Source organism: Flavobacterium ustbae, from assembly GCF_003946915.1.
GTDB lineage: Bacteria > Bacteroidota > Bacteroidia > Flavobacteriales > Flavobacteriaceae > Flavobacterium > Flavobacterium ustbae.
The window spans coordinates 346028-403698 of sequence record NZ_RPOC01000002.1 but is presented as its reverse complement, the minus strand read 5'-3'; the positions used below and the strand labels follow the sequence as shown (position 1 = coordinate 403698).

The window sequence follows — 57671 nt, the reverse complement described above, 5'->3', positions numbered from 1 at the left end:
GAAAATTTTTAGTTGATAGAACTGGGGATTCTTTTTATATAGGTTGATTCTTTTTTTAAAGAAAGTTGATTAGTCTTCCTCAATTAATCACGCTGGCAAAGCTGATTACGAATCTATTTATATTCAATAAAATTATTACTCCTTATAATCGACTCGCCAAATGGGGTAACTATAAGACAGCAAACTAAAATACTGACCTTTTGAAAAATAATTAGATATCTTAAAACGATTAAAATTATCGTTCAGATAAAAGAAGTCTAATAGGTTAAAAAATAGAGCTAAAATAAAATGTACAATTAAAGTAATTTTGATAAAGAAAGTAATTGTCAATTCCATACGCAGACTTATTAAGTTATTGTATAATTTTTCAATTTTCAATCTTACAACATGGCGAGTATTTCTTAACCAATATGTTTTTGAAAACCAAAAGAAAAACTTTGTTTAACTTTTGTTATCTAAAATTAAGAAATACAAAAACATAAAACAAGCATAAAATTCTTATAATTTATTCTTAAATCTATATTTACTGAATAACGTAAGACTCAAAACATCAGAATTTACAGTACTTTTAACAAAATTAAGTTGCCAATCTTTCATTAAACAAAATATTAAACAAAATATGTTAAATCGATATAAATAAAGTATAACCTTACAATTAAAATAAAATCATCGACAAAACTATCCGTAATACAGCCCAGAAACATCATTCTTTTTTCTATAAAATTCTAAATCTTAAAATTTTGATGAATTTTCAAAAATCAAGTAGAAATACGGGGTCGAAACTTCATTAAAGATTAAACAAAAGTTAAAATAAAAAAAAGGCAGACAATTAGTTGATAATTGCCTGCCTTATTAAAAGGAATATATAAATTAACCTAAGATTCTAAAATTTGATTAATTTGACTAAATAATTGCCCATCACTTAAAAAAGCACCTTGTTTAATCAATTCAAAAATCGAATAATTTCGTTCATCTGTAAATACTTTTTTCCCAACTTTCATTTCGATATTTTCAGTAAACATATTATCACTAAGCCATTGAAGTCCATCTTTAGTTAAAAAGTCAACTTCTGGAGAAAACGACTTCAAGACAATCGATTGTATATAAGTATCGAAACAACGAAACAGAAATATATGATTTTTAGAGAAATGCTCCAAATATTCTGCTCTTGATAATACCCCTTCCCAAATTAAATCTGAAAAAACATCAAGTTCCTGTTCTGCAACTTCTGGCTTATTAACTTTTAGTTCTTCCCATTCTTTTCTATCGATTGCTTGTGTAGCCAAAAAGCTTGCAAATTCAGCATGTAATTCGTCAAACTGCTCTTTTGTTAATCTTGCGTATTTCATCTTTTTTATGCTTTACGCTTTAAGCTATAAGCCTCATATTTAAATAGGACAGCATAACCCAAAGACTAATTATTTCTTTATAAAAAAAAATCCCGATTTGCATCGGGATTTCTATATCGTATTTAAAACTATTACTTTTCAGCAACAATTTCGTAAGGTAACTCAACGATTACATCTCTGTGTAAACGAATTGTAGCATTGTATTTACCAGTACGTTTTACAACACCGCTAGTGATGAATTTTCTATCGATAGCATTACCAGATTTCTCTAAAGCTTCAGCGATATCGATGTTAGTGATAGAACCAAAAAGTTTCTCTCCACCAGCTTTTGCAGTAAGTTTAATTTCAAGAGCTTTTAATGTTTCAGCTAATGCTTTTGCATCAGCAACAACTTTAGCTTCTTTGTGTGCTCTTTGTTTTAGGTTTTCAGCTAAAACTTTTTTAGCAGAAGGAGTTGCTAAAGTAGCAAAACCTTGAGGAATTAAAAAGTTACGACCGTAACCAGGTTTTACAGATACTACATCATCTTTAAATCCTAAGTTCTGTACGTCTTGTTTTAAAATAATTTCCATGTTGTTGTCCTTTATATTTCAGAAGTTAGGTTCCATTTAACCGGAAACCAACAACTATTTTTTTTTAATATACTATTTTAATAAATCGGCCACGTATGGCATTAAAGCTAAGTGACGAGCTCTTTTTACAGCTACAGAAACTTTTCTTTGGTATTTTAATGAAGTTCCAGTTAAACGACGAGGAAGAATTTTTCCTTGCTCATTTACGAATTTCAATAAGAAATCAGCATCTTTATAATCGATGTATTTGATTCCTGATTTTTTGAAACGGCAATACTTTTTAGTTTTGTTAGTTTCAATGTTTAAAGGCGTTAAATATCTGATATCTCCGTCTTTTTTTCCTTTTGCAGATTGCTCAATTGTAGACATAATAATTACGCTTTAGTAGATTTTAATTTTGCTCTTCTTCTCTCAGCCCATGAAATAGCATGTTTGTCTAAACTTACAGTTAAGAAACGCATAACTCTTTCGTCACGTCTGAATTCAGTTTCAAAAGCTAAAAGAACTTCTCCAGCTACTTTGAATTCGAATAAATGGTAAAAACCACTTTTTTTGTTTTGGATTTCGTAAGCCATCTTTTTAAGACCCCAATCCTCTTTCGATACCATTTCAGCTCCTCTACTAGTAAGAAATTCTTCAAATTTCGTTACTGTTTCCTTCACCTGAACCTCAGATAAAACGGGATTTAAAATGAAAACAGTTTCATAATGATTCATAAATAAAAATTTTTATTTGTTAAAATTGGGTGCAAAAGTAAGCATTTAATTTACATCCACAACATTTTTTTCCTTTTATTCGTCATAATGCAAAAAATATACCTCAACCTTAGTTTTTTTTACAAAAAAATAATACATTTACTACTGCTATCCTGAATTTATTCTAAATTTAAATGTTATGAAACTAAACTGTGTTGTTGTAGATGATAGTTCTATACAAAGGACAATTATTGCCAAATTGGTAAATAATCACCCAGGCTTGCATTTAATAGGGGACTTTTCTAATGCAATTGAAGCAAAAAGTTGTATCTCATTAAATAATATTGACTTAATATTTCTTGACATAGAAATGCCAGTTATTAATGGCTTTGATTTTCTTGACGGATTAAAATCAAAACCACAGATTATATTTATTACCTCCAAAGCCGAATATGCCCTAAAAGCTTTCGACTACGACGCTACCGACTATCTTCAAAAACCAATTGCAGTTGATCGTTTTAATGCTTCTGTAAAAAGAGCTATTGACATGCATTTGCTTAAAAAAGATATCAAAGAAGAAGAAGGAGAGCATATATTCATCAAAAGTAATCTTAAAAAACTTAAAATCTTCACTTCAAAAATAAAATGGATTGAAGCTTTTGGAGATTATGTCAGAGTAGTTACAGAAGACGACAGTAATCTGGTTCTTTCTACTATGAAATCTTTTGAAAATGATTTATCAAAAGACAAGTTTATTCGCGTTCACAAATCATACATTATTAATATAGATAAGGTTGAACGCTTTAATAGCAAATTTGCTGAAATTGGCATCACCAAAATACCTTTAAGCCGCAATAAAAAAGAAGATTTGGTAAAAGCACTTTCTACATCTTCTTAATTGGCGTTTTAATAAAAATCTACATTAATCACAACTTTTATAGCTCTATATTGAGCCACAGCTTCAAAACTATTCAGCATTTTCTGAATAGTTTTTTTTGTATTACCCAAATGAACATTATGCGGAATTTTAATCAAAATTGTTCTGATGTATTCGTTTCGAATTCTGCTTATCGCTGGTTCTTCAGGACCTAAAACGGGCATTCCTAAGTTTTGGCTCAAAACCTGATACAGCCACATAGAACCTTCTTTTAGTTTTTCAAAATCTTTGTGTTTTAGCGTAAGCTTTATAATCCTGAAATAAGGCGGATATTTATAGATTTGTCTGTCGTAAAGCTGTTCCTTATACATACCTATATAATTATTGTCTGTAACCTGCTGGATCGTATTATGATTTGGATTATAAGTCTGAATAACTACTTTCCCTTGTTTTTCTGATCTTCCTGCCCTTCCCGCAACTTGTGTCATCATTTGAAAACTGCGCTCAAAAGCTCTAAAATCTGGATGATGAAGCATATTATCTGCATTCATAATTCCGACCAACCCTACGTTATCAAAATCAAGTCCTTTGGCTAGCATTTGGGTACCCACCAAAACATCAATTTCACGATTTTTAAATGTATCTATTATCTTTTCAAAACCAAATTTTCCGCGCGTAGTATCCTGGTCCATTCTAGCTGTTTTTGCTTTCGGAAAAAGAGATATCAACTCCTGCTCTATCTGCTCGGTTCCAAATCCTTTTGTGGTCAAATCAATACTCGAACAGTTATGGCAATTAGTCGGCTTAGCAATCGAATAACCGCAATAATGGCATCGAAGCTGATTTTTATGCTTGTGATAAGTTAAACTCACATCGCACTGCTGGCAATGCGGAACATGCCCGCAAGTCATACATTCTATTATAGGAGAATATCCTCTTCTGTTTTGAAATAAAATAACCTGCTCACCCAATGACAAAGATTCCGCAATTTCATCTATTAAAAGATCGCTAAAATGCCCTGTCATTCTTTTTCTGAAATGCTTGTCTTTTATATCAACCAAAAGCACTTCAGGCAAACGCACATTTTTATAGCGTTCAGAGAGAGTTACCAATCCATATTTATCATTTTGAGCATTAAAATACGTTTCAATACTTGGTGTTGCCGAACCCAATAATACTTTAGCATTATGAAAATTAGCCAGCACAATTGCCGCATCTCTTGCATGGTATCTTGGTGCTGGATCAGTCTGTTTAAAAGTCTGTTCGTGTTCTTCGTCAACAATTAATAGTCCTAGATCGTTAAAAGGCAAAAACAAAGCCGACCTTGCTCCTATTACGATTTGCGCTTTTGGCGAATTTTCGAGTGTTTGCCTCCAAACCTCAACCCTTTCATTATTGCTATATTTAGAATGAAAAACAGCTACTTTATCACCAAAATGAAGACGCAATCTCGAAACCAGCTGCGTCGTAAGTGCAATTTCTGGAAGCAAATACAAAACCTGTTTTCCAGTCTGGAGATATTCCTCAATCAGTTTGATATAAATTTCTGTTTTCCCGCTCGATGTCACACCATGAAGCAGACAAACTTCTTTTTCTAAAAAGCTATTTTTAATTGCTGAAAAAGCATTCTGCTGCGCATCACTTAAATGAAGTTCTTTTTCTGATTTTTCTCCATTAAAGGTCACGCGGTCGTGCTGCAGATAATACTCTTCAAATATTTCTTTTTCTATTAAGGATTTTACAGCTGCCGATCCTGCATTTGAGACTTCAGTAAGCTTTTTTACCGTAATTGGCTTTTTTTCTGAGGCACTGATTTGAAAATAAGACAAAACTATTTCTTTTTGTTTAGTAGCATTTTTCAATACCGTCAGCAGTTCTTGCAAACCACTATCCGATTCGTATTTGGAATGTAATTTTACGTATCGAACCAGTTTTGGTTTGTACGTTTGTTTTATTTCTTCATCCAAAAAAATAATATCTTTCGCAATCAGTTTTTGCAGAATAGGAAGTATATTTTTTCTATTTAAAATAGAAGCAATTTCCTGAACTTTTAATGAACTCTGATGATGCAAAGCTTCATAAATTAAAAATTCATCATCAGAAAGTTCACTATCATTTACTACAACATCTGGTTTATGCGAAATAATGGTTTCACTTTCCAGCAATAATCCGCTTGGAAATGCGCCGCGATAAACATCTCCGATACCACACATATAATAATTGGCCACCCAAAGCCAGTGTTTAATCTGAATTTCGGTTGCAATTGGTTTTTCATCCAAAATCTGATGAATTTCTTTAGCCTCATATAATGTTGGAGCATTTTCATGAACATCCAGAACAAGAGCCGTGTAGATTTTACTTTTACCAAATGGCACAGCAACACGCATTCCTTTTTTTATGAAATGATATTCAGCCTCAGAAACTCGGTATGTAAAAGTTTTTGCTAAGGAAAGCGGTAAAATGACTTCGATGAAATGCATGGAGAAAATTATAAGAGAAATATTCCTCTAAGAAAGAAAACACAGGTACATGTATCTAATAAATAAGCCATTAAAAATCAATCTTCTTATTTTTAAAACTTCTGTTAGCTTTAATTTCAGACACAATATCATCAGCACTTTTTTCTGAGGCAAATGCGCCAAAAGATTTGTAAAAATTATTCTCTTTCGCTTTATTTGTTTTTATTGATTTTGTAAGTCGTTCTATAAGCTCAATTTTATTAGAAAAGCTCAATCCTTCAAATAAATTTGAATACGACTCAAGTATATGTTTATCCGTTACAGTCATTTTATCACTCTTTTATATTGTTTCAAATATACGCAAAATAAACTATTAATCTTTTTGTGCTTTGCTGAGATAATCCTGAACTAGCTTCAATGTATGGCTTATAGATTGATTTGTAGTTCCGCCGTCATGCCCTGGAATTACAAATTTTGGGTTTTTAAATTTCGACTGAACTTTTTTAATAGATTTCTCCCATTCTTTAACATCAGCATCACCTAAATAACCTAAATCTCTTGCTTCAGCACTTTTTATAAAACATCCACTATAAAGAATTTTCTCTTTTTCGAACCAAGCCACAATATTGTCTGGCGCATGACCTTTACCGGGATAATATACCTCAAATTTATATTGTCCAACCTTAAAAATAGTATCATTTGGAATTACAAATTCGGCTCTTGGCTCTTTCTTATTCTTAAGAATTTCGTCTGTTAACTTGCCTGAATAGGTTTTAATTCCTTTTTTTCTATAAAAATCCAATCCGCCAGCGCGATCATCATGCGAGTGCGTCGCAAAAACCATTACAATATTTTTGTTATGCTTTTTCTTGATACTATCCAATAAAGGTTGAAACTGCGTTTTATCCCAAGGCGCATCAAACAGCACTGCACCTTTATCTGTAACTACATACATGGCATTGGCAGAAATCTTAACACCTTTATAATCATTAAAAGTCTTATAAACATAAAAGTCACCCGTAAGATGACTTATTTGTAATGGCGAATTCTTAGATTGTCCGAAGCTATTTGAAACTATAACTAAGAATAAAATTATCGAAGCTAATTTTCGCATTTATATTTTTAAATTAATTTTTTACTCTCGTCCAATATTGTGTTCTTCCCATTATAGAGACTCCCACATAACCGCGAAGTTTTAATTTGTCAGGAGACTCTAAAGTAATGTAACATTTGTATTTTTTACCGCTTGTAGGATCTAAGATTGTTCCGCCATTATATTCTGAACCGTCTTTTTTAAGTCCATTCATAATGACCATTCCTAAAATTGGCTTATTTTTTTCGGCTCCGTCACATTTTGTACAAACATCTTTTTTATGACTGTCACGAAGAATATCGATCACCTTACCATAAACTTTTCCTGATTTCTCGTAGATTTCTACGATTGATTTTGCTTCACCTGTTTCATCGTCAATTGTTTTCCATTTTCCAATTACACTTTGGCTTTGCATGGTTAAGGCAAATAAGAACACACCGATAGTTAGCATCAAATTTTTCATATTATTTTTCTTTTTTTTGTTTTAATTTTCTGATAGAAGCATTCAGTTCGAACCCTAAAAGCAGAATCATACAGTTTATCCAAATATAAAACATTAGAATTAATAATGTCCCAATAGAACCATAAAGTTCGTTATATTTTGAAAATTTTATAACCCAAATTCCAAAAAAGAACGAAGATATAACAATTAAGATCGTTGTAAAAACAGAACCAATACTTATAAAAGGCACTTTATTATACTGCTTTGTACCATAACGCAATAGTATTGAAGATGTTATCAAAATCATTAAAATAACAAACAAATATCGGCCCAAAATAATCAGCGGAATTCTATCGCTCAGCACATCCTGAATAATTGTCTTCTGAATAAAAACCTCAAAAACTACAATTGTTGCCACCGTTACAAACAAAATAACAGTCATTACGAGAGAAATAGCCAACGCTACGAGATATTGGCTAAAAAACCCGCGTTTATCAAATACGTGTTTAGAAGATTCAAAACCGCTCAGAATTCCGTTAATTCCATTAGCCATTAAAAAAATCGAAAGCAAAAATCCCGATGATAATAGCCCTGAATGACTATTATTTAAAATATCGCTGATAATTTTACTGATGGCATCATACGTATTTGGAGGAACACTTTGCTGCACAAACAATAAAAAATCTGCCTGAAAATTGTCTATTGGAATAAACGGAATTAAGTTTAAAATAAATAAAGCAAAAGGAAATAATGCCATAAAAAAGCTAAACGAAACCGCGCTGGCATGGTAGGAAAAAGCGCCTTCAAGAATTCCTAAAGTGTACATTTCCATTAAATCATACAGCGAAAAACCTTCAAGCCAAGGCAGTTTTACTTTTTTTAAAAGTCGGGCCAAAGAGCGCACAACAGGCAGTTTCTCAATCCGAGCTTCTATCTCTTTTGACATATTTTTTGATTTTAGATTTTAGAGTTATGATTTTAGATTAAACCCTACTTTAAGTTCAATTTCTCATAACTTATAATTCAAAATTCATACCTCATTAAAAAGCCTTTAAACTCAAATCCATATTATAAACAGAATGAGTCAAAGCCCCAGACGAAATGTAGTTTACACCGCACAAAGCATATTCTCGGATTGTTTTTTCGTTGATATTTCCAGATGATTCGGTTTGGCATTTTGTTCCAATCAACGCAACAGCCGTTTTGGTGTCTTCGTAATTAAAGTTATCAATTAAAATTCTGTGAACGCCATCGCTTTGTAAAATCTCTCTGATTTCGTCTAAACTGCGAGCTTCAACAATAATTTTAAGATCAAGATTATTCTCTTTTAAATATTCTTTCGTTTTAGAAATCGCACGCGTAATTCCACCAGCAAAATCAATATGATTGTCTTTCAACATCACCATATCATAAAGTGCAAAACGATGATTTTCACCTCCACCAATTTTTACAGCCCATTTTTCTGCAGCTCTAAAATTTGGAGTTGTTTTTCTAGTATCCAATATTTTAGCACCGGTTCCTTCTAACAATTCAACATATTGACTGGTTTTGGTAGCAATAGCCGACATTCTCTGCATGGTATTCAAAACCACTCTTTCTGCTTTTAAAATAGACTGCGAGCTTCCGGAAACTTCAAAAACAACTTCACCATATTCTACGTGTGTTCCATCTTCGATAAAAGTCTTTACTTTTAATTTTGGATCTACATGTTCAAATATCATTTTAGCAAGCGCAACACCAGCAATTATTCCTTGGTCTTTCACCAATAATTTTGCCTGACCGTGTGCAGTATCAGGAATGCAGGCCAGCGAACTATAGTCGCCCGTGCCAACATCTTCTCTAATGGCATTGCTTATTAAAAGTTGTAATTCTGCTTGAAATTGGGCTTCGCTTATCATTTTTCTATTTTTAATAATATGCTAAATTAGGACATATTTTATCGATTTAAAAGTTTCCTTTCTGCGAAAAGTTTCTTATTAACTTAATTTTATATTTAGCCACAGATTATCAGGATTAAAATGATTTAAAAAAATCTGTGGTAATCTGTGTAATCTGTGGCTTGTTATTTTTTCAAGCAAATCTGCCAAAACAATTCAAAACATTAAATATCTTTGAAGTTCAATCAAGCAAAATTTATGGGATTAATTAAAGATATTTACTCGGTTTCTTTTTACGAAAAATTTGGTCAGGCTGTCGCCGAAGTTTATCCTTCTTTCGATAAACAAAAATTCATCGAAACGATTTATGAAGGCGATTTTTCGGGAAAAGAATGGAAAGAAAGAATGAAACACACAACTGTTGTTTTCCATCAGTTTATGCCACAAAATTTTCCTGAAGCTACCGCTTTAATTGATAAAATCATTGATAATCTGAGAAAAAACAATTTTGCAGACAGCAATCTAGCGTTCATTTTCTTTGCCGATTATATCGAAGTGTACGGTTTAGACGATTTTGAAACTTCGGCGAAAGCCTTTTTATCAATCACACAATTTATAAGCTGTGAGTTTGCCGTTCGTCCTTTTATTTTAAAATATAAAGAAAGGATGATTGACGAAATGACAAAATGGTCTTTGCACGAAAATCACCATGTACGCCGATTAGCAAGCGAAGGTTCACGACCTAGATTACCTTGGGCAATGGCGATTCCGTTCTTAAAAAAAGATCCGAGTTCTATTTTTCCAATTCTAGAAAATCTAAAAAACGATCCTTCAGAATATGTTCGCCGAAGTGTTGCCAATAACCTAAATGATATTGTAAAAGATAATCCAGCGATTGTTCTCGAAATCGCAAAAAGATGGAAAGGACAAACCAAAGAAACCGACGGAATTATCAAACACGGATGCCGTACTTTACTAAAACAAGGTCATCCGGAAATCTTAAGTCATTATGGTTTAGAAAGTACCAATATTGAACTTTCTTCTTTCGAAATTAAAACGCCTAAAGTAAAAATTGGAGATTATCTGCAGTTTCATTTTCACTTAAATAATAAAAATGAAGATCCAAAAACGATTCGTTTAGAATATGCTGTGCATTACAAAAAAGCGAAAGGACATTTAGCTAAAAAAGTCTTTAAAATCAGTGAGAAAATCTATCATCCGAACCAATTAACCAAAATTGAAAGAAACCAGTCTTTTAAAATCATTACGACACGTGTTTTTCATACCGGAATTCATCAATTGTCTATTATTATTAATGGAACTGAAAGTGAGGTTTTGGAGTTTGAATTGATTGATTAAGTCTACTCCGGAGGAGTAAAATATTTATAGAAAAAGCAATCGAAAGAATAGAAAAAAGCTCCAGAGGAGCGACACGTTTCACCCCGATGGGGTTTGATTTTTAGATAATGGTATTTGTTCTATAAATATTTAGCCCTTCCAGGGCTTATTATCCATGCCACTAAATTTATTAAAATGATTTTCCTTATTTTTATAAAACAAAAAATCAAAAACAAATTTCTTAATCTAAATTAAGTCAGAGCCAAACACAACTCTATTAATTTTGTTTCAACTAAACAATACCACATGTCAAATATCAGTTTAATTATCGAAGAACGTGCTGCCAACATTGGCAATTTTATGGTAGGTAGATTATTGCCTTTCCGCGAAAAAAGAGCCGTTGGACCATTTGTTTTTATCGATCATATGGGACCGGCACATTTAAGTGACCACGAAAACATGGATGTTCCGCCGCATCCGCATATCGGACTTTCAACTCTTACTTTCCTGTTTGAAGGAAGCATTATGCACCGCGATAGTTTAGGAACAGAATTGGAAATAAAACCTGGCGCGGTAAACTGGATGACAGCCGGAAAAGGAATCGTTCATTCTGAAAGAACGCCTGAATATTTAAGACATTCAGACAAAATGCTTCACGGGTTGCAGATTTGGGTGGCGCTTCCGAAGGAATTAGAGCAAATGGATCCCAACTTTACACATGTTGAAGCAGAGGATATTCCGGCTTGGGAAGAAAACGGAGTTTCTTATAAATTAATTGCCGGTGAAGCATTCGGAAAAAAATCTCCTGTTCCTGTTTATAGTCCATTATATTTTATTGAAATTAAAAGTAAAGCAGCTGCAAAAATTAATATCGGAAAAGATTTATTTGGCGAAAGCGGATTATATATTTTGGAAGGAAGCATTAAAAACGGCGAACATGTTTACGATCCGAGACAAATTTTAATTACAAACGACAGTACACTTTGCGAGTTTGAAATGGCCGAAAATTCTACTGTTTATATTTTTGGAGGACAGCCTTTTCCTGAAGAACATTTTATCTTTTGGAACTTTGTTTCTTCAGATAAAAACCTCATCGAAAAAGCAAAAATGGACTGGACAAACCAAACTTTTCCAAAGGTTCCAGGCGAAACAGAATTTGTGCCATTACCCGAACCAAGAATTAAATAATGATGGATACAATTAAAGCTACAATCGACACCCGAAAATATCGTACAGAAATAACATCTAAAACTGGTAATATCCTTATCTCGGACGAGCCTCAGGAAATAGGCGGAAAAAATTTAGGATTTAGTCCTTTTGAGCTTCTGGCTTCGTCACTCGCTTCCTGTACTTTAATAACCTTACGAATGTATATTGACCGCAAAGCTTGGGACGTTCCTGAACTTACTATTTGGGTCGATTTTGAAAAAAATGAAGAGCATACCGTTTCTTTATTTTCAACAAAAATTCTAATTACAGGAAATGTAGACGATACGCAAAGACAACGCATTATTAAAATTGCTAACAGTTGTCCTGTTCATAAAACACTTAAAAACACGATTAATATCGAAACTTCATTAGTATAAAAATTATGGAAATTCAACAGATAAACGATACAAAAAAGGGCTATTTTGAAGCTCTGGAAGATGGCAAACAAGCCGGACAAATGACTTATACTTGGGCCGGAAATGACAAATTTATTATCGACCATACAGAAGTAAGTCCGGAATTTAACGGAAAAGGTGTTGGTAAAAAATTAGTTATGGCAGCGGTAGATTATGCCCGAGCAAATAATGTAAAAATTATTCCGCTTTGTCCTTTCGCGAAAAGCGTATTTGATAAGGTTGAAGATATCAGAGATGTGCTTTCTTAATCTAAGGTACAAAGGTTCTGAGATGCTAAGGTGCTAAGTTTTTTTTTAGCGCAGAGGCAAGCTTGGCTAAGATTTACACAAAACAAGCAAAGTTTTTTTTGCCACAAATTTCGCAAATTTTCACAAATTATCTATGAATAAATTAATTTGAGAAAATTTGCGAAATTTGTGGTTTTAATTTTATTTTAATCCCTGGTACTTTCTTAATTAAGGAACAAAGGTTCTGAGTAACATAGGCACAAAGGTTTCTTGTAGAGGCGCACTGCAGTGCGTCTTTAACATTTTATAAGCCTCTGGTTCATTTCGAAACTTTGTCGCTTTGTAACTTTGCATCTTTGCATCTTTGTAGCTTTGAACCTCAGAGAAAAATCGTATATTTGCGCGTAATTTAATCTTAGAGTATGACAAGAATAATTACAATTTTCTGTTTTTTGATAACACAAATCGGCTTTTCTCAATCGGCTGAAAGTTATTTAGAAAAAATCAGAAATAATGAAGCGCTCTTAACAGCTTTTTTTCAGCAAATGCCAAAAGGAGGCGATTTACACCACCATTTTTCAGGATCAGTTTATGCAGAACCGCTTTTAGAAAGAGCAATTGCAGAAGATTTTTATTTGAATTTGGAAACTTTGGGAGTTTCTAAAACAAAACCTTCAAATGAACCTTGGGAAAAATTTTCTTCTCTAAAAAATCAAAGTAAATTAGACTATTACCAACAGCTAATCATGCAAACTTGGTCTATTAAAGATTATAATGGTTCTGTACCTTCAGATGATTTATTTTTTGATTCTTTCATGAAATTCGAACCAACAATTGCAGGTCATTTTGCAGAGGGAATGTTAGAACTTAAAAAGCGTGCTATTGCCGAAAATGTAAGTTACATCGAAACACAATTATCTACAATTCCGTGCGATATGAATGTTTCTGATTTAGCCGATTTCAACACAAAATTACGAGAAGCAGCAAACCAGAAAGACGAAAAAACGGTCTTAAAACTTTTAGACGAATTGTATAAAGCGCTTCAGAAAAAAGAAGCTCGAAAATACGCTGACGATTTCAACAACAATTTCTTAGCAAAACTGCATAAAGATTTGAAAATAGATGACGAAAAATTCACCATGCGTTATCAAAACTTTGTATTACGTTTTATGGAACCAGTCGATTTGTTTAAAAACTTAACGATTGCTTTTATTTCGTCAAGCGAAAGTAAACTAACTGCTGGAATTAACATTGTTTCTCCAGAACATGGCGAAAATTCTATGAAAGATTATTGGTTGCACATGGTCATGTTTAAATATTGTCATACTAAATTTCCAGCTGTAAAATATACGCTTCACGCAGGCGAATTGACTTTAGGTTTGGTTCAGCCAGAAGAGTTAACTTGGCACATTAACGATGCTATTCATGTAGCAGGCGCTAATAGAATTGGTCATGGAGTTGATATCGCTTACGAAGCCAATTCGTATGATTTACTGCGTTATATGTCTAAAAATAATATTCCGATCGAAATTAATTTAGCGAGTAACGAATTCATTTTAAAGGTCAAAGAAAACAGACATCCGTTTACACTTTATAAAGAATTCAATGTTCCAATCGTAATCAGCACAGACGATGCGGGAATCTTAAGAACTAATATGACTGAACAATATGTTTTATTGGCAAAAAGATATCCTGACGTGAATTACGAAACGATAAAAAATTACGTTTATAACAGCATTAATTATAGTTTTATTCAGGATGAATCGGTGAAAAAACAATTGATTAAAGATCTTGATAACAGATTTAAAATTTTTGAAGCTAAATTTAAAAACTAAAAACTGTCCAATCTGTGCGATGAATATTTCACGCAGATTTTAAATGGATTTAAGCGGATTAACGCAGATCTTATTAAATATTTATATCAAAATTAAATCTGCGTAAATCTGCAAAATCTGCGTAAAAAAAATATACACATGATTCTAGAAGCCGCATTTCTTTATGTTAAACCCGAATTAGCAAATCAATTTGAAGTTGATTTTGCTAAAGCAAGTCAGTACATTTCGTCAATTGATGGATATTTAGGACATCGATTGGAAAAATGTATGGAAGTAGAAAACAAATATCTTTTATTAGTTGACTGGAATACTTTAGAAGATCACACAGTAGGTTTTAGAACTTCAGAAGCGTATTTAGAGTGGAAAAAGATTTTACATCATTATTACGAACCGTTTCCGATTGTAGAACATTTTGAAACTGTTTTTGAGAATAAAGAATAGTTTTTTATGCTACAGATAATACAGATTAAAGGATTTTTAAAAGTTGCCACGAATTTCACAAATTTGCACAAATTTTTATTCCACTTTTTGAGTAAAATTAATTTGCGGAATTCGTGACAAAAAAAATCCTTTTAAATCCTTTTAATCTGTGGCTAAAAAAGTCTCCCGCTCCCGATAGTTATCGGGATTGCAGATCAGGCAGATTTAATTTGTGTTAATTTGTGAAATTTGTGGCTAAAAAAAAAATTGAATCCGTGGCTAAAAAACAAACACAATGAATATAAAACTTATAGCTATAGGCAAAACAGATAACAAATCGTTGCAGACTTTGATTGACGATTATACCAAGCGTTTGTCATTTTACATCAAATTTGATTTGGAGATTATTCCCGACATCAAAAACGTAAAAAACTTGTCTGAAAGCCAGCAAAAAGAAAAAGAAGGTGAATTGATTTTGTCCAAACTTTCAGCAACCGATCAGCTGATTTTATTGGACGAAAATGGAAAGACATTCTCAAGCGTTGGATTTTCAGAAGAATTACAAAAGAAAATGAATTCGGGTGTTAAAACACTGGTTTTTGTAATTGGCGGTCCTTATGGATTTTCTGAAACGGTTTATAAAAAAGCGCTGGGAAAAGTTTCGCTTTCGCTAATGACGTTTTCACATCAAATGGTGCGATTATTTTTTATCGAACAACTCTACCGCGGGTTCACGATTTTACGAAATGAGCCTTATCATCACCAATAATTTTAGTATTCAGTGTTCAGCTTTTTTTAGTGTTCAGTATTACAAAATAAACTCTACTGGAAGTCTATCGAGATTAGAAGTTACATATTTGTGCAACAAAATTTTGTATCGAATATATTCTTCGTAGCTCATATTCTTGTCAAATACAAATACTAAATTGGGTACTTTTTCAAATTTTATACTATAAAAATGTTGTAATATTTGAGTAGTATTTATTTCTCTATTCCCCATAAAAACCTGTTTTCTGCCTTTTTTGAAATAGACAACGAAATTATCTTTATTAGGCCTTTCCATTTTATAATACACTTTCGTGAAAGGAACAAAAGCTAGATTTTTCCCCACAGAATCAGCATACGAATAATAATTTTCGGCATTTTCATTTTTGTGCGCGCTATCGGCTCTTTTCTTTTCCTGCATTTTAATTACTTGTGGAATAACCAATTTCAAAGGCAAGCGTTTATCGATATTAAAAATCCAATTTGTCGAAATTATGGCGCTTTTTCTGTTTAAATCGGCAATTGTATCATTTCCTTCTTTTTTAAAGAAAATATAAATTGGAGAATGATCTTGTATGTCTTTTACAATGGTCAGGTTTGATTTTGGCAATAAAACGTCTTGTTTTTTTCCACAGGAAAAAAGAAGACAAATTATAAGTAAAGAAAGGTATTTCATATTTTTTCAGATAACAATTTTACGTAAAGTTTGTCATTCCGAGGAACGAGAAATCACACGCGGGATTCCGCAAAGCAATCTTCAATCTTTGTCGAATTTCTAGTGAGATTCCTCGTTCCTCGGAATGACAAATCTATCGTTTAAATTTTTTTTTTCAACTCATTTTACCAAACAAAGTAACACATTCCATCGCTTCTTTCACATCATGAACACGAAGAATCTTCGCTCCTTTTGTTAACGCAATTGTATTTAGAAATGTTGTTCCGTTTAAAGCTTCTTGCGGTGTAATATCAAGCGTTTTATAAATCATTGATTTTCTTGAAATTCCGGCTAAAACGGGTAATTCTAAAACATTAAAGAGCTCCATTTTCTGCATAACTTCATAATTCTGATCTATTGTTTTGGCGAAACCGAAACCTGGATCTAGAATTAAATCGTTGATTCCGAGACTTCTTGCTTTTGCTACTTTTTCAGAAAAATAAAAAAGCATTTCTTTTATAATATCATCATATTGCGTCAAGCTCTGCATCGTCTGCGGATTGCCTCGCATGTGCATCATAATGTACGGAACGTTGTATTTGGCAATAACCTCAAACATTTTAACGTCTAATTCGCCCGCTGCAATATCATTTATAATTGCTGCGCCGCTTTCTATACTTGCTTTTGCAACTTCAGCTCTAAAAGTATCTATAGACAATAGTGTTTCTGGAAAATGCTTTAAAATCAATTCAATTGCAGGAACAATTCTGTCGATTTCTTCTTGTTCGGTTACAAATTCGGCACTTGGTTTACTAGAATAGGCTCCGATATCTATAAAATCTGCGCCTTCAGAAAGCATTTTTTCTACTTGCGAAAGAATCTCAGATTCGTTTTTATATTTTCCGCCGTCAAAGAAAGAATTTGGCGTCACGTTCAGAATTCCCATTATTTTTGGGATTTCCAAATCGATCAAACGGCCTTTACAGTTAATAAACATTTTGTTTCAAGTTTTAATTTGTTTCAAGTTTCAAGTTTTATATATTTAAAGTTACCACAGATTGCGCAAGTTCAAGAACTTGAAACCTGAAACTTGAAACTATTTTAAATTGTTTCCAGTTACAGCGTTAACAATTTGTTTGGAAAAAACTTGAAACAAAGAAAACCCGAAACTTGAAACTATTTAATATTATCCCTATTTTTGAAGAAATTTTAGCAAATATACAGCATATAAATGAAGAATACTTCTCAAGAATTTGATAATGTAATTTCGGTTTGCCGAACCTTGTTTATCAATAAAATGATAGATTACGGAAGCGCATGGAGAATTTTAAGACTGCCATCGCTTACCGATCAGATTTTTATAAAAGCGCAAAGAATCAGAAGTTTACAGGAAAACGAAATCCGTAAAGTTGACGAAGATGAAAAAGGCGAATTTATCGGAATTATCAATTATTCGATCATGGCTTTAATTCAGTTAGAACTTGGAGTTGCAGATCAGCCAGATCTTGACGTTGAAAAAGCAACTGAATTATATGATGCTAAAGTAAAGGTGACCAAAGATTTAATGGAAGCAAAAAATCACGATTACGGTGAAGCGTGGCGTGATATGCGTGTAAGCTCGTTAACCGATTTGATCTTACAAAAAATCCTTCGCGTTAAGCAAATTGAAGATAACAAAGGTAAAACAATCGTTTCTGAAGGTATCGATGCGAATTATCAGGATATGATTAATTATGCTGTTTTTGCTTTAATTCTTAATCCTATTACTAAATAAAATTCCAAAAAATCAAATTCCAAATTCCAAGTTCTGAAACTTGGAATTTGGGTTTTAAAAAATTGGAATTTTAAAAATTTATATTTTTTATGAAAAACATCATTACTCAATTCTCCCGCTTATTTGTCGGTGTATTATTTATCATTTCCGGATTAATAAAACTAAACGATCCAGTTGGTTTCTCTTACAAACTTGCAGAATATTTTAGCGAACCCGTTTTCAATATGCCATTTTTAGAGCCATTGGCTTTAGGTTTGGCAATCTTTTTAGTGATTTTAGAAGTCGTTTTAGGCGTAATGCTTTTGGTTGGCTATAAATCAAAACTGACGATTTGGGCTTTATTATTACTGATTGTTTTCTTTACATTCCTTACTTTCTACTCCGCTTATTTTGACGTAGTAAAAGATTGTGGCTGTTTTGGAGACGCTTTACATTTAACGCCTTGGCAGTCATTTACAAAAGACATCGTTTTACTATTCTTTATCTTAATTTTATTCATCAATAAAAAATTAGTAAAACCTTTATTTTCAAAAATTGTAACTAACATTATTGTTTTAATAAGCATAGTTTTATGCGTATTTATGGCCGTTTGGGTTATCAATCATAATCCAATTAAAGATTTCCGCCCGTACAAAGTGGGAACCAACATCGAGAAAGGAATGGAAATTCCAGAAGGTGCTCCAAAATCGGTTGTAGAAATGATTTTCATCTACAAAGTAAACGGAGTTGATAAAGAATTTACAGAAAAAGACTTAATGAATATTCCAGAAGGAGCTGTTTTCGTTGATCGTAAAGACAAAGTAATTACTGAAGGCTACATTCCTCCTATTCACGATTTCACGATGACAAAAGACGATTCTGACTATAAAGAAGAATTATTAAAAGAACCGAAATTATTGATCTACGTTACTTACGATTTGAATTTATCGAATCCTGAGGGAATGAAAAAACTAGCAAAAGTTACGGCAGATGCAAAAGCAAAAGGTTACAAAGTAATCGGAATGACGGCTTCTGGAGCTGAGGAAATTGCCAAAGCTAAAAAAGATTATGCCTTAGATATTGATTTCTATTTCTGCGATGGAACAGCTTTAAAAACAGTTGAAAGAGCTAATCCAAGCATTGTTGTGGTTCACGACGGAACTATAGCTCAAAAAGTACATTATAATGATACTGATGATTTGAAATTGTAAAATTTCTCACAAAATATAAAACTTTAAAACTCCAATTCAATTACATTTGAATTGGAGTTTTTTTTTACTAACCTATAAGTAAAGAAAGTAATGTTTAAAAATAATATTGATATAAAAAAAGCTTAAGATAAAAAATGACTGCAAAATCAATTAGAAAAAAGACTATAATCAATTCTAAGGTAAAAACCGATAAGAAATTAGATAGTTTACAAATAATAGAATCAGAAAAACAAAAAGAACTTAGTAAGCTTACCTTTAAATTGAACATATAGCCATAGCTTTCAAATTAAAAGAATAGATTATTCCGAGCAAAAAATGAGCAAATGGAAATTATAATTTGAATTAAACATTCAAAAACACAAAAAGACTTCAATAAAAATTATTGAAGTCTTTTTTATTGAAATCTGACGTTTTTTTGATTAAAGTTTTCTCCTATGAAATAAAAATTTCTTCATTTTTTTTGTTCTAAATATATCCTTTACAAAAAAACATCTTTTTACTCCTCTACTATTACGATTTCATTCTGCTTTTTCTAACCCAAAATTGCAGTTTTGTTACAAAATAAGCGATTCTTCAAATTTTGTTAATCTGTATTTGGCTTTCAATTTGTTTCTTTAACTTTGTGAATTCAGTACCTAACAAAAAATTATTATAATTTATATATGAAACAAATTGCTTTAGCCTTAATTGCATTTATTACATTTTCTTGCTCACAAGCTCAGAAAACAAGTTTTTCTAAAGAAGCTTTGTCTGAAAAATTATTAGCTTCTGATGGAAGTCAAGTTGCATTCAAAAACATTTTAAAAAAATATAAAGGAAAAACTTTGGTTATCGAAGTTTGGGCTTCTTGGTGTGGCGACTGTGTAAAAGCAATGCCAAAATTAAAAGAATTACAAGCCAACAATCCTGATGTTTCTTACTTATTTATTTCTGCTGATAAAACAGCTGAAAAATGGAAAGCTGGAATTGAAAAACACGAATTAAACACTGGCGATCATTATATGATGAATGACGGAATGAAAGGTCTTTTTGGAAAAGCGATTGATCTGGACTGGATTCCGAGATATATTGTTGTAGATAAAACTGGAAAAATTGTTTTATACCGTGCGATTGAAACTGATTTTGATAAAATCGACGCAACTTTAAAAGTATTGAAATAATTTTCAATATCAAATTTCAAATGTCAATGTCAAAAATCAATTTCAAATATCAATTTCAATGACAATGGCAATGACAATTTCAATGGCAATGACAAAATTCAATTTTGATTTTGAATAGATTTCGTTGAAATTAAAAATTTAAACAAAAAACAAAAAAATAATATAAAACTACCAAAATGAGAAAATCGATTGTTGCAGGAAACTGGAAAATGCATAAAAATGCAGCGCAAACTGAAGAATTATTAAATGAACTAATTGCTAAAATTCCAGCAAAAACAAATGCACAAGTAATTGTAGCACCAACTTTTGTAAACTTACAAGCTGCTGCTGCAAAATTAAAAAATACAACTATCGGAGTTTCTGCTCAAAACGTTCACCAAGCTGAAGGTGGAGCTTTTACAGGAGAAATTTCTGCAGATATGTTAACAAACATTGGCGTAAACACAGTAATTTTAGGTCACTCAGAGCGTAGAGCTATTTTCCACGAAAGTGACGCTTTAATCGCAAACAAAGTTGATACTGCTTTAAAACATGATATGACCGTTATTTTCTGTTTTGGAGAAGAGTTAAAAGACCGTCAGTCTAATAATCACTTCAACATTGTTGAAAATCAATTGCGTGACGGAGTTTTCCACATTGCAAAAGAATCTTGGTCTAAAATTGTTTTGGCATACGAACCAGTTTGGGCTATCGGAACTGGAGAAACTGCTTCACCAGAACAAGCACAAGAAATGCACGAGTTTATTAGAGAAACGATTCGTAAAGCTTTTGGAGCAGATATCGCTGATGAAGTTTCTATTTTATACGGTGGTTCTGTTAAACCAGAAAACGCTAAAGAAATTTTCGGTAAACCAGACGTTGATGGTGGTTTAATTGGAGGAGCTGCTTTAAAAGCAGATGATTTCTTAGCTATCGTTACGGCTATTTAATCTTTTAGCCACAGATTAAAAGATTATCACTGATTTTTCTTAATATAAAATCTTTTTTAATCCTTTAATCTGTTTAATCTGTGGCATTAAATATATACAAAGCGTTCGCTAAAGCGAGCGCTTTTTTTATGATCGTTTTTATATGTACTATTAATTATCACGACTATAAACTGTAGAGAGAATTTATATTCACTTATATCACTTATATGGTTTAAAAAATTAAGAACTTTTGCTTTCTATTCTTATCTTTGCAAAAATTTTTTTTATGTCAAATATTTATTTAGGATATCATTTTACGATTGAGCCAAAAGAACTTGGATCAGAGATTTTAGTTGCGGAATTAGGCGAAAAAGCGTTTGAAAGTTTTACAGAAACAGAAAACGGAATTTCGGCTTTTGTGAAGAAAGATTTATGGGATGAGAATATTCTAGATGACATTTATATTTTACAATCTGAAGAGTTTAAAATTGAATATACAATTGAAGAAATCGATCAGATCAACTGGAACGAAGAATGGGAGAAAAACTTTGAACCAATCGATGTAGACGGAAAATGCCATGTTCGCGCTCCTTTTCATGCAAAAACAGACGCAGAGTTTGATATTGTAATTGAACCAAAAATGAGTTTTGGAACAGGTCATCATGAAACCACTCACATGATGATTCAGCATTTATTGGAAATGGACGTAAAAGGTTTAAAAACCCTAGACATGGGATGCGGAACGGCAATTTTAGCAATTCTGGCAGAGATGAAAGGTGCAGAACCAATTGATGCTATTGATATTGACAACTGGTGTTATTTGAACTCAATTGAAAATGCTGAACGCAATAATTGCAAACATATCAGCGTTTATGAGGGCGATGCAGCTTTATTGGCAGGTAAAAAATACGATTTGATTATTGCCAACATCAACAGAAATATTTTATTGAATGATATGCAGGCTTACGCAGATGCTTTAAATCCGAAAGGTATAATTCTTTTTAGCGGTTTTTACGAAGAAGACATTCCGTTTATCGATGCTTCATGCGTTGAGAAAGGTTTAACTTATGTTAAAAAGCTTCAGAGAAACAACTGGGTATCTTTAAAATACGTAAATTAGATACTGATAATCAATTCAGTACAAAAACTATACAATATGAGTACTAAAGAAAAAGTAAGAGAAAGAGTTCGCGAAAAAGAAGCCATTGCTTTTAATAACGAGATCATTGTATACAATGATGATGTAAATACTTTTGATCACGTAATTGATACTCTTATGCGCGTTTGCAGCCATACTGCCGAACAAGCCGAGCAATGTTCTTTGATTGTACATTACAACGGAAAATGCACTGTAAAAACAGGCCCGATTGAAAAACTTAAACCTCAATGCACACAACTTTTAGAAGCGGGTCTTAGCGCCGAAATCGTTTAATTGCAAATAATTTAAAAAGCATTCTATTTTATTCTATATTTGGAAAAAATAGAATGCTTTTTTTATGGAAGAATACGGAAAAATATTAATTATTGCAATGCCGGTTTTTTTAGCCTTGATTATTATTGAAAAAATTTATGGCATTTATAAAAAAAACGACACTGCTCCATTAATAGACAGCGTATCCAGTATAAGTTCTGGCATTACCAATTCGGTTAAAGATGTTTTGGGACTTAGCATCACTTTTCTTTCTTACGAATGGCTGGTTTCTAAAATTGCCTTACAGTATTTAGAACCAAGTGTACTCTCCTATTTCATCGCTTTTTTTGTGATTGATTTTTACGGTTATTGGAGTCATCGTCTAGCGCATCAAATTAATTTTCTTTGGAACAAACATGCCATACACCACAGTAGCGAAGAATTTAATTTGGCTTGTGCATTGCGCCAACCTATTGCAAGTCTAGTTAATCTGTTTACTTTTTTATTGATTCCTGCGGCTTTAATGGGCGTTCCTGCCTCGGTAATTGCCATTACACTCCCTCTTCATTTATTTTTACAATTTTGGTATCATACGAAACATATCAAAAAAATGGGATTTGTTGAGCATATTTTGGTAACTCCTTCGCATCATCGTGTGCATCATGCCATTAATCCAGAATATTTAGATAAAAACCATTCTCAGATTTTTATTTTTTGGGACAAACTTTTTGGCACTTTTCAGGAAGAATTAGATCATGTACCGCCAGTATTCGGAATCACAAGGCCTGCAAACACTTGGAATCCTATTAAAATAAATTTTCAGCATTTGAGTTTATTGATAAAAGATGCGTGGCGTGCCCCAAAATGGAAAGACAAACTAACCATCTGGTTCAAACCTACTGGCTGGCGGCCAGAAAACTTTGAAGAAAAATATCCTGTAAATAAAATTGAAAATGTTTTTAATTTTGAAAAATACGGTACAAACAATTCTCAAACATTAATATACTGGTCTGTTGCTCAAGTTTTAATAACATTATTATTTGTAAGTTACCTGTTTGAGAATATTGCAAAAATCGGACTTCCTAATATTTTCGTCTACGGCTTTTTTATTTTTGTAACCATATATAGTTATACTGAGTTAATGGACAAAAATAGGTTTGCGCCTCTATGGGAAGGCATCAGATTGGGTATTGTAATTTGCATTATTGGTTATTATGGAGACTGGTTTGGCTTAAATCATGTAATTCCAATTAGCAATTATATTATTTTTACCTATCTGATTGTATCTTTTTTAATGACACTTTATTTTGTCAATTTTGAATTTAAAACCAACCAAAACCAATATATCAATTCATAACCTCTAATATGAGAAATTCCTCTTTTTTTAAAATTTATGGAGCATTTAGCATAGTTTACCTTATAATTCTGCTTTGTGGCTACGAACGTTTTGATCTCTTTCTTAAGCCAATTCTGATACCTATTATCGGATTTGGAGCTTATTTTTATAGGAAATTCCCAAGTCAGAATATTTTATTGGCAGCGCTTGTACTTTCATGGCTAGGAGACGTTATTTTGCTTTTTACAGATCTTGGCGAGATTTATTTTATCTTAGGGCTTGTATGTTTTCTAACAGCACATATAATCTACTGCATTCTATTTAATAAGCAGAGAAGAATGAGAAAAAAGCAAAATAAACCCGTTTTCATTTTCGGCAGCATTTTGATCGCAATCTATTTAATTGGAATGGTGGCCGTTTTAATGCCGTATTTAGGAGATCTTGAACTTCCGGTTTCTATCTATGCATCGATAATTTCGATTATGCTTTTATTTGCCTTCAACGGATTTTTAGTTTGGGAGAAACCAGGCAATCAGCTTGTGTTTTTAGGAGCTATTTTCTTCATCATTTCTGATAGTATTTTGGCTCTAAATAAATTTTATGCTCCAATTCCTAAAAGTTCTTTTTTTATTATGCTGACTTATCTTTTGGCACAATATCTGATTGTTGTTGGAATTTTGAGACTAAATCCGAAAAAAGTACAGCAGACCATTTAATTTTCGCAACAACCTTAACCATGAAAAAAATAGCTCTTTTAATTGTTTTATTAGTCGGTGCTTCTTCTTGTGTAAGCACAAAATCAACCTTAAAAAATGTCGATGACAATGCGCCAGATTTGATTTTGAAAAAAGACAATACTTTTTCTATAACACAATTTGCTAAAGATAAAAAGTATGGTTATGATCCGGACTATCCTATTAATATATTTTTTCAAAATACAAACAGTGAAACTTTAAATGAAGCACGTTTCTTAAATGCGTTGGCTGGTCCAAATGGCGAAAAAATAACGTATGAAAGATTAGAAACCTGCTGCCCTTTCCCTACAAAAAGAAGTAATATGGGTGCTGGATTTTTGAATGTGTACGAACTGAAATGGGACGGACAGAAAAAGCCTGTGAAGCTGTATTTGAACATTTATGAAAAAGGAATTTTAATGGTTCCGATGGGATTGAGATTAAAACAATAAAATCCATTAAATTACGATGTACGGAATAACTCCTTTTATATTACTTGTAATACCTTTAATAATTCAAATAATATGGGGCACAAAATCGATTCATAAAACAACATCCTTAAAGTTCGTTTCTATTAGCATTATTACTGTTTTGCTTCAAATTCCGCTATCTTTTCTTTCGGTTTACATTGCATCAGAAAATATAAATGCTAACCCTGAATTTCAAACCAGATGCGGTTTAATAATGCTTCCTATCGTAGCGGCAAATTTTCTTGCGGCATTATTACTTTTGCTAACTATTGTCGTACAATTTTTCATTAAAAGATTTAGAGACAAGAAATTGAAACAATAGTTTAATTAAAAGCAAAACAATTAACTTAATTTTTCTTAATTCCACTAAACTCCTAGCCCTGATAGGAGCGGAAATCCTTTTTTGAGAAAGCCTATTTTTTCTGGTCGTTGCAGAGCGACCAACGGAAGCTCCTGCAAGGATCTAGAAAAAAAGGATTACGATAAAAAAATTAAAGCGGATAGCAGTCCCGATAGCTATCGGGATTCATAAAATAATCTTAAATCTTAATCTGAAACTCATAAATCATAACTACCTTTGCAGTACCAAAAATTCTTATGATGAACATACACAATATTCCACAAATTAAGCATACTGAAAGCGGAAATTTCTTTTTATTAGCTGGGCCTTGCGCTATTGAAGGAGAAGAAATGGCTCTTAGAATTGCTGAAAAATTAATTGGTATTACCGACAAACTTCAAATTCCTTATGTTTTTAAAGGATCTTTTAAAAAAGCAAACCGATCTAGAATTGACAGTTTTTCTGGAATTGGAGACGAAAAAGCTTTAAAAATCTTAAGAAAAGTTTCAGAAACTTTTCACGTTCCAACAGTTACAGATATTCATACAAACGAAGATGCTGAAAAAGCAGCTCAATATGTTGATGTTTTACAAATTCCTGCGTTTTTAGTTCGCCAAACCGATTTAGTTGTAGCAGCTGCTAATACAGGTAAAACAGTTAACCTGAAAAAAGGACAATTTATGAGTCCAGAGAGCATGAAACATGCCGTTCAAAAAGTATTAGATTGTAATAATGAGAATGTAATGGTTACAGATCGCGGTACTATGTTTGGTTACCAAGATATGATTGTAGATTTTAGAGGAATTCCTACTATGCAGCAATATGCTTCTACAGTTCTAGATGTAACACACTCTTTGCAACAGCCAAATCAGACTGCTGGAGTTACAGGAGGAAGACCAGACATGATTGAAACCGTTGCTAAAGCGGGAATCGCAGTTGGTGTAGATGGGATTTTTATTGAAACTCATTTTGACCCTGCTAACGCAAAAAGTGATGGTGCTAATATGCTTCATTTAGACTATTTTGAAGGTTTAATGAACAAGTTAGTTGCAATCAGAAAAACAGTTAACGCATTCTAAATTATAATACTAAGTTCTTTGAAAACAAAATTTTTATTTTTCTTACTGACACTAGTGTCCTTAAACACTTTTGCTCAGGACGAAATTCAGGTACAAGATAAATATACTGCTCATAATAAAGGGAAATTCTTTGTAATGTGGGGTGGGAACAGAGAAAGCTACTCTGATTCTGATGTAAATTTTAGAGGTAAAGATTATAACTTTACGGTCGATAATATGGCGGCTCATGATAAACCAAAAGGATGGCACATTGATTATGTTAATCCTGTAAACATGACAATTCCTCAAACCAATTTAAGATTAGGTTATTTTATTAGTGATCATTATAGTGTAGCAATTGGTGTTGACCATATGAAATATGTAATGACGCAAAACCAAACTGCAAATGTTACTGGATATGTAAATCTGCCGACTGATCAAGTTGGTCATGTTCATAATGGTGTTTACAACAATACACCTGTTAACTTTACAGACGAAACTTTCTTGACTTACGAGCATACAGATGGTTTAAATTATGTTCATACTGAAATTTCTAGATTTGATGATATTTCTAAGTTATTCAGACTTCCGAATATTGACAAAGTTCAGATTAACTTGACTGAAGGTATTGGTGGAGGAGTTTTATATCCGAAAACAAATACAATGCTTTTAGGAAAAGAACGTCATGATGATTTTCACATTTCTGGTTACGGTCTTTCTGCAAAAGCAGGTATCAACATTACTTTTTTCAAACACTTCTATATTCAGGGAGAATTGAAAGGTGGTTATATCAACATGCAGGATATTAGAACAACGACAAGCAGTGCAGATAAAGCTTCTCAAGATTTCTTCTTCTTTCAGCGAATTATTGCTGTTGGAGGTATTTTTAGAGTCTAATATCATATAAAAATATTTATAAAAATAGCTGTCATTTTATTTGGCAGCTATTATTTTTATTATTTACTTTGTAACTCAAAGTACTTTAAATTATACTTTATGAAAAATAAAAAATATCTCTTTCCGATCTTTACTTTTATTTTAAGTTTTGGCTGTGCCTTATTTGTTGCAATAAAAGTTTTTCCTAATAATCCATTTACTGGGAAATCTAAAACAGAAAAAACAATAGTAAGTAAGTTTAAAGATGGTGATTTGATTTTTCAGACTTCAGAATCTAAACAATGTGAAGCAGTTCGTATTGCGACAAACTCGAAGTTTTCGCATTGCGGGATTATTTATGATATTAACGATAAATGGTTTGTTTTTGAAGCCGTTCAGCCTGTAAAACTAACACCGCTTGAAGATTGGATTAAACACGGAAGAGATAATAAATATGTGGTAAAACGATTGAAAGATGACAGCGTTTTAAAACCTGAAGTTTTACAAAAAATGAAAGATTATAGTCAGCAGTTTGATGGTAAAGAATATGATGCTTATTTTGAATGGACGGATAACAGAATATACTGTTCTGAATTAATCTGGAAGATTTATAAAAATGCTGCAGGAATTGAATTATCTAAACTTCGTGAACTTAAAGATTTTAATCTAAAAGATCCGAGAGTTCAGAAAATATTAAAAGAGCGCTATGGAAACGATATACCTTTAGAAGAAAAAGTGGTTGCTCCTTCTGATATCGCCGATTCTGATATATTAAAAACGGTAGTTGACACTTATTAATATCTTGAAAAAGCTAGCCTAATTATTTCTAGCTTTTTTATTTATCAATTTACTTTGAAATTCAAAGAACTTTTAAAAAAGCTTTTATGAGAGATTATTTAATTGAAAAACTGTATGAATGTTCTAAAAAACCTTACCAAAAATATTTCAAGAAAAATGAACCTTGGAATATTGATAAGACTCTTTTAATGGATTATCCAGAGGAAAGTCTAGGATTTGGATTAGGAATTTTTCTTTACAAAAATCATTTTGACCTTCAGGAAAAACTCGAAGATCACGACATTATCCATGTTTTAACCAATACAGGAATAACCGTTTATGAAGAGATCGGAATGCAGTATTATTTGCTTGGAAATGGAAAGAAAAGCTTGTATTTGTTTATGGTCATTTTAACTGGTACCATCTTTTATCCGAAACGAATGCCCTACTTTATTCAGCAATTTAAAAGAGGAAAACAAGCTCATTCTTTTCATTATCTCGATTTTTCAAAAATGCTTTTAATGCCTATTCTAACTATTCAGCAAACTTTTAAAATTTAAAATCATGAAAACAATTCATAATCCTTTTGAAGAAAAACAGTCTATTGAATTAGCTGTTGGAACCTTTATCATCAGTACGCTTCTATTTACGCTTTACATTCTTTCACATGGAAATACCATGGTTTTGGTTATTGCTTGGCCATTTGCTTTGGCTGGAATTATTGTCAATACTATTATGTTTTTCCATTTAATGGAAAAGCTTGTTCACCTACCTCAACAGAGGAAAGATATTAGCATGAAGATTTTGCTCTTACTTTCTAATATTCCTATTCTATTTTTTTACTACTTCATAATTATGAAGTAGTAAAGTCAAAAAAAAAGCTGTTTTCAATTTATGAAAACAGCTTCAAATTATACTTTTTATCTTATATCAAAATTCAAATAAAACTGTTGATAAAAAGGCATATAGTCTAGAAATTCTTCTGGTTTAGTACAAAAGGTGAGAATGTACAAATCCTTATTCTTGACAAAAAAGTATTGAAGAATTGTAGCCCAATTTCCATCAGATAATAAATCCTTGTAAATAATCTCTTGTCCTTTTATGCCATTTTTAACTACTTCTCTGTTTGAAATAATTTCATGAGCGATCTTCATCCTTTGATCAATTATTTTCTTAACTGTTTTAGACTTAACATTCGCTCCTAAATTATTAATTAATAAAACAATATTCTCTGTAAAATTATCCTGCAAAGAACGTTTTTCATTTAACAGTATAAATTTATTTTCTAGGGAATCAGTTCTTTGAAGATGCCAATTTGAATTAAACATCATTGAATATTTTTTTTCACTAACGTAAAGTTTTTCAAAATCAACTTTAGATTTTTCCTGACTGAAACCCAGTTTCAAAAAGAAACAAAAAATTAATTTTAAAGCTACTTTCATTAAATATATCTAATTTGCTTTTTTGATTTCGATTCCGTTTTGGTCTAATAAATACATTAATGTAGTCATTGTTGCTGCACCAAGCTCCAATTCTCTTTTATTGATAGCATCAAAAGTATCGTTTGCTGCGTGGTGATAATCGAAATAACGCTGAGAATCTGGTTTTAAACCAGCCTTTACAATAGCTTGAGATGTTAAATGGCTAATATCTGAACCTGCGTGTCCAATTGTAAAACTATGCACCAAATAAGGCTCAAAAAGATCTTTGTAACCTTGTATTTTTTTCAAATTGGCATCATCGGCTTCAATTGAAAATCCTCTTGGAGAAAATCCTCCTGAATCGCTTTCTAGTGCAAAAATATGATTCTCTTTCTTTTGTTTTGAAACTTCTTCATATTTAGCGCCGCCTTTTCCGCCGTTCTCTTCATTCATAAATAATACCACACGAATCGTATTTTTAGGTTTGTAGTTTAAGTTTTTCAAAATACGAATTACTTCCATACTTTGCACTACTCCTGCTCCATCATCGTGAGAACCGTCTGCTAAATCCCAAGAATCTAAGTGCCCGCCAACAACCATAATGTTTTCTGGAGTTACACTTCCTGTCAATTCCCCAATTACGTTATAAGACAAAGCGTCTGGCAAAGTCTCACAAGATTGTTTGAAATAAAACTTTAAAGCTGGATTTACTTTTAAAGATTTGCTCAACAATTCTGCTCCATTTGTACTAATTGCCGCTGTTGGAATATATTGTTCTTTTGGCAAGTCACCGTAACTTTGTGCACCTGTATGAGGAAAATCATCCAGACGTAAATTCATAGAACGAACAATTGTTCCTACAGCTCCTAATTTTGCCGCTTCTTTTGCTCCTGCATATCTTTGGTCAACGCAAGCTCCGTAAGAAGTAAAAGTTTCGATGTTTTCTGGATTCATTGGTCTATTGTAGAAAACAATTTTCCCTTTTACTTTATCCGCTCCTAATTCTGCTAATTCTTTAATTCCTTGAACTTCGATAATTTCTGCTGTAAGACCCGTTTTGGGTGTTGCAACAGAACCTCCCAAGGCACAAATAGGCACAGTAGTTTTTACTTTTCCGTCAAGGATATAGGCTGTTTCTTTTTCTCCTCTAACCCAGTGAGGCACCATAACTTCTTGCAAATAAACTTTGTCAAGTCCTAAACTTTCCAATTGTCTTTTGGTATAATCTACTGCTTGCTCTGCACCTTTAGATCCAGATAAACGAGCTCCGATATCATTAGATAGATATTCTAACCAAGTATAACATTTTGCTTCGGTTAAAGCTTTTTTGTAAAATAATTTGATGTTTTTCTCATCATTTGACTGTGCAAAAGATGTCAATCCGTTTAAAACTAAAGCAGTTAAAAGAATCGTTTTTTTCATAGTTTTTGTAGTAATTTGGAGTTTAATAAGCCAATAGCATATTGGCAAAGGAACAAAATTATTGACAGTTCTCAGGCTTTTTTCCTAACCATTTCTCAAAAAAAAGCTCCAATTGCAAATTCTTTAATTTGCAATTGGAGCTTTTACATATTCTATAATAAAAAATTATTTTACTTCGATAATCTTATTTTTTGTTCCGATTCCATTTTCATTAAAAGGTTCAATTGTAAAATAATATTTTGTGTCTCTGTCCAAACCTCTAAAGTCATAGGTACTGTCACCATAAACCATAATGCTGTTGTATAATTTGTCTGAAGCAATTCCGTAATAAATATTATATCCAATAGCATCCGTTTGCTTTTTCCACGAAATCATAGCATTTCTAGAATCTGTTTTGTTTCTGTCTACTTTGAAAGAATTAACTGCTTTGGGTTTTGCTGCCAATCCGTTTCCGAAAACTCTGAAATCTGAAATCGCAAATAATCCCGATGCATTATGAATATTTTCCATTTTAATGTAACGCGCTTTAAACGGTTTTGAAAGCTCTACATAATCGTGAGGTGCATCTTTATCGTTTTTAGATTTATCTACAACCAAAGTCCAATTTTGAGCATCATCAGACATAAAAATTTTGTATTGATAATAAATATCCATTGCTTTGTTAAACTGCGTTGCTTTATGGTCAGCATAATTGATTTGAAGCGCATTAATTTCCATTGGTCTTCCTAAATCCATTTGAAGCCATTCTCCTGGATTGCTAGTTTTGGCAGACCAATAGGTTTGAATATTTTCATCTGTAAGATTTTCAGGCCCATAACAGAATTTTTCATAGACTTTTTTACCGCCATGATCCATTCTGTGCGTTTCTACTTCCATACATTCTTCAGAAGAAGAAACTGTAACTGGTTTTTTATACGAAAGCAGCATCCATCCAGATGAAGCGCCTTTGGTCTGATCGCGCTGGCTTGTAGGCAATACAATCGGGAAATCTCCATAAGCTGTAATAGAATACATGACATCATCTTTGTCGAATCCTGCAGGAAACATATCAATACGACGCTCAAAACGGTCTTTTATAGAAATTTTACACGTTCCTGTGTTCCAATAGTTACCATAATTATCTGCAAAAGTATTTCCATGTCCAGCTCCAATTACAAATCCACCTGGTTTGTAAGACATCGGATTGTGTTTTTGATATGTAAATGGCCCTAACGGATTATCTCCCACATGAACTCCATTTGCATAACCTTTAAATTCTGTAGCCGGCGCGCCATATTGCATATAATATTTTCCGTTGTGTTTGGTCATCCATGCTCCTTCAATAAAATTCCCCCAAGGCGCAGGCTCCATATCATTGTTTGGCCCAAAACGTTCCCATCCATGTGCTGAAGGATCTAGAATCGCCACTTCCTTAACTTGTCCGTAAACTTTTTGAATGTCCTCAACTTCAGTCGCTTTGTATAATTCTGCATAATCGGCTTGATTCCCTTTTGGAAGCCAGGTATTATAATCAACCTCAACACCTACAAGAGGCAATTTTCCGCTTGAACCGTAGTACATGTATACTTTTTTATCGTCATCCTGAAAAATCGCTGGATCCCAAGTTGGCAACATTGCTTTGTCAACGTGGCGTGTCCATCTTCCCGATTTTGGATCGGCTGTTTTCCAGATTGGATGATCTCTTCTCCAAGTTGAACCTACATAAAATAATGTATCATTTACAACCCAAGCTGCAGGAGCGCACTGATCGTCGTCGCCTGGCTGTCTTTGAAAACTTCCGTAAACGAAATTCCAATCCGACATATCTTTACTCCAAAAGAAACCAGCCTGATTGGTTGCAAATAAATAATATTCGCCTTTGTAAGTAATAATTACCGGATCGGCGCTTGAACGGCGCGATTCTGGAATTCTGTTATGATTGAATGTGGTATAATTGTATCCAATATTGATCGGATTACAATACGTTGTAGCTGGTTTGCTAGGATCAAACCATTCTGTTTTACCAGAATTTTGTGCCATAAGACTGCTTCCTAAAATCATTGAAAGCAGTAAAAATGGCTTAATTTGTTTAAATATATCCTTCATGGCTAGATTTCTTTAGTTAAGTTTTTGAAGTTTACTTTTTAATCTCTTTTCTTTCCTTCAAAAGTTCGGGTTCGTTTGTGGTGATGTAGTTGAATTTATGTGCAATAATCCAATCCATAACTGTGGCATCATTTACAGTCCAAGCATTTAGAATAATCTTGTTATCCTTTGCTTCTTTTATCCATTCTGGATGTTTTTGAAAGACAGAATAATGATAATCTACCCCATTAATTTTATCTGCTTTTACTTCTTTTGGAGATTTGTTTCCCTCCAAATATTGCAACGAAGTTTTAGAATCTATAGATCTAATTTTTTTTAGAATATCATAATCAAAACTAATGTAGCAAGTATTTCTATCGGCTTTTAATTTTTTAATGGTTTCGACTGCTGCGACAGCTGTTTTTTGTCCTCTTTCTTTACTAATTTCTGAAGGTTTTATTTCGCAGACCAAAAGCGTATGTTTGTTATTTCGCTTTCCTTCTGAAATATATTCATGAAGCGTTGGAATTTTTTCTCCATTAGAAAGTTTAAATTTTATCAAATCTGCATAATTCGTTTCTTCTATAAGCAGTTTATTGTAATGCGCATCATGATTAATTACAAGCGAATCGTCAGCCGTTCTCCAAACATCAAATTCTGATCCTGGCAATTTTAAATCTATTGCATGCCTTAAAGCTGCAATGGAATTTTCAGGCAGATTATTTTTTTTCCAAGCTCCGCGATGTGCTACAATTGCATTTTTTTGTGCATTAGCGCATGAAAAAGCAATAAGACATATTGCACTAAATATTTTTAAAGTATTCATAATAATCGTAGTTAAAAAATTACAAAAATGGCTCTTCAGTTTAGAAAAAAAGCCCTCCAAAAGAAGGGCTTTTCACTAATCAATAAACCAACTATTTAGTTAACTCAAAACTAACTTTCTTATCGGCATTTGAATTTCCTCCAACGAAAATATCAAACTGTCCAGGCTCTGCTACAAATTGTAAATCAGAGTTATAAAATTTTAAATCTTCAACAGTAATATCAAAACTTACTGTTTGTTTTTCTCCTTTTTTAAGAGCTATTTTTTGGAAACCTTTTAATTCTCTAACTGGTCGTGTTACAGAACCAACTAAATCTCTAATGTATAATTGAACGGTTTCTTTTCCGTCAAAATTTCCAGTGTTCGCTACATCAACTGTTACTTTCAATTTTCCAGAAGGATTCATTTTATCTGAAGAAATTTTCAGGTTTGAATAATCAAAAGTGGTGTAACTTAAACCAAATCCGAATGGGAATAAAGGCTCGTTTCTTTCGTCAATATAATTTGATCTAAATTTTTCGAATTTTCCTTCTGTATTCGCAAGCGGTCTTCCTGTATTTTTGTGTGCGTAATAAATTGGCAATTGTCCAACACTTCTTGGGAAAGTTGAAGTTAATTTTCCAGAAGGATTTACATCTCCAAATAAAACATCAGCAATAGCATAACCTGCTTCTGTACCAGCGAACCATGCATTTAAAATAGCAGGAACTGTTTTTTCTTCATCAGTAATCACTAACGGACGTCCGTCAAATAATACTACAACAACTGGTTTTCCTGTCTTTAATAAAGCATTTAATAAATCTTTTTGCGCTTGAGGAATTTCTAAATTCGTACGACTGCTTGATTCTCCGCTCATTTCAGCAGATTCTCCTAAAGCCGCCACAATTACATCTGATTGCTCTGCTACTTTTAAAGCTTCTGCCAATAATTCTTCTTTTGTACGCGCATCACGGTGTAATGTTTTTCCAAACATTGTAGCGTTTGTTTCAAAAGTTTCATCGTAATCTAAATTGCTTCCTTTAGCATACAAAACTTTAGTTCCTGCTCCAGCAACTTCTTTAATACCTCTCAATAATGAAACGGCATTTTCCATTTTTGTTGCTACAGACCAAGTTCCTGGCATGTTTTCTTTAGCATCTGCCAATGGGCCAATTAAACCAATTGTTCCCGATTTTTTAAGCGGTAAAAGTTGGTTTTGATTTTTTAATAATACTAAAGATTGTGCTGCAATACTACGTGCTTCTTTTCTGCTATCTGTTGTAAATATTTCAGTTTTAGCTCTTTTTTCATCACAATATTTATATGGATCTTGGAATAATCCTAAATCGTATTTTGCTTCTAAAATAAGTTTTACAGCATTGTCAATTGTCTCGATTTTTACTCTTCCTTCATCCAAAGATTTTTTCAAAGTTGTTAAGAAACCTTCTCCAACCATATCCATTTCAACACCAGCATTTAAAGCTAAAGCCGAAACATCTTGAAGATCTCCCATTCCGTGAGGAATCATTTCAGGAATACCTGTATAATCTGTTACTACAAATCCTTTGAAACCCCATTGTTTTCTTAAAACATCTGTCATTAACCATTTGTTTCCTGTTGCAGGAATTCCATCAACTTCGTTGAAAGATGCCATTACAGAACCTACGCCAGCATCTACAGCTGCTTTGTACGGAGGGAAATAATCGTTAAACATTCTGATGTGGCTCATATCTACAGTATTGTAGTCACGTCCGCCTTCTGGAGCTCCATATAAAGCGAAGTGTTTAACGCACGCTAAAATTGAATTATTTTTAGAAAGGTCATGCTGTTGGTAACCGTTTACCATTGCTTTTGCAATCTGGCTTCCTAAATATGGATCTTCTCCTGAACCTTCAGAAACTCTTCCCCATCTTGGATCGCGAGAAACGTCTACCATTGGAGAGAATGTCCAGTTAATTCCATCTGCACTTGCTTCTTTAGCTGCAATTTGAGCACTTCTTTCGATTAAGCCCATATCCCAAGTACAAGATAATCCTAGCGGAATTGGAAACGTTGTTTCGTAACCATGAATAACGTCCATACCAAAAAGCAACGGAATTTTCAAACGGCTTTTCTCAACCGCAATTTTCTGCACTTCTTTAATTTTTTGAACTGATTTGATGTTGAACAAACCGCCTACTTTTCCTTCAGCAATGTTTTTTGCCACATTTGAGCTGTTTCCCTGGCCTGTGGTAATATCACCAGATGTAGGTAGGTTTAACTGGCCCAATTTCTCGTCTAAAGTCATTTTTGACAATAACTCCGCCACAAATTCAGACTTTGGTTTAATTTTCACTGTATTTTTAGCTGGCTTTTTTTGAGCATAACCCAAAACAGCGCATCCTAAAAAAAGTAAGACTAATTTGTTTTTCATTCTCTTCTATTTATTTGTTTGTATTCGTTTTCTTCTGCTGCAACATCCAATCGTAGATTTCTCCATTATCATAAACTCTCGTCCAGCTATCATGATTTGCATCATCAAAAATGGTCAGCTTTACATCTTTGGCATTACATTTTTTCAATTCTTTATAAATCGAAATTGCATAATTTACATTAACCACATCATCTAATAGTCCGTGGTAAATTCTGGTTGGAATATTGGCTATTTCACAAGTTTTTTCTAACTGAATCAAATCTACAAAGCCAGCTACAGGTACGTTTGCGGCAAATAGATCTGGATGTGCAAAAGCCAAATTCCAAGAAGCCCATCCTCCTGAGCTCAAACCAGTAACATAAATTCTTTCTGAATCAATTTTATTTTCTTTCTGAATTTTTACAATCAGCTGATAGATTGATTCTATATCCCAATTTTCGTCTTCCTTACATTGTGGAGCCAAAACATAAGCGTCTAATTGGTGTGTCTTCAAATATTTTAAAGGGCCATTAATTTTTACTTTTTCAAGGTCGGTTCCTTTCTCTCCATCTCCTGAAATAAAAACGATTAATGGCTTTTTCTCTTTAACATTTACCGGACGATGCAAAACATATCCCAATTCATATTTAGACATTATAACTGTATTAATTTTTCCAGTTGTTTCACTTTGTCCAAAAACAACTATAGAAACTAACAGAAATATAAAGGCTAATTTATTCTTCATAGAAACTTAGATTCCGTATTTTCCAGATTTAAATCCAAGCTTTGTTAGGCCTTGTTTTACTTCTGGTGCATTCATGAATAATTTCCATAATAAACCTGTTCTGTAATTTTCAATCATCACTACTTCTGGTCCTTGATCGATTGCTAAATAACGCTTTGCAACCCATTTATTTTGTAAACTCAAAGCGTCATAAAAACCAGCATTCCCCCATGTCTCTGCTTTGTGATTCTGATATAAATTACGAATCACAGCCATAGATTCTTTTGGTGTATAAACAATCGAGCTTATTGCGGCAGTTGGAGACATAACACCTTGATCATTGCTTGGCATGTGTGCATTGTATCCGATAGACCCATCAGGATTTCTAGAATAAGAAGCGCTCAATCCCCAATAATCTGCACTGTAACCATTTTTTGGATTTTCTACACAATACTTATAATTGATTTTTGTCTGATTAACATTCAAATCCCAATAATTAGCATATTTATCCGTTAATTGATTTGGATCTAATCCTACATAAGAATAGTGTGCCCAGAATAATGGTCCGCCAAATTCAGCAGCTCCATTATGTTTTAAAATAAGTGGAAGATCATATTTTGTATTTGAAGTCACTATATCGCCACTTCTTGCCCATCCTTCATGATACGCTTTAGCATCAATGGTATGTGTTGGCGATGATGCTGCCAAAATATAGGTAATTAAACATTCATTGTATCCCTCTAAAGGAAAATTCATCTGCCATGCATAATTAGGAGACCAATGCCAATACAATACATTTTTGTTATTGGTATACCACTGCCAATCCACACCTTTCCAAAGTGCATCGTACTTTGCCGCTACGGCTTTCTCATTTTCATTACCTGTTTTAAGATATTCTCGAACCGTAATAAATCCTGAAACTAAAAATGATGTTTCGACCAAATCTCCACCATTATCTTTAGTACCAAAAGGTTTTACTTTTCCGGTATTTCCGTCAATCCAGTGTGACCATGCTCCATGAAAGCGATCTGCTTTTGCAAGGAAATCTGCAATTTTATCCAATCTTTTTAGACCTTCTTCTTTAGAAACATAACCCCTATCTATTCCAGCTATTAAGGTCATAAGTCCAAATCCAGAACCTCCAGTTGTTACAATATTGGCATCGTTTTCAGGATAAACTCCATCTGGATGATAACGTTCTCTGGCTAATCCAGAATTTGGTTCTGCATAATCCCAGAAGTATTTAAAAGTTTGTTTTTGAACAGCATCCAAAAGCTCTTCATCATTTAATACAGTAACGCCAGAAGTATTTTCCTCCGCATTTTCTTTCCCCTTATCAGCATTCGATCCACAGCTAAAAAAAGTAAAAGCTAAAAATAAAACTGAAATTCTAATCATTATAAAAAATTAAGGTTTTAGTAAATAATCACTTCCTCCAGTAATTCTGGAGGGAAGTGATTTTTAAGATTTTGATTAATAACCAGGATTCTGAGCTGTTACTCCCCCTGACTCTTGAACAACCGTAGCCGGAATTGGATATAATTCGTGTTTACCAACTATAAAAGTTTTTCCGTTAGGGAAAGTTGGACTGACATCAGCTTTTAATGCTGCTTCTGCCTGTCCTGTTCTTACAAGATCAAACCATCTGTCATGTTCAAAAGCCATTTCTAATCTTCTTTCTTTATAGATCGCTTTTCTAACATCAGTTTGAGAAGTAAATGGCGTATCACCAAGACCTGCTCTATGTCTAATTTGATTGATTAAAGGAATCGCAGCTGCAGTTTGTCCTAATTCGTTTAACGCCTCGGCTTTCATCAAGATTACCTCTGCATATCTTAAATATCTAAGATTTGTATCTGTAAATTCTTGATTGTAAAACGCTGACGAATAAGCTTTATAATTATACATCGGGTTAGATACTGTTGATGCTACAACTGTACCATCATATAATGTAGTACCTCTAAAAATAATTGTTGCAGCTCTTCTTACATCTCCAGCTTCATAAGCGTCAGCAAGTCCTTGAGAAGGTGTGTTGAAACCCCATCCCCATCCTCCAGAACCTCTTGGTGCTTGAGAAACTGTATAATTTCCAATTCCGAATCCTGGAGAAGCAGTTCCTCCTATTCCATTGATTTCAAAAATTGATTCTGGACCAAACTCTCCTTCTTTTTTATATTGTAAAGAATAATCTGAAACTAAAGAGTAACCTGTTACCTTATCACAGTTGTCAATTACTTTCTGCCAGTCTTTTTGATATAAATTAACTTTCGCTAACAGTGCATATGCTGCTCCTTTAGAAGCACGAGCTACATCACTTCCGCTGTAAGAAGATTTTAATGGTAATTTTTCTATAGCTTCATTTAAGTCTTGTTCGATAAAAGCATAAACTTCAGCTGGACTTTTACGGATTAACTGCATATCTATATCGTTTTGATTTCCTGGAATTGGTAAACGATCTACAATTGGCACTCCTCCATATCCTTTAAGCAAAGTAAAGTACATAAAAGCTCTTAAAAACTTCGCTTCTCCTTCTAATCTGGTTTTTAATGCCGGTGAAACCTGTGTAAGCTTTGGAAACATAGCTAATGCCTGATTGGCTCTATTGATTCCTGCATAATTATAATTCCAGATGCTTTGAAAAGATGGTGTAGAAGCATTAAAAGTCAAAGCATCCAAAACATCTTTGTCCGTACCAGTATCTCCTGGATCTGATCCTTTGTCTGCATCATCAGTCATTATACTAGTAACTCCATTCCACGCAAAAGAAGACATATCCCAACTTAAAAATATATTGTAAATTGCATCAACCATTGATGTTGCACCTGCATCGCTATCAACTAAAGCAGGATCTGCGGGTATATTTTTTGTTTGATCTACTTCTAAGAATTCATCCGAACATCCAGATACAAATAATCCAGAAAGTATAAAAAGTGATATATATAATCGTTTCATGATATTAAAATTTTAAGTTTGCACCAACTACAAATGTTTTTAACGCTGGGTAAGCATCTAACTCAACTCCCTGAGTACCTGTAACCAATTGTCCATCTCCTAAAACTTCAGGTGAGAATCCTGAATATTTTTGAGTAATAAAAGGATTCATAGCATTTACATAAATTCTGCAATAATTAATAAAACCTTCTTCTCTTAATGGAAGTTTATATCCTAAAGTGATATTATTAATTCTAAAGAAATCTCCTGATTCTAAATAATAAGTTGACGCAACTGGAACCTGATTAAATGGAGCTGGATTTGAAGCTACTTGACCTGGTGTTGTCCACATGTCATTTAATAAAGAAGTTTCTACATTTTCTCCATAAAAACGTTGTGCTTTTTTTCCGTTATACACTTTCGCTCCTCCTGTACCGTATCCATCTACAGAGAAGTCAATATTCTTATAATTTAATCCTAGAGTAACTCCATAAGTAGAGGTAGGTAAAACTGATCCTACATATTTTCTATCTCTGTTTTTGTCTAAATCTAAACTACCTTGAGGAACTTTATCTCCATTCGCATTGTAGTACAACATTTTCCCATTGGCAGGATCAACACCCGCATATTCGTACATATAAAAACTTCCAAGAGGATGACCAACTGAAGTATTATCTAAAATTTTTGTAGTCTCACCATTACCTAATGAACCGCCGTTTACTGTTGCAATTCGAACATTCTTCATACTAGCTAATTCATTTTTGTTATGTGAGAAGTTTCCGCCTACCCAATAGCTTAAGTTATCAGTAATTTTATCATCCCAACGTAGAGCAATTTCGTAACCTTTATTAGTTACTTCTCCTACATGTGTCGGAGATTCTAGAGTGATTCCTGAAGTTGAATATGGCTTAACATTTAAAATTGCATTATTTGTGTTTTTACTGTAAACATCAAATGATCCTTTCAGTCTGCTATTAAACAACTCAACATCTAAACCTACAGAAGCTTCTTCAACAATTTCCCATCCTAAGCTAGGGTCAATTTGCGAATTAATAGTTGTTCCAGAACCACCATTATAATCTACTCCAGATGTGAATGACTGGATGTTTAATGGCACTTTTTGGTTTCCTAATTTACCCCAAGAACCTCTAAGCTTTAATAAATCTAAACCTTTAATATCTGACAAGAAGTTTTCTTTAGTTACAATCCATCCAAGACCAACTGATGGGAATGTTCCCCAACGGTAATCACTCGAATAGTTAGAAGATCCGTCACGTCTTACAGTACCTGTCAATAAGTATCTGTCCATTAATTTATATTGAACACGACCAAAATAAGATGCTAGTCTAGCTTCGTTGTCATTAACAGCTGTATAATTAGTTACACCACCATTTTGTGCATAGAGAACACCATCAAGTCCCCAGAAATTACTATTTGGGTTAACATTTTTCACAGATGCAGTAGTTTTTGATCTAGTACCGATTACGTTTGCTTCAATACCCGCAGTAACTTCGACATCGTGAATCTCTCCAAAAACTTTATTGTAAGTAAAATAGTTAGATAAATTCCAGTTGAAATAATCGTCTGTATTTCTTGTTAAAGTGTTTGTGTTCAAACTCTTTTTATCATAACTAGCTTCAACTCTTGATGGATCAGCCGCTAACCAAAGGCCCAAATTATCTACAAAGTTGTATTGCTTGTAAGTGAAATATTCTCCATTAAATTGTGACGTAAATTTCAATGATTTCATTATATCCCAATCTAGTCGCAATCCGCCTTGAATCATAACAGTTTTTTGCTCCTCATCATTATAATCTAAAGCAACTACAGGGTTACCAACGGAGTTAAAAGAATCTCCTGTTTCGCCAACAACTCCATTTAAAACAAATGGCACACCATATTTCCCGTCAGCATAACGTACTGGAACTAAAGGAGATTGTCTGTAAGCCGATGTAAATGCTGACATTGGTTGTGGTCTATTTTTGATAGAACTAACACTAAAATTTTGGCTAATTTTAAGTTTCTCAGAAATTTTGTACTCATTATTACTTCTGAAAGTAGTACGACCATATTCTGTACCTTTTAAGATACCTTCTTCTTCGTAATTACCAACACTAAAGAAGTATTTAATATTCTCTGAAGATCCAGAAAGAGATATATTGTTTTGTGTATAAACGCCTGTTTGCGTTATCTCATCAAACCAGTTTGTGTTATATGGCTGGTTTGCAGAAAATCTTCCGCTAGGAAACTGGCTAATAAAAGCTGCATTATTATACTGAATATATTGATCAGCATTTGCCATTCTTACTTTCTTTAAAGGTGATCTAAAACCAGCATAACTCTCAATATCTACAGTAAGTTTTCCTTTACCTGTTTTAGTAGTAATCATGATAACACCATTCGCACCTCTAGTACCATAGATGGCAAGAGCAGAAGCGTCTTTTAAAACTTCATAAGAAGTAATATCATTTGAGTTGATATTGTTAATGTTGTCAGTAGGCATACCATCCACAACATATAGTGGATTTCTTCCTCCCAATGCGGTACCAACCCCTCTAATCACAATAGACGGAGTACTACCTGGCGCGTCTGAAGTAGCAACTTGAACACCCGCAGCTTTACCTTGTATTGCTTGCGAAGCATTTATTACTTTCATTTTGGTAATTTCTTCGGACTTAATTGAGCTTACCGCCGAAGTATTATCAATTTTCTTTCTTGTACCGTACCCAATTACAACTACTTCTTTTAAGGCAGTGTCGCCTGATTCTTTTAAAGTAATAGTCATTGGTGCGGCAGTAGCCGGAACAGAAACCGAATCAAAACCTAGCATAGAAACTTTTAAGATGTCTCCAGGTTTTGCGTTAATTGTAAAGTTTCCGTCGAAATCTGCATCTGCAGTTGCCCTAGCGTCAGCTGAAGCGATTATTGCTCCTGGAACTCCCATTCCATTACTGTCAACTACTTTTCCTTTAATTGCTTGCGCTTGTCCCATCATATAAGATGGCAGCAGCAAGAGTGCTAAAAAGCTAAAAATAAAATTTTTCATACAGTACGTAATCGTTTAAGTTAGTAGAGCCAAATTAAGCAATTACAACGTTGTAGTACATCAAAAACCACTACAACATAGCTACATCATTATGTTAAATTTTAACGTTAGCATAATGATTATCAGCCTCATAAATGTTTAGAAAAATCCTTTAACACATCGTTATGATGTAGTAATGATGTATCGTAATTATATAAAAAATGATAATGAAAAATATAAATTCTGTAAAAAATAAAAGCGATTCTTATAGACTTAATAAAAACTTGGATAGATTTTCATCTTGGGTGAGATTTAACTTCTTTCTTAGACGGTATCTATGCAGTTCTACGCCTCTAAAAGAAATATTCATCATAGGCGCAATTTCTTTAGAAGAAAGATTCATTTTAAGATAAACACACAGTTTTATATCTTTTGGGGTTAAGTGTGGGTATTTTTTAGAGAGATTAATTATAAACTCATTATGAATTTGGTTCAAATTGGTTTCAAATGTTTCCCATTCATGTTTATTTACTTCATTTATTTTGATCGCTTTCTTGATTTCGCTTTTAAGTCTGCTGAAATCTTTTTCAGTTTCCAAAATACCTTGAATTTTATCAATCATTTCTGTCTGTTTTGCGATTGATAACGATTTGCCAGCCACTTCAGAAGATTTTGCCTGCAATTCTAATTCTAAAATGTGTTTTTCGTATTCTTGAATATTAAGTTCATTTTCTTTCTTAAGTTCCATCTCGAGAATTTCTCTCTGATGTTTTAATTCTTCAGCCTGCAATTTTAATTTTTGGATATAGCGGAGTTTATTCCATTTATAATAGAAAAATAAAATAGCTCCCACTACAAGAAGGTATAAGAGAATCATCCAAAAAGAAAAATACCAAGGTTCTGCAACTTTAAATTTATACAATGAAACTTTGTCATAGGTTGCTCCGTCGTGTTTAAATATTTCAACATTATGATATCCGCTGCTTAAATTGTTCAAAACGATCAATCCGTCTGAAATCGGAATAAATTCTTTTTCTTTATCGAGTTTGTAAAATAAATTTGGCTTACTAGCTCCATAAATTCCAGAAATGACATTAATTTTTAATTCGGTATTGAATTTTATTTTTTCTTCAGTCGGAACAAGAACTTCATTACTAAATGCTTCAATCTTTACTTTCGAATTTTGTTTGTTTTCATATTCTAGTTTAAGCGAAATAAATCCGTCGTCTAGATTAAACAAATAATAATTGTCTTTCTTGAAAATTCTTAGATTCTCATTAATCAGTTTTCCTTTATAATATTTTTCCTGAATAATATTCCACACAAACTTGCTTCCTTGCGCATAAATATGATAGAGAATTCCATCTTGCAAAACCATAAAGTGATCATCGTCTATAGAAACGACATCTGTGACATTTTTAAAACTTGCATTAAACAATTCATTTTCTTCCAATTTACCAGCTATAGAATTGTATGTGTACCAAGAATTATTGATTAGAAAAAGTATTTCCTTTCTAAATTCAAAAATTTTTATTCCAAAATCATTTTTTATTTTGCTCTGCTGTGTAACATTTTCAACTTTCAGCGTATTATAGTTATCGTCTAGCAAAACACGATACAAACCTCGATAGTTATCTGCTGCCCAGATTTCATTTTTTTTATTTTGAGCAACATATTTTATTGGTTTTGCTAAGTCCTTTACGATTTTATACTTAGACATGTTGGAAGGATCATCGTAAACCAAAATACCACTGTAAGTCGACTGAAAATAGGTGTTGTTTATGCTGCTTTTGGCCATGTTCCAACCACCGCTGACACCATTAATCCTGTTTAAATTATTATTATCATATGAAAAAGTACCGTCATTATGACCAATAATATATTTTCCGTCAATTGAAGAAATATTCCAAGCCTGCCCTTGCGTATTGGGTATCATATTAAATTTTCCAGAGCTGTATTCAAAAATTCCGTGATTTGAAGCAATTAAATAACCTTTGTTAAGAGCAGCGACAGCATAAACAGAACCTAAAAGTCCAGAATTATCATAAAAGAATGAAATTGGAGAATTAACCTCAACATGCGCAATACCGTTATCTAAGCCAACCCACAAATCATTTTCCTTATCCAATCCTAAACTTAAAACGGAGTTATTCATTAAAACATTATCACGCTCAATATTTCTATAGGAATTAGTTTTTAAATCTAAAATTAAGATTCCTCGGTTTCCAGTTCCAATAATCAGTTTTTCGTTTTTAATAAATTTTGCCACATTAACTGTAGCCGATTTTAAAGTTTCGTTAATTGGATGATCCCAACTTTTTAATCCGTTTTTTTCTAAAATAAAAACACCTTTTTTCTGTGTGAAGATATAAGTCTTATTCTGATATTTTTCTATGGCATGAACAACAGTATTTTTCAAAACATCCCACCCTTTCGGATTAGAAATATGTTTACCGTTCATTTTAAATATTCCGTCTTTAACAGAAGCCACGTATAAATTATTGTCTACGCCAAAACAATACGAAATAAGAAAAGGAAACTTGATTTTCTTAATTGTTTTTTCGTTGTAAATAAAGACATCGTTAAAAGACTGAAAATAAAGAGCACCATTAAACCGGAATATTTTCCAGATTTCTTCATTATCTTTTTCGTCAAATAATCTGAGGTTTTTGGTGATAGAAACATAGTGCATCGTTCCATCTTTTCGGTACCAATAACCAAACTCTTTGTAAGATCCAGAGTAGATTTTATCGCCCTCAATTAGAATAGAACGGATGATAGTTTTGTTTGGAAGCGTATATTTTTCCCATTTTACTCCGTCATAACGCAACAGATAATGGTTATTTGCAAAATACATGGCATTGTCATTTCCCTGCGCTACATTCCATATCTGATTATCTCCCTGATAATCTGATTTGCTGTAGTTCTCGACAAAGGGAAGTAATTCTTGTGCTTGTAGTTGTAAAGCGATGAAAAAGAAGAAAACTGATTTAAAAAGTATCGATTTCAAGATATTCGTTTTTAAATCCAAAGATACTTACAAATATTTAATTTCTACTTTAAAAAACGAGAAGGAATTTAGTTTAATATTATAATCAGAAAAGTCATAACACTGATTATCAAACATAATGGAACAAAATATTTAGTATCATTTTGTCCGAAATTGGTCTTTTTTATTCTTTTGAAAAAACCAAGATATTTAAAATCTCCAATTGATCTTAAGATGAATATTGACATCAAAATCCAAAGTCCATATTTTTCAATCCAAAAAGGCAATTTAAATAATATAATTTTGACTCTGATTAAATAAAAAAATGCAAAAGCTAACAAACCAATGGCAACAATAAGCGTTGGGATTATTCCAGGATTCTTGGACGGAGTCTGTGCATCCAAAGTTGGATAAACGCCTTGAGTCCCACATTTTCCTCCAAAAGCCCAATAAAAATGGACTAGAGACAGAAAAAGAAATATCGAAAATAATACTAACGCAATGATTTTTGCCATTGGTTTGAACTTTTTTTTTAAGAAATTAATTTTCTAATAAGTGATAAACCTGATTTGCAATTTCGTATTCCTCATCTGTAGGAATAACCAAAACTTTTACAATAGATTTTTCTGAATTGATCTCTCTTAGTTCTTTAGAACGAATTTTATTCTTTTCAGCATCAATTTCAATTCCGAAATAATCCATATCGGTACAAATTAAATTACGCATAAAAGAAGAATTTTCTCCAATTCCTGCAGTAAAAATAATGGCATTTAATCCATTTAAAGCAGCCGCATAAGCACCAATTGTTTTTCTAATTCTGTAAGCATTCATTTGTAATGCCAACTGACAATCTTTATTTCCTTTTTGGGCTTCTGCTTCAATATCACGCAAATCACTATAACCCGTAAGGCCAAGCATACCGCTTTGTTTCAATAAAACGGCATTTACTTCATCTGGAGTGTATCCTAAATTTTTAATCATATAAAAAATAACAGACTGATCAATATCACCTGCACGGGTTCCCATTATTAAACCGTTTGAAGGCGAGAATCCCATTGTAGTATCAATACATTTTCCGTCTTTTACAGCGGCCATACTACAGCCATTTCCTAAGTGAATGGTAATTATTTTAGAATTATCTTTTAAATAATTAATGGCTTTTTCAGAAACATATTTATGACTCGTTCCGTGAAAACCATAAACACGCACTTTATTTTCTGTCAGAAGATAATTCGGAATAGCATATTTATAAGCTACTTCTGGCATACTTTGATGGAAAGCAGTATCAAAAACAGCAATTTGCTCTGCCGAACTAAAAATTTCCTCAGCAACATTAATTCCTTCTAAATTAGCAGGATTATGCAAAGGCGCGAGTTCAAAAAGTTGTTTAATTTTTGCTTTTACTTTCTCATCTATTTTCACTGTATCGCTAAAATCGCTTCCTCCGTGAACCACACGATGGCCTACAGCAGTAATTTCTGAAGTCGATTTAATAACTCCTTTTTCAGCATCAAGAAGCATGTTGGCTACTTTCTGCAAACCTACTTTATGGTTAGAAATTGCAATTGTTTCTTCAAACGAATTAGTTGCCGTTTTAAACGTAACATTTGAAGTTTCTAAACCAATTCTATCAATCATTCCAGAACAAATTACTTCGTTTTCTGGCATTACCATTAATTGATATTTAATTGAAGAACTTCCTGAGTTTATAATAAGTATTTTCATTTTTTCTTAAGTTACTAAGGCTCTAAGATGCTAAGGTTCTGAGGTTCTTAGTTTATTTTTTTAATTTTTAATTTTTAATTTTTAATTGAATTTACATTCCCTGTGCCTGAATTGCCGTAATTACTACCGTGTTGATAATATCATCTACAGTACAGCCGCGGCTTAAATCGTTTACTGGTTTGTTTAAGCCTTGTAACATTGGCCCGATTGCCAATGCTCCAGTTTCTCTTTGAACGGCTTTATAAGTGTTATTTCCTGTATTTAAATCTGGGAAAATCAATACGCTCGCTTGTCCTGCTACTTCAGAATCTGGCATTTTGCTTTTTCCAACACTTAAATCGACTGCTGCATCGTACTGAATTGGACCTTCTATTTTTAAATCTGGTCTTTTTTCTTTTACAATTGCTGTTGCAGCTCTTACTTTGTCTACTTCATCTCCTTTTCCTGATGAACCAGAAGAATACGAAAGCATTGCTATTTTTGGTTCAATTCCGAATGCTAAACTCGATTCTGCAGAAGAAATTGCGATTTCTGCCAATTGCTCAGCCGTAGGATTTGGATTAATCGCACAATCACCAAAAACAGAAACTCTGTCTTCTAAACACATAAAAAATACAGAAGAAACTACAGATGAATTTGGTTTTGTTTTAATGAATTGCAATGCTGGTAAAATGGTATGCTGAGTAGTATGCGCTGCACCAGAAACCATCCCGTCAGCATGACCTTTGTATACCATCATAGTACCGAAATACGAAACATCTTCCATTAAATCTCGCGCCATTGTAATACTTACATTTTTGGCTTTTCTAAGCTCGTAATAAGTGTTCGCATAATCCTCATAAAGTTCCGATTCTTTCGGATTAATGATATTTACTTTAGAAAAATCAAGCGTAATTCCTAATTCTAAGACCTTACTTTCGATTTGTTTTTTGTCACCAATGATTGAAATGTCAACCACATCCATATCTAGCAACCTTGATGCAGCGATAATAATTCTATCGTCATTTCCTTCTGGCAGAACAATATGTTTTCTATGCTGTTTGGCCCTTTTAACCATATTGTACTGAAACATTTTTGGTGTCATACCTTCTGCTTCAAAAGTGATCAATCTTTCAGATAGTGCATCGTTATCGACGTACTTTTCGAATGTTGTTATTGATGTCTCAATTTTATGGGTATTATTAGCATAAATCTCCGATTTGATAGAGCCAATTTTGTTTGTAATATGATACGTTCCCCCATCAACAGCAATAATTGGCACAATGGCAGAAAGTCCTTCAATAAGCTTTAGAATACTTTCTTCCGGAACAATATTTCCCGTCAGGATAATTCCCGAAATGGTCGGATAATTAGCCGATTCATTTGCCTGTAATGCGCCTAAAATAATATCTGAACGGTCTCCAGGAGTAATAACTAAAGCATTTTCATGCAGATGTACCAAATAATTATGCAATTGCATTGCTCCAACGCTGTAATGTCCAATTTCATTGTTCAAATAGTTTTCTCCAAACAAAACTTTAGCATCCAATACGTTTACAATTTCTTGCATGGTTGGATTGTTCAAACTAGAAATTAGCGGAATTGTGTTAATTAATACATTAGAGGGCAGACTTTTTTGCAAACTCGTAGTAACCAACTCAATATTTTCTGGTTGTACTTTATTAGCAAAAACAGATAAAACCTCAACTTCTTTTATTTTGAAAGAATCGTAAACCAAATACAAACTATCTAAAAGTTCTTCTAAGGTTTTACCAACTCCAGAGCCAACAATTATTGTTGGAATCCCTAGGTTTTTAGCAATTAAGACGTTCAAATCTAATTCTATAGAAGTTCCCTCTCCTGTAAAGCTTGTTCCTTCAACTAAAACAAAATCAAAGCGCTCTTCGAGCTTTTTATACTTTTCGATAATTAGATCAAGAACCTCTCCTATTTTTCCTTTATTCTTTTTCTTAATTAGCCTGCTTTTGGTAATTGCATAAGCATCTTCAAACTTAATATCAAGATTGAAATACGACAAAACCGTCTCAATATGATTATCTACTTCACCATCAACAAAATCTTCGATAATTGGCCTAAAATAGCCTACTTTGGCCGTTTTTCCAATTAAAATACTCATTAGCCCAAGCGTAATAATGGACTTTCCACTATTATGATCACTTGTTGCTATATATATTGCTTTACTCATAATTATTTATATTTATTCTAAATAACAAATTTATATAAAATCAGATAGTTTTCTACAGAAACAAACGTTAAAACCAACGTCGTTTTTTGAAATAAATGATTAAGGCGATTACCAGTAGAAACATAATTCCCATGACAATAAAATAGCCGTTTTGGGTTTTAAGTTCTGGCATGTTTTCAAAGTTCATCCCGTATACTCCCACAATAAAAGTGAGCGGAATAAATATGGCTGAAATTATAGTCAGCGTTTTCATGATTTCGTTCATTTTCCTGCTTTGTTCAGAAAAATAAAAGTTGGAGGCACTTTCCAGAGCGCTCATATCAGATTCTATCTGTTCTAAAAGCTCTAAACTTTTTTGATGAAGTCTAATAAAAAAATTAAATGTTTCTTTCTGAATTAATCCATTATCTTCATCGTCATCTTTCTTAGTTTTTAAATAATAAAGTGAATCTCGAAGTGGGACAATTGATCGTTTTAAAAAGTTTAAATTATCTCGGTGATTTTCTATTTTTTCTAATATAATTGGTTTTGCGTCTTTCTTGGTCTGATTGATTAGTTCTTCAACTTTATCTTCTTCATCTTCCAATGTAATGTAGAAATTTTCCATTACAGCATCCAAAAGTAAATAAAGGAGATAATCTACTTTTTTGGTTCGGACGATTCCTGCATGTGTACGAATACGCTCCCGAATATGCGTAAAGAAATCACTTCTTTTTTCCTGAAAAGAGATTAAGATTCCGTCTTTCAAAATAAAACTAATTTGTTCTGCGCTAATCGTATCTGAGTACTCAGAAGGAAGAAGGGATTTAATATTGAAGAATAAAACATTTTGCTGTTCTTCCAGTTTTGTTCTCTTGGAAGTGTTTAAAATATCCGCAAGGAGAAAATCATCCAGTTTAAAATGTGCTCCAATTGTTTTAATGAGATTAATGTCGTTTAAGCCATGAACATTAAGCCAATTGTTTTTGGAATAATCAAAACAGGAGTTTAACGCCAGAACCGTAAACTTTTCATATTCAACAACATCTGCATCATCATATACAAAAAGCTGCATCTCTGTTTCATGCTCTTTATGGGAGCCTGTATACTCTAAAGTAATATGCTGTAGCTTGCGCCCTTTCTTGTATTTGATCTTTCTCATTCAAAAAAATTTACAATAGTAATATTACGAAAAAGAATTTGAACGAGAAATGACAATTGTCAGTTTATGGAAAAACTACTGATAGATGCGCTGTGGTGCGTCTCTAAGTTTATTATAGTCATAAAAAAACCGAGTCATTTCTGACTCGGTTTTCTATCTTAATATTTTATACTAATTACTCAGTACTGAATAATTATTTTACTTCTTCGAATTCAACGTCTTCAACGTTATCTCCAGAAGACTGCTCTTGTTGAGGAGCAGCTTGTTGTCCTTCACCACCTTGAGCGTACATTGCTTCTGTAGCTGTTTTCCAAGCTGCATTTACATTGTCTAATCCTTTTTGGATTGCGTCAAGATCTTGAGATTGGTGAGCCATTCTCAATTCAGTTAAAGCGTATTCGATAGCTGTTTTTTGATCGTCTGTCAATTTATCTCCTAACTCTTTCAATTGAGATTCAGTTTGGAAAATAGTACTGTCAGCTTCGTTCAATTTCTCAGCTCTTTCTTTAGCGATTCTATCTGCATCAGCGTTAGCTTCAGCATCTTTTTTCATTTTTTCGATTTCTTCAGCTGTTAAACCAGAAGAAGCTTCGATACGGATATCGTGAGATTTTCCAGTTCCTTTGTCAGTTGCAGAAACTTTGATGATACCGTTAGCATCAATATCGAAAGTAACTTCGATTTGAGGAACTCCTCTTGGTGCTGGTGGAATACCGTCTAAGTGGAAACGACCGATAGTTTTGTTATCAGCAGCCATTGCTCTTTCTCCTTGTAATACGTGGATTTCAACAGATGGTTGAGAATCTGCAGCAGTAGAGAATACTTGAGATTTTTTAGTTGGGATAGTTGTGTTAGACTCGATTAATTTAGTCAATACACCACCCATAGTTTCGATACCTAAAGAAAGAGGCGTTACGTCAAGTAACAATACATCTTTTACATCTCCAGATAAAACTCCACCTTGAATAGCAGCTCCAATAGCCACAACCTCATCAGGGTTAACACCTTTAGAAGCTTTTTTACCGAAGAATTTCTCCACTTCGTCAGCGATTCTTGGCATACGAGTAGAACCTCCTACAAGGATTACTTCGTCGATATCAGATGTAGATAAACCTGCATCTTTTAATGCTTTAGCAACTGGCTCCATAGAACGTTTTACTAAAGAATCTGATAATTGCTCAAATTTAGCTCTAGATAATTTTTTCACTAAGTGTTTTGGTCCAGAAGCAGTAGCAGTTACGTAAGGCAAGTTGATTTCAGTTTCTGCAGAAGAAGATAATTCAATCTTAGCTTTCTCAGCAGCTTCTTTCAAACGCTGTAATGACATTGGGTCTAAACGTAAATCAATACCTTCTTCAGATTTGAATTCGTCAGCTAACCAGTCAATAATAACTTGGTCAAAATCATCACCACCTAAGTGAGTATCACCGTTTGTAGATAATACTTCAAATACACCATCTCCTAATTCAAGAACAGAGATATCAAAAGTACCTCCACCTAAATCGTAAACAGCAATTTTTTGGTCAGTTCCTTTTTTATCTAATCCGTAAGCAAGTGCAGCAGCAGTTGGCTCATTGATGATACGCATAACTTTAAGACCAGCGATTTCTCCAGCTTCTTTTGTAGCCTGACGCTGAGCATCGTTAAAGTAAGCAGGAACTGTAATAACTGCCTCAGTTACTGTTTGACCTAAATAGTCTTCAGCAGTTTTTTTCATTTTTTGAAGTGTCATAGCAGACAATTCTTGAGCAGTGTATAAACGACCATCAATATCCACACGTGGCGTATTGTTGTCACCTTTTACAACACTGTAAGGAACTCTTTTTGCCTCATCTTGAGTTTCAGCAAAAGTGTGTCCCATAAAACGTTTAATAGAAGCAATCGTTTTTGTAGGATTCGTTACTGCTTGTCTTTTTGCAGGATCACCTACTTTAATTTCTCCACCTTCAACAAAAGCGATGATAGAAGGAGTAGTTCTTTTTCCTTCTGCGTTAGGGATAACAACTGCTTCGTTACCTTCCATTACAGAAACACAAGAGTTCGTCGTACCTAAGTCAATTCCGATTATTTTACCCATTTTTTATATATTTAATTTTGATATACTAATTTATAACTCAGGTGGCATAAGTCAATCTTTGTGCCAAGATAAAAAACCAATATAATTTGTCAGTTTGCTATTGGCATGCCAAAAAAAATCTGCCAACATGACATTTTTAAGACCTGTCAGGTATGGCATATCAATATGTTAGCTGTCATTTTAGTAGCAGATTCCTGCTGTACGCTATATCTTTTCCCTGCTAAAGGAGCAGGAAAAAGGATGCCGCTCCCATCAGGGCTAGGGCACTCGGTTTCATTAGATTTTTAAAATCAGAAAAGGAACTTATATTTTTTATAAGAAAAAGATTATTTTTGAAAAATATTTGAATTAATGACATGTATAGCATATGAGATTAATTTCGATTTTTAACTTCGCTATAAATTGCAAAAGCAAACAAAACATGAATAAAAAAACAATACAAAAAATTAACATCCTTTTCATTCCTCTTTTAATTACTTCAATTGGTTTTTGCACCATTTATACCTTTCTAAACTGGCTTTTATTTATCAAATTAGAATTGTTTTCTATTAACGAAAGCATAGTCGAATTTGGTATTCCATTTTTTCTACCAGTAATACCAGTAATATTCTTTTTTCGACCGCGCTTAAAAATTTTGAATTTAAAAAAATCTAATGGTAAAACTTATAATGAACTCTATTTGTTTATTCTTTGGCTTTCAATTGCAGGATCAGCTGTAATCGCGCAAGATTATTTAAAAAATTCAACTGGAAAGCTGGTTCAAATTGAATCTGTTAGTCAAATTCCACAAAAAAAACAATCAAAATACTATAAAGTAAACCGTTTTTATTTTGATAAATCAGTGGCGGGAACTTATACATCTTTTGATGTTAGTAACAAAGGCAATGACTTTAATATGACATTATTTGTGGTTATACCTATTTTTGATAAAAAAAATAACTCCTCAAATTTAAGTTGCAAATATTGGTTGGGCATAAAATACTATGATCAAATTAGCAATCGAAGCAGTGAAAAAGAAAAGCAAGATAGATATGAACAATTTTTAGAGATAAGTCAATCTGAATTTGACAGAGCAGATTTGAGTAATTTTATCTATTTAGAAAGAATTGGAAACTCTGACGATGGCGATAGTTATAAAAAAGCTTTAAAAAATTGCAAAAAATTTGAAACAGAAAACTCTATAATATTTATTTCGAAAAATCAGCCATTTGAAAGCAGAAAAGGAAATACAATTTATTGGCTTATCGGAACATTGTCTGCTGGTGCAGTTGTTTGGCTAATAATGATCTTAATTCCGAAATTGAATCAAACAGAATTAAGTCGTTTCAAAAATGGAACATCCAGAGATAAAGATTTGAATGACTTTTTGAATTTTATGAAACCAAGAGAAGGTTTCTTTATCACCCCAATTTTAATATACGTTAATGTTTTGATTTATATAACAATGGCTATTGCAGGACTTGGTTTTATTTCTTTTCACGGGGAGGATCTATTAAGATGGGGAGGAAATTTTAGACCATCAACTATCGATGGACAATGGTGGCGACTTTTAACAAGCGTATTTCTTCATAGCGGTTTTATACATTTACTGTCAAATATGTTTGGGCTTTTATTTGTTGGTATTTTTATCGAGCCAATATTGGGTAAAACAAGATATTTAATATTATATCTCTCTACAGGAATATTAGCAAGCTGCGCAAGTATCTGGTGGCATGAAGCAACAGTAAGCATTGGCGCATCAGGAGCTATTTTTGGACTTTACGGGACATTTTTAGCTTTACTGTTAGCAAAAGTATTCCCCCCAGAATTTAGCAAAGCGTTTCTAATCACAACTCTAATTTTTGTTGCATATAATTTGATTATGGGACTTGCTGGCGGAATTGATAATGCGGCTCACATTGGCGGACTTTTGAGCGGTTTCATTATTGGAATAGAAATAAACAAACCAGTAAAAGATAAGATGCTAAATAAGTGACAAAATAACTTTTAAATTAAAGGCAATATCAAGTTTATATCATTTTATTTTTTTAATTATATTGGCATTTTTCTAATCTTAAATTATGGAAAACTACAGCATTATCATTTTCATCCTAACAGTCGTAATAGGCTTATCTGCTTTTGCAGACAAACTAAAACTTCCCTATCCTATTCTTCTTGTTATTGTTGGTATCGAAATTGGTTTTATTCCAACTATGGCAGAAATCGAAATTAATCCGGATATTATTTTCCTGTTGTTTCTCCCTCCATTATTATATGATGCTTCGTTTAATATTTCACCAAAAGATTTCAAAACCAACATTCACACCATAACAACATTAGCCATATGGCTTGTTTTCCTTACAACTGTCGGTATAGCCGTGGTAGCTTATTACCTAATTCCCGAAATGACCTGGCCGTTAGCTTTCGTTTTAGGATCAATACTTTCAGCAACAGATGCAGTTGCCGCAATAAGTATTACCAAAGGACTCAAAATATCACACAAAACATTAACAATTTTAGAGGGAGAGAGTCTTATAAACGATGCCTCAGCTTTAGTTGCTTACCGATTTGCGGTTGCTGCTGTAATGGGCTCCGCTTTTATTATTTGGAAAGCCGCATTTGAATTCTTTATTTTACTTGGCGGCGGATTTCTTGTTGGATTTGTAATGTCAAAAATTCTATCTTTTATTTTAGCCCGAGTAAAAAACAAGCCAGAAGTTACAATTAGTTTCATGCTTTTAATGCCATTTGTAACTTATCTTATTGCAGAACATTTACACGTTTCGGGAGTAATTGCTGTAGTAATTTTAGGATTGGCAATTTCGCGTTTCAGCAGAAAGATATTCCCTGAAGGCCTTAAAAGTCAATCAAAAGGACTTTGGGATATTATAGTTTTTCTATTAAACGGATTAATTTTTATCTTAATTGGGCTCAACTTCCGATACATTCTAAAAGATATTGAAAACCATATGATTCTTCCTTATATAGGATATGCGCTGATAATTACCATTGTTGCTCTTTTAATTAGAATGATTAGAGTATATCTGCAAAAAATTAATTTGCAAAAAGCTTTTCAAAACAAAAAAGGAAAAAGAAAAGTAAGCGAAAATGCTCTTCTAGATTTTGGAAATAGTTTAATTATTAGCTGGTCTGGAATGCGAGGGATTGTATCTCTGGCTATTGCGATCGGACTTCCGAGATTTCTTGAAGACGGAACTCCTTTTCCGCTTAGAAATGCCATAATATTTATTTCTGTCGCAGTAGTACTTATTACCTTAATCGGACAAGGATTAACATTGCCTTTTATTGTCAAAAAAATAAACGAAATAGAAGAAAGAAAACAAATAAAAAAATAATTTTAACTAACCTAAAAACAAACTATGGAACAAGAATTAAAAGGTCATTTTGATGAATTTGACAAACCAGAAGTTATAAGACGCAAATTATTACCATGGTGGATTAAAGTTTTCTGCTGGATTTTTATGATCATGACTATTTGTGCACTCGGCTCACTAGTTGTAAATCTCTTTGTTCCAAATGTAAATCTTTCTCTTTACGGATTTTCTAGCGATACCGCTTATTCTGGAACTGGACTCTTTATAATTGCGGTTATGCTTTTAAAAGGATTTGCTGCCTATTTGCTTTGGTTTGAAAAACCTAACGCTATTATGATTGCTAAAATAGATGCCATTGTTGGCATTGTCATCTGTGTTGCATCTATGTTTATTCTTCCTTTCAGCTCAGGAAAAGACCATTTTTCTTTTAGATTAGAAATTTTGCTTCTTATTCCCTATTATATGAAAATAAATAAAATAGAATACGAATGGGATAATTTGGAAACCATTTAAATCTTGCAGAATTTTCAATTGACAAAATAAATGTAAATTTACTCATTTAACTGAATTTCAATCAAAAACAGAAGAAATGACTTCAGATATTCTTACTACAACGCCAGATTCGGAAATCGTAACTACGCGAGTTTTAAATTTTCCACAAGAACTTGTTTTTAAAGCTTGGAGTATGCCTGAACATTTAAAAAATTGGTGGGGACCGACAGGTTTTACCAATACTTTTCACGAATTTGACTTTAGCGAAGGCGGAAAATGGACTTTTACGATGCACGGTCCAGAAAAAGGAAATTATGAAAATGATGTTGAATTCATCAAAATAGAAAAACCCAATATTATCGCTTGGAAACGTCATTCGAAACCGCTTTTTCAAATCTTAACCACTTTTGAAACTATTGCCGAAAATCAAACCAAAGTGGTTTTTAAAATGCTTTTTGAAACTGAAGAAGAATGCCAAAAATTGAAACCTTATGTTGTGGATAAAAATGAAGAGAATTTTGATAAACTGGAAGTTGAATTATCTAAAATGAAATTGTAAAAAAACTTTCCATCTCCACAATTCAAAACCAAACTGATTTTATTGTTTAATTAAAAAAGCTTAATGTTATTTTAATTTGAAACCAAAAATTATGCACGCATAGTAGTTTTGTGCCATTCGTATATTTTTTATTTGTAATTTC

53 protein-coding genes are annotated in these 57671 nt (G+C 32.9%); 26 read left to right on the top strand and 27 right to left on the bottom strand.

The window, feature by feature from the left end; all coding sequences use genetic code 11:
- Positions 1-875: 875 nt before the first annotated feature.
- From EG814_RS05725 to rpsF, 4 genes are all read right to left on the bottom strand, one after another.
- Positions 876-1349 (bottom strand): DUF6495 family protein, encoded by a 474-nt coding sequence (locus EG814_RS05725; protein WP_125719801.1) that lies wholly within the window; start codon positions 1347-1349, stop codon positions 876-878.
- Between the two features lie 131 nt (positions 1350-1480).
- Complete coding sequence (gene rplI, locus EG814_RS05720) at positions 1481-1921, bottom strand: 50S ribosomal protein L9 (protein ID WP_125719799.1); 441 nt, start codon at positions 1919-1921, stop codon at positions 1481-1483.
- A 72-nt stretch (positions 1922-1993) separates the two neighbouring features.
- Positions 1994-2290: a 30S ribosomal protein S18 gene (gene rpsR, locus EG814_RS05715; RefSeq protein ID WP_002987043.1), complete on the bottom strand. Its 297-nt coding sequence runs from the start codon at positions 2288-2290 to the stop codon at positions 1994-1996.
- Between the two features lie 5 nt (positions 2291-2295).
- A complete protein-coding gene (gene rpsF, locus EG814_RS05710) occupies positions 2296-2637 on the bottom strand; it encodes a 30S ribosomal protein S6 (protein ID WP_068842999.1) in 342 nt (113 codons plus the stop codon).
- Positions 2638-2815: 178 nt separating this feature from the next.
- Between rpsF and EG814_RS05705 the strand changes: the two genes are divergently transcribed.
- Complete coding sequence (locus EG814_RS05705) at positions 2816-3514, top strand: LytR/AlgR family response regulator transcription factor (protein WP_008463025.1); 699 nt, start codon at positions 2816-2818, stop codon at positions 3512-3514.
- Between the two features lie 8 nt (positions 3515-3522).
- Here EG814_RS05705 and priA read toward each other — a convergent pair whose 3' ends face one another.
- From priA to nadC, 6 genes are all read right to left on the bottom strand, one after another.
- Positions 3523-5973, bottom strand: a complete 2451-nt coding sequence (priA, locus tag EG814_RS05700) for a replication restart helicase PriA (protein WP_125719797.1) — start codon at positions 5971-5973, stop codon at positions 3523-3525.
- Between the two features lie 70 nt (positions 5974-6043).
- Positions 6044-6280 carry a hypothetical protein gene (locus EG814_RS05695; protein ID WP_125719795.1) on the bottom strand — a complete coding sequence of 79 codons (237 nt, stop codon included), beginning with the start codon at positions 6278-6280 and terminating at the stop codon, positions 6044-6046.
- A 45-nt stretch (positions 6281-6325) separates the two neighbouring features.
- A complete protein-coding gene (gene bla-B1-FLAV, locus EG814_RS05690) occupies positions 6326-7066 on the bottom strand; it encodes a subclass B1 metallo-beta-lactamase (protein WP_125719793.1) in 741 nt (246 codons plus the stop codon).
- A 13-nt stretch (positions 7067-7079) separates the two neighbouring features.
- A complete protein-coding gene (locus EG814_RS05685) occupies positions 7080-7508 on the bottom strand; it encodes a DUF2147 domain-containing protein (RefSeq protein ID WP_125719791.1) in 429 nt (142 codons plus the stop codon).
- Position 7509: 1 nt separating this feature from the next.
- Positions 7510-8433, bottom strand: coding sequence for a YihY/virulence factor BrkB family protein (locus EG814_RS05680; RefSeq protein WP_125719789.1), 924 nt, complete (start codon positions 8431-8433; stop codon positions 7510-7512).
- A gap of 94 nt (positions 8434-8527) precedes the next feature.
- Entirely contained in the window at positions 8528-9385 is an 858-nt protein-coding gene (nadC, locus tag EG814_RS05675; protein WP_125719787.1) for a carboxylating nicotinate-nucleotide diphosphorylase, read from the bottom strand.
- Positions 9386-9622: 237 nt separating this feature from the next.
- On the opposite strand from nadC, the gene EG814_RS05670 reads away from it, so the two are divergent.
- The 7 genes from EG814_RS05670 (at position 9623) to rlmH (ending at position 15578) form a co-directional block, all read left to right on the top strand.
- Entirely contained in the window at positions 9623-10723 is a 1101-nt protein-coding gene (locus tag EG814_RS05670; protein ID WP_125719785.1) for a DNA alkylation repair protein, read from the top strand.
- Between the two features lie 285 nt (positions 10724-11008).
- Complete coding sequence (locus EG814_RS05665; RefSeq protein WP_125719783.1) at positions 11009-11890, top strand: pirin family protein; 882 nt, start codon at positions 11009-11011, stop codon at positions 11888-11890.
- On the top strand, positions 11890-12288 hold the full coding sequence (locus EG814_RS05660) for an OsmC family protein (protein WP_235830916.1): 399 nt from the start codon (positions 11890-11892) through the stop codon (positions 12286-12288). The genes EG814_RS05665 and EG814_RS05660 overlap by 1 nt, the downstream gene beginning before the upstream one ends.
- 5 nt (positions 12289-12293) lie before the next feature.
- Entirely contained in the window at positions 12294-12575 is a 282-nt protein-coding gene (locus EG814_RS05655; protein WP_125719781.1) for a GNAT family N-acetyltransferase, read from the top strand.
- A 401-nt stretch (positions 12576-12976) separates the two neighbouring features.
- A complete protein-coding gene (locus EG814_RS05650; protein ID WP_125719779.1) occupies positions 12977-14389 on the top strand; it encodes an amidohydrolase family protein in 1413 nt (470 codons plus the stop codon).
- A 138-nt stretch (positions 14390-14527) separates the two neighbouring features.
- Complete coding sequence (locus tag EG814_RS05645) at positions 14528-14830, top strand: antibiotic biosynthesis monooxygenase family protein (protein WP_125719777.1); 303 nt, start codon at positions 14528-14530, stop codon at positions 14828-14830.
- 274 nt (positions 14831-15104) lie between these two features.
- Complete coding sequence (rlmH, locus tag EG814_RS05640) at positions 15105-15578, top strand: 23S rRNA (pseudouridine(1915)-N(3))-methyltransferase RlmH (RefSeq protein ID WP_125719775.1); 474 nt, start codon at positions 15105-15107, stop codon at positions 15576-15578.
- Positions 15579-15617: 39 nt separating this feature from the next.
- Here the strand turns inward: rlmH and EG814_RS05635 are convergent, their stop codons facing one another.
- Positions 15618-16250 carry a hypothetical protein gene (locus EG814_RS05635; protein WP_125719773.1) on the bottom strand — a complete coding sequence of 211 codons (633 nt, stop codon included), beginning with the start codon at positions 16248-16250 and terminating at the stop codon, positions 15618-15620.
- 154 nt (positions 16251-16404) lie between these two features.
- Positions 16405-17226, bottom strand: a complete 822-nt coding sequence (gene folP, locus EG814_RS05630; RefSeq protein WP_125719771.1) for a dihydropteroate synthase — start codon at positions 17224-17226, stop codon at positions 16405-16407.
- 234 nt (positions 17227-17460) lie between these two features.
- On the opposite strand from folP, the gene EG814_RS05625 reads away from it, so the two are divergent.
- The 14 genes from EG814_RS05625 (at position 17461) to EG814_RS05560 (ending at position 29127) form a co-directional block, all read left to right on the top strand.
- Positions 17461-18003 (top strand): DUF1599 domain-containing protein, encoded by a 543-nt coding sequence (locus EG814_RS05625; protein WP_125719769.1) that lies wholly within the window; start codon positions 17461-17463, stop codon positions 18001-18003.
- An 89-nt stretch (positions 18004-18092) separates the two neighbouring features.
- Positions 18093-19193: a BT_3928 family protein gene (locus EG814_RS05620; protein ID WP_125719767.1), complete on the top strand. Its 1101-nt coding sequence runs from the start codon at positions 18093-18095 to the stop codon at positions 19191-19193.
- A 662-nt stretch (positions 19194-19855) separates the two neighbouring features.
- The gene (locus EG814_RS05615; protein WP_125719765.1) at positions 19856-20353 is read left to right on the top strand and encodes a TlpA family protein disulfide reductase; all 498 of its coding nucleotides are present in this window, start codon (positions 19856-19858) and stop codon (positions 20351-20353) included.
- Between the two features lie 176 nt (positions 20354-20529).
- The gene (gene tpiA, locus EG814_RS05610) at positions 20530-21282 is read left to right on the top strand and encodes a triose-phosphate isomerase (RefSeq protein WP_125719763.1); all 753 of its coding nucleotides are present in this window, start codon (positions 20530-20532) and stop codon (positions 21280-21282) included.
- 265 nt (positions 21283-21547) lie between these two features.
- The gene (prmA, locus tag EG814_RS05605) at positions 21548-22381 is read left to right on the top strand and encodes a 50S ribosomal protein L11 methyltransferase (protein WP_125719761.1); all 834 of its coding nucleotides are present in this window, start codon (positions 21548-21550) and stop codon (positions 22379-22381) included.
- 36 nt (positions 22382-22417) lie between these two features.
- Positions 22418-22693, top strand: a complete 276-nt coding sequence (locus EG814_RS05600; RefSeq protein WP_111376979.1) for an ATP-dependent Clp protease adaptor ClpS — start codon at positions 22418-22420, stop codon at positions 22691-22693.
- 64 nt (positions 22694-22757) lie between these two features.
- Positions 22758-24029 carry a sterol desaturase family protein gene (locus EG814_RS05595; RefSeq protein ID WP_125719759.1) on the top strand — a complete coding sequence of 424 codons (1272 nt, stop codon included), beginning with the start codon at positions 22758-22760 and terminating at the stop codon, positions 24027-24029.
- An 8-nt stretch (positions 24030-24037) separates the two neighbouring features.
- Positions 24038-24724, top strand: a complete 687-nt coding sequence (locus EG814_RS05590; protein ID WP_125719757.1) for a lysoplasmalogenase — start codon at positions 24038-24040, stop codon at positions 24722-24724.
- A 20-nt stretch (positions 24725-24744) separates the two neighbouring features.
- Positions 24745-25194 carry a 2-dehydro-3-deoxyphosphooctonate aldolase gene (locus EG814_RS05585; RefSeq protein WP_125719755.1) on the top strand — a complete coding sequence of 150 codons (450 nt, stop codon included), beginning with the start codon at positions 24745-24747 and terminating at the stop codon, positions 25192-25194.
- A gap of 618 nt (positions 25195-25812) precedes the next feature.
- Positions 25813-26631, top strand: a complete 819-nt coding sequence (gene kdsA / locus EG814_RS05580) for a 3-deoxy-8-phosphooctulonate synthase (protein WP_125719820.1) — start codon at positions 25813-25815, stop codon at positions 26629-26631.
- Between the two features lie 18 nt (positions 26632-26649).
- Positions 26650-27507 carry a hypothetical protein gene (locus tag EG814_RS05575; protein WP_125719753.1) on the top strand — a complete coding sequence of 286 codons (858 nt, stop codon included), beginning with the start codon at positions 26650-26652 and terminating at the stop codon, positions 27505-27507.
- 99 nt (positions 27508-27606) lie between these two features.
- Positions 27607-28284 carry a YiiX family permuted papain-like enzyme gene (locus EG814_RS05570; protein WP_125719751.1) on the top strand — a complete coding sequence of 226 codons (678 nt, stop codon included), beginning with the start codon at positions 27607-27609 and terminating at the stop codon, positions 28282-28284.
- An 86-nt stretch (positions 28285-28370) separates the two neighbouring features.
- Positions 28371-28823: a hypothetical protein gene (locus EG814_RS05565; RefSeq protein WP_125719749.1), complete on the top strand. Its 453-nt coding sequence runs from the start codon at positions 28371-28373 to the stop codon at positions 28821-28823.
- Positions 28824-28827: 4 nt separating this feature from the next.
- Positions 28828-29127, top strand: a complete 300-nt coding sequence (locus tag EG814_RS05560) for a hypothetical protein (RefSeq protein WP_125719747.1) — start codon at positions 28828-28830, stop codon at positions 29125-29127.
- 56 nt (positions 29128-29183) lie between these two features.
- Here the strand turns inward: EG814_RS05560 and EG814_RS05555 are convergent, their stop codons facing one another.
- The 15 genes from EG814_RS05555 to dnaK form a co-directional block, all read right to left on the bottom strand.
- A complete protein-coding gene (locus EG814_RS05555; RefSeq protein WP_125719745.1) occupies positions 29184-29705 on the bottom strand; it encodes a hypothetical protein in 522 nt (173 codons plus the stop codon).
- Between the two features lie 9 nt (positions 29706-29714).
- Positions 29715-31106 (bottom strand): M20/M25/M40 family metallo-hydrolase, encoded by a 1392-nt coding sequence (locus EG814_RS05550; RefSeq protein WP_125719743.1) that lies wholly within the window; start codon positions 31104-31106, stop codon positions 29715-29717.
- Positions 31107-31271: 165 nt separating this feature from the next.
- Positions 31272-33191: a discoidin domain-containing protein gene (locus EG814_RS05545; protein ID WP_125719742.1), complete on the bottom strand. Its 1920-nt coding sequence runs from the start codon at positions 33189-33191 to the stop codon at positions 31272-31274.
- A gap of 31 nt (positions 33192-33222) precedes the next feature.
- Complete coding sequence (locus EG814_RS05540) at positions 33223-33996, bottom strand: glycerophosphodiester phosphodiesterase family protein (protein WP_125719740.1); 774 nt, start codon at positions 33994-33996, stop codon at positions 33223-33225.
- Positions 33997-34087: 91 nt separating this feature from the next.
- Complete coding sequence (gene bglX / locus EG814_RS05535) at positions 34088-36388, bottom strand: beta-glucosidase BglX (RefSeq protein WP_125719738.1); 2301 nt, start codon at positions 36386-36388, stop codon at positions 34088-34090.
- A gap of 10 nt (positions 36389-36398) precedes the next feature.
- Entirely contained in the window at positions 36399-37112 is a 714-nt protein-coding gene (locus EG814_RS05530) for a carboxylesterase family protein (protein ID WP_125719736.1), read from the bottom strand.
- 6 nt (positions 37113-37118) lie between these two features.
- Entirely contained in the window at positions 37119-38489 is a 1371-nt protein-coding gene (locus EG814_RS05525; protein WP_125719734.1) for a glucoamylase family protein, read from the bottom strand.
- A gap of 75 nt (positions 38490-38564) precedes the next feature.
- A complete protein-coding gene (locus EG814_RS05520) occupies positions 38565-40043 on the bottom strand; it encodes a RagB/SusD family nutrient uptake outer membrane protein (RefSeq protein ID WP_125719732.1) in 1479 nt (492 codons plus the stop codon).
- A gap of 4 nt (positions 40044-40047) precedes the next feature.
- Positions 40048-43068 (bottom strand): SusC/RagA family TonB-linked outer membrane protein, encoded by a 3021-nt coding sequence (locus EG814_RS05515; protein ID WP_125719729.1) that lies wholly within the window; start codon positions 43066-43068, stop codon positions 40048-40050.
- 244 nt (positions 43069-43312) lie between these two features.
- A complete protein-coding gene (locus tag EG814_RS05510; protein WP_125719728.1) occupies positions 43313-46057 on the bottom strand; it encodes a helix-turn-helix and ligand-binding sensor domain-containing protein in 2745 nt (914 codons plus the stop codon).
- 68 nt (positions 46058-46125) lie between these two features.
- Positions 46126-46551 (bottom strand): DUF3995 domain-containing protein, encoded by a 426-nt coding sequence (locus EG814_RS05505; protein WP_125719726.1) that lies wholly within the window; start codon positions 46549-46551, stop codon positions 46126-46128.
- Between the two features lie 25 nt (positions 46552-46576).
- Entirely contained in the window at positions 46577-47761 is a 1185-nt protein-coding gene (locus EG814_RS05500; RefSeq protein ID WP_125719724.1) for an acetate/propionate family kinase, read from the bottom strand.
- A gap of 91 nt (positions 47762-47852) precedes the next feature.
- Positions 47853-49946 (bottom strand): phosphate acetyltransferase, encoded by a 2094-nt coding sequence (gene pta / locus EG814_RS05495; RefSeq protein WP_125719722.1) that lies wholly within the window; start codon positions 49944-49946, stop codon positions 47853-47855.
- A 67-nt stretch (positions 49947-50013) separates the two neighbouring features.
- Complete coding sequence (gene corA, locus EG814_RS05490; protein WP_125719720.1) at positions 50014-51087, bottom strand: magnesium/cobalt transporter CorA; 1074 nt, start codon at positions 51085-51087, stop codon at positions 50014-50016.
- 193 nt (positions 51088-51280) lie between these two features.
- Complete coding sequence (gene dnaK / locus EG814_RS05485; RefSeq protein ID WP_125719718.1) at positions 51281-53164, bottom strand: molecular chaperone DnaK; 1884 nt, start codon at positions 53162-53164, stop codon at positions 51281-51283.
- A gap of 421 nt (positions 53165-53585) precedes the next feature.
- On the opposite strand from dnaK, the gene EG814_RS05480 reads away from it, so the two are divergent.
- The 4 genes from EG814_RS05480 to EG814_RS05465 all read left to right on the top strand — a co-directional run bounded on the left by EG814_RS05480 (position 53586) and on the right by EG814_RS05465 (position 57529).
- A complete protein-coding gene (locus tag EG814_RS05480; RefSeq protein WP_164515278.1) occupies positions 53586-55139 on the top strand; it encodes a rhomboid family intramembrane serine protease in 1554 nt (517 codons plus the stop codon).
- Positions 55140-55224: 85 nt separating this feature from the next.
- The gene (locus tag EG814_RS05475) at positions 55225-56499 is read left to right on the top strand and encodes a Na+/H+ antiporter (RefSeq protein ID WP_125719714.1); all 1275 of its coding nucleotides are present in this window, start codon (positions 55225-55227) and stop codon (positions 56497-56499) included.
- A gap of 24 nt (positions 56500-56523) precedes the next feature.
- Entirely contained in the window at positions 56524-56991 is a 468-nt protein-coding gene (locus EG814_RS05470) for a hypothetical protein (RefSeq protein ID WP_125719712.1), read from the top strand.
- A 76-nt stretch (positions 56992-57067) separates the two neighbouring features.
- A complete protein-coding gene (locus EG814_RS05465; RefSeq protein ID WP_125719710.1) occupies positions 57068-57529 on the top strand; it encodes an SRPBCC family protein in 462 nt (153 codons plus the stop codon).
- The last annotated feature ends 142 nt before the right edge of the window (positions 57530-57671 follow it).

Bases quoted from the DNA above. Each gene is read 5' to 3' on its own strand.
- EG814_RS05725 (WP_125719801.1), bottom strand. From the start codon at position 1,349: ATGAAATACGCAAGATTAACAAAAGAGCAGTTTGACGAATTACATGCT.
- rplI (WP_125719799.1), bottom strand. From the start codon at position 1,921: ATGGAAATTATTTTAAAACAAGACGTACAGAACTTAGGATTTAAAGAT.
- rpsR (WP_002987043.1), bottom strand. From the start codon at position 2,290: ATGTCTACAATTGAGCAATCTGCAAAAGGAAAAAAAGACGGAGATATC.
- rpsF (WP_068842999.1), bottom strand. From the start codon at position 2,637: ATGAATCATTATGAAACTGTTTTCATTTTAAATCCCGTTTTATCTGAG.
- EG814_RS05705 (WP_008463025.1), top strand. From the start codon at position 2,816: ATGAAACTAAACTGTGTTGTTGTAGATGATAGTTCTATACAAAGGACA.
- priA (WP_125719797.1), bottom strand. From the start codon at position 5,973: ATGCATTTCATCGAAGTCATTTTACCGCTTTCCTTAGCAAAAACTTTT.
- EG814_RS05695 (WP_125719795.1), bottom strand. From the start codon at position 6,280: ATGACTGTAACGGATAAACATATACTTGAGTCGTATTCAAATTTATTT.
- bla-B1-FLAV (WP_125719793.1), bottom strand. From the start codon at position 7,066: ATGCGAAAATTAGCTTCGATAATTTTATTCTTAGTTATAGTTTCAAAT.
- EG814_RS05685 (WP_125719791.1), bottom strand. From the start codon at position 7,508: ATGAAAAATTTGATGCTAACTATCGGTGTGTTCTTATTTGCCTTAACC.
- EG814_RS05680 (WP_125719789.1), bottom strand. From the start codon at position 8,433: ATGTCAAAAGAGATAGAAGCTCGGATTGAGAAACTGCCTGTTGTGCGC.
- nadC (WP_125719787.1), bottom strand. From the start codon at position 9,385: ATGATAAGCGAAGCCCAATTTCAAGCAGAATTACAACTTTTAATAAGC.
- EG814_RS05670 (WP_125719785.1), top strand. From the start codon at position 9,623: ATGGGATTAATTAAAGATATTTACTCGGTTTCTTTTTACGAAAAATTT.
- EG814_RS05665 (WP_125719783.1), top strand. From the start codon at position 11,009: ATGTCAAATATCAGTTTAATTATCGAAGAACGTGCTGCCAACATTGGC.
- EG814_RS05660 (WP_235830916.1), top strand. From the start codon at position 11,890: ATGATGGATACAATTAAAGCTACAATCGACACCCGAAAATATCGTACA.
- EG814_RS05655 (WP_125719781.1), top strand. From the start codon at position 12,294: ATGGAAATTCAACAGATAAACGATACAAAAAAGGGCTATTTTGAAGCT.
- EG814_RS05650 (WP_125719779.1), top strand. From the start codon at position 12,977: ATGACAAGAATAATTACAATTTTCTGTTTTTTGATAACACAAATCGGC.
- EG814_RS05645 (WP_125719777.1), top strand. From the start codon at position 14,528: ATGATTCTAGAAGCCGCATTTCTTTATGTTAAACCCGAATTAGCAAAT.
- rlmH (WP_125719775.1), top strand. From the start codon at position 15,105: ATGAATATAAAACTTATAGCTATAGGCAAAACAGATAACAAATCGTTG.
- EG814_RS05635 (WP_125719773.1), bottom strand. From the start codon at position 16,250: ATGAAATACCTTTCTTTACTTATAATTTGTCTTCTTTTTTCCTGTGGA.
- folP (WP_125719771.1), bottom strand. From the start codon at position 17,226: ATGTTTATTAACTGTAAAGGCCGTTTGATCGATTTGGAAATCCCAAAA.
- EG814_RS05625 (WP_125719769.1), top strand. From the start codon at position 17,461: ATGAAGAATACTTCTCAAGAATTTGATAATGTAATTTCGGTTTGCCGA.
- EG814_RS05620 (WP_125719767.1), top strand. From the start codon at position 18,093: ATGAAAAACATCATTACTCAATTCTCCCGCTTATTTGTCGGTGTATTA.
- EG814_RS05615 (WP_125719765.1), top strand. From the start codon at position 19,856: ATGAAACAAATTGCTTTAGCCTTAATTGCATTTATTACATTTTCTTGC.
- tpiA (WP_125719763.1), top strand. From the start codon at position 20,530: ATGAGAAAATCGATTGTTGCAGGAAACTGGAAAATGCATAAAAATGCA.
- prmA (WP_125719761.1), top strand. From the start codon at position 21,548: ATGTCAAATATTTATTTAGGATATCATTTTACGATTGAGCCAAAAGAA.
- EG814_RS05600 (WP_111376979.1), top strand. From the start codon at position 22,418: ATGAGTACTAAAGAAAAAGTAAGAGAAAGAGTTCGCGAAAAAGAAGCC.
- EG814_RS05595 (WP_125719759.1), top strand. From the start codon at position 22,758: ATGGAAGAATACGGAAAAATATTAATTATTGCAATGCCGGTTTTTTTA.
- EG814_RS05590 (WP_125719757.1), top strand. From the start codon at position 24,038: ATGAGAAATTCCTCTTTTTTTAAAATTTATGGAGCATTTAGCATAGTT.
- EG814_RS05585 (WP_125719755.1), top strand. From the start codon at position 24,745: ATGAAAAAAATAGCTCTTTTAATTGTTTTATTAGTCGGTGCTTCTTCT.
- kdsA (WP_125719820.1), top strand. From the start codon at position 25,813: ATGAACATACACAATATTCCACAAATTAAGCATACTGAAAGCGGAAAT.
- EG814_RS05570 (WP_125719751.1), top strand. From the start codon at position 27,607: ATGAAAAATAAAAAATATCTCTTTCCGATCTTTACTTTTATTTTAAGT.
- EG814_RS05565 (WP_125719749.1), top strand. From the start codon at position 28,371: ATGAGAGATTATTTAATTGAAAAACTGTATGAATGTTCTAAAAAACCT.
- EG814_RS05560 (WP_125719747.1), top strand. From the start codon at position 28,828: ATGAAAACAATTCATAATCCTTTTGAAGAAAAACAGTCTATTGAATTA.
- EG814_RS05555 (WP_125719745.1), bottom strand. From the start codon at position 29,705: ATGAAAGTAGCTTTAAAATTAATTTTTTGTTTCTTTTTGAAACTGGGT.
- EG814_RS05550 (WP_125719743.1), bottom strand. From the start codon at position 31,106: ATGAAAAAAACGATTCTTTTAACTGCTTTAGTTTTAAACGGATTGACA.
- EG814_RS05545 (WP_125719742.1), bottom strand. From the start codon at position 33,191: ATGAAGGATATATTTAAACAAATTAAGCCATTTTTACTGCTTTCAATG.
- EG814_RS05540 (WP_125719740.1), bottom strand. From the start codon at position 33,996: ATGAATACTTTAAAAATATTTAGTGCAATATGTCTTATTGCTTTTTCA.
- bglX (WP_125719738.1), bottom strand. From the start codon at position 36,388: ATGAAAAACAAATTAGTCTTACTTTTTTTAGGATGCGCTGTTTTGGGT.
- EG814_RS05530 (WP_125719736.1), bottom strand. From the start codon at position 37,112: ATGAAGAATAAATTAGCCTTTATATTTCTGTTAGTTTCTATAGTTGTT.
- EG814_RS05525 (WP_125719734.1), bottom strand. From the start codon at position 38,489: ATGATTAGAATTTCAGTTTTATTTTTAGCTTTTACTTTTTTTAGCTGT.
- EG814_RS05520 (WP_125719732.1), bottom strand. From the start codon at position 40,043: ATGAAACGATTATATATATCACTTTTTATACTTTCTGGATTATTTGTA.
- EG814_RS05515 (WP_125719729.1), bottom strand. From the start codon at position 43,068: ATGAAAAATTTTATTTTTAGCTTTTTAGCACTCTTGCTGCTGCCATCT.
- EG814_RS05505 (WP_125719726.1), bottom strand. From the start codon at position 46,551: ATGGCAAAAATCATTGCGTTAGTATTATTTTCGATATTTCTTTTTCTG.
- EG814_RS05500 (WP_125719724.1), bottom strand. From the start codon at position 47,761: ATGAAAATACTTATTATAAACTCAGGAAGTTCTTCAATTAAATATCAA.
- pta (WP_125719722.1), bottom strand. From the start codon at position 49,946: ATGAGTAAAGCAATATATATAGCAACAAGTGATCATAATAGTGGAAAG.
- corA (WP_125719720.1), bottom strand. From the start codon at position 51,087: ATGAGAAAGATCAAATACAAGAAAGGGCGCAAGCTACAGCATATTACT.
- dnaK (WP_125719718.1), bottom strand. From the start codon at position 53,164: ATGGGTAAAATAATCGGAATTGACTTAGGTACGACGAACTCTTGTGTT.
- EG814_RS05480 (WP_164515278.1), top strand. From the start codon at position 53,586: ATGAATAAAAAAACAATACAAAAAATTAACATCCTTTTCATTCCTCTT.
- EG814_RS05475 (WP_125719714.1), top strand. From the start codon at position 55,225: ATGGAAAACTACAGCATTATCATTTTCATCCTAACAGTCGTAATAGGC.
- EG814_RS05470 (WP_125719712.1), top strand. From the start codon at position 56,524: ATGGAACAAGAATTAAAAGGTCATTTTGATGAATTTGACAAACCAGAA.
- EG814_RS05465 (WP_125719710.1), top strand. From the start codon at position 57,068: ATGACTTCAGATATTCTTACTACAACGCCAGATTCGGAAATCGTAACT.